A 57671-nucleotide genomic window follows, 5' to 3' on the forward strand; every position below is an offset into this window, starting at 1 on the left:
TTAATTTATGTTGCCTACAAAATTGCAGCAAACAACGCGGCGCTTGGCAGTGCAGGTGCGCAGCTACCGAGCTTTAAGGATGGGTTTATTCTTAACCTCCTCAACCCCAAAGCCTACGCGGCTTGTATCGCTATTTTTGCGACGGCTTCGGTGCCGGCAAGCTCAAACCTAGTTGCTACGCTACTTGCCGCTAGCGTGTGCTACGTGGTGGCGATAGTGGTCGACACAATGTGGCTGGTATTAGGTGGTGTGATTTTTAAAACACTGAATGATGAGACCGTACTTAAACGGATCCGAATTGGTTTTGCGTTGACTTTGGTTGTGCTCGTTCTTTACGGGCTATTTGTGGTTTGAGGTTGATGGGAAGTCACAGGCATAGCTTTTAGACTTGAATAGATGTAATAATCTGAGTTATGCAACCGTCACTCAGAAAAGCCAATGATCGCCCCACCAGATGAAAACAACGTCCCCATAAGTGACATCCGTGTTGAATTTTCGGACTCGGCATTTGCTTTGAGAACGTTAAGAGCGGGTGAATATCAACGGTTGGAGCGTCTGTTTTCGCTTAGATATGGTGAAGAGTACGATGCCGAAGAGTTATTAAAGTTGCGACAACAAAGAGTGCTAGTACCTTTTTTACAAGCAGCTGAAGATAAATCAAAGCACTGTATTTGTGTGCGGCAAACTCAAACGCGCGAAATGCTTGGCATGATCTTAATTACAGTCGATGACTCAGCGGCCAAAAAAGTGCTGGTAGAAGAGAGTTGGTTTATCCACGATACTCTGTTCGACAAGGTGTTTTGTTTATTCGTGACAGAGTATTTGAATACGCTAGGTTTCGCTTTGGTTGAATTTAGAGTCGACGAGCGTAATGATTTAGTACGCCGGTTGGTTGAGCAACTTGGTGCGTGTTTTGATGGCATATTACGTCGTGCAGGTGTTTATCGGAACGAGTGCTTCAACCAAGCTGTGTACTCTATTTCTCAGGAAGAGTGGCAGTGCGTTGTTCCTCTGTATTCTATTTACAAAGCATTGCCACAATAATAATGAAGCTTAAAGTGTGCATTTATGGAAAGTAAAGCAAAGTATTTTCGCTGGCAACTTGGCAGACAACAGTCCGGCTATCAAAAAATGTTACTAGCAACCGCGATGTGGCCGGTTAAGTTTGATATGTATTTACTGAAGTTTCCGACTGGATGCGAAGTACCACCGCACACCGATAAAGTCGTTTCAGGGAAGCATTTCAGGCTAAATATTGTTTTAAAGCGGGCGAAGTTAGGCGGTGAATTTAAGTGTAAAGATCCGCTCTATAGCAGCAGTCGCATCAAACTTTTTAGACCCGATAAATCAGAGCATTCTGTTTCAAAAGTAGAAGCGGGTACTCGAGTGTTGTTAAGTATCGGCTGGGTCCGTTAGCGCGACTAGCTCGGCAACTTGATAATGATGCATGTTCCGGAATTAGATTCTGTTTCACACTCAATTACGCCATTAAAATACTGAGTGACAATAGCGAGCGCAACACTTAGCCCTAAGCCCAGGCCTTTTTGTGTGCGATTACCGACAACAAAAGGATCAAATACTTTATCTTTGATTTCATGTGGAATACCGCCGCCGTTGTCCGTGACTTTAATCGTATATCCAAGTTTTGAGGTTTGAGCCGATATAATCACACATGGGCTTTGCACTGAGTTATCAGCAAAGGCGTGGTAAAACGCATTTTCTATTACAGGTTGGAAAATCTGCTGTAACAATCTCTCTGGGGCGGTGATAGCAAGTACTTCGGGAATATCTAAGGTAATATCAATATGTGGGTGTTGATTGGCAAGCTCACTCACACAGTGTGCGATAAGCGGTTGTAAGTAAACTGGCTTTACTTCTCCTTCAAATCCAGTATTGGTGATGATTTTGAGCTTGTCGATAATACCGGTTATCCGCTCGGTACTATTGACGACGAGCTTGGCACAGCTTTCGATATTTTCTATCGAATGCAATAAAGCAGACTTAGCTATTTCATTTTTATTTACCCTTTGTCTTACCCCTTCAACAAGCAATAGTTGGTTACTGGAAGCGGTCATGGCGACGCCAATCGGCGTGTTAATCTCATGAGCAAGTCCTGGGATCAATCGCACCAGCGTTGCTGACTTTTCGGCGTTTATCAGGCGTTTTTGAGTCTCACTGAGTTCGCTGATCGCGTGATTAAGTGCTTTGTTTTTTTCTATTAACTCTTCAGTTTGGCTTTTTACCTCCGTATTTAGATAATCAATAATACTTTTACGGATGGCCGAACGAGAGTTGTACAACGCGATGAGACTAAGTAATAGCAAGATAAAACAAACAAACGCGGCGCTATAATAGGATTTTACCTTTTTATTGCTGCTTGCAAGGAGTGAGCTGAAATCCTGCTCTCTGCGTTCTAAAAAGGCATTGATGTGCGTCATTATATGTACTTTACTTTGGAGGTAAGCCTCGCTGTACAAAATCTTGAGGGCCTGTTGATTTTTCCCTGCTACCACGAGTTCAAAGGCTTCACGCTCAAGTGACACGAGTGCTTCACTTTTATCCTCTGCATTTCGCAACATAGTTAATTCATCCGTAGAAACTCCGTTTTCTAATAATAATGTCAGCAGCGCTTTTGGTGCTTCTTTTTCAAATGGCGCCAGACCCTCTTTGACCAGCAACATGTCCCAATAAACGCGGTGCAAATGCTTAGGGCGAGGGGAAGTGCCGTTACGGATCGTTAAGATCTCATCAAAAAATTGCTTAAACTTAGGGTTGCCTGTGGCGGCATAAGCCCGCGCCATCATGGTGAGTTGATCTGAGCTGAGTCTTAACTCTTGGGATAAACGAACAAGATTAAAATTTCTTTCTATTTCTTGCTCTTGCGCTTCTTTATTGACGAATGCTAAAAATGTGAACACCACAGAAAGAAAAAAAAGCAGCATGGAGAGCGCTGATATATGGTAGAAGTACTTAAAGCTAAACGACTGACTTGGGTGAAGTATGTTGCTTTGACTGGCTGCCATGTATTCAACGTTGTTAAGACTCGAATACACAAAGTATAGTTAACCTAAGCTCGGAATAACAATTTGTTCTCTGGCCGTTGTCATCCCTCGTTCTGGTTGGTCGTTCTAGGCTCTTGTCACTTTGCCTAAGTGAGAAAGCAGCCAAATGGCTATCAAGTATTTGGCTGCTCGATGGGTCTAGTCGAAAGTAAGTACGATCCTGCCGTTAATGTCGCTATTGAGCATATCGTCAAATATATCGTTGATTTGCTCAAGTGGCTTGGTTTCAATAATGGCCTTTACCTTGCCCTCAGCGGCAAACTGCAAGCATTCAGTGAGATCTTGACGGGTACCAACGATGCTGCCAACAACACTGATACCTTTAAGAACGGTATCAAATATAGGAATAGGCATTTCCTCTGGTGGTAAGCCAACGAGCACGCAAGTACCGCCTCGCTTCACGCTGTTAAATGATGTCGTAAAGGCAGGCTTTGAGACTGCGGTACAAACTACGGCTTGGACTCCTCCTAGCTTATTTTGCATCAACTCTGCGGGATCGCTCTGCTTAAAGTCGATACATAGATCGGCGCCAAGCTCTTTTGCTAGTGCTAACTTTGATTCGCCAGTGTCAACTGCAACTACATTCAGCCCCATTGCTTTGGCGTATTGCACTGCTAAGTGACCAAGCCCTCCTACACCAATAATGGCAACCCATTCACCGGGTTTAGCTTTCGATACTTTTAGTGCTTTATAGGTGGTGACGCCCGCGCAGAATAGAGGAGCGGCATCGACAAATGACAAGCCTTCGGGGATTTTTACCACGTAGTTGGCATCGGCTTTACAGTACTGTGCGTAACCGCCGTCGACGGAATAGCCGCTATTTAACTGCTCTGGACATAAGTTTTCGTCGCCTTTTAGGCAGTGTTCACAATGACCGCAGGCGCTATGAAGCCAAGGTACACCGACTCTATCACCAACGGCTAGGTGTTTAACATCGTCAGCTTTTGCGATAACAGTACCCACACCTTCGTGACCAGGCACTAGTGGTAATTTAGGCTTAACTGGCCAGTCACCATGACAGGCGTGTAAGTCGGTGTGACAAACACCACAGGCGGCTATTTCAACGATGACCGATCCTTGTGTAAGTTGCGGTTTCTCAATTTCTTGAATTTCTAACGGTTGTTTAAATTGGTGCACTAACGCTGCTTTCATCTTTTTGCTCCTTGATTGATTCGATGGTAGCTTAGCAGCTATAACCAGAAACAACTTGATCCGAAACAATGAATGAGATGAGAGTAAACAAAAATGGCGAGCACAATGCTCGCCAATTCATTACTTAATTACAAAAAAGTAGGGTGTTATTTTCTTCTACGTAGCAGCGCCAGTGGTGCAGCTAGTAGTAACCAAGATAGTGAGTCATTTGAAGGTGTTGATGTTGGATCTGGTGTAGGTGCTGTCGAAATGATGAATTAAGCGCTACTTTTATATTGTTGATTCAAACTAGAAAACCGATCACGGTGAGTTGATTTAAGGTTTTTATTGCAAATATATACACTCTATCTTTAAATGATACTTTAAATAAGAATAAGTACTTAATACGACAGCGTTTTATATCATGGGAAAGCATATGGATCTAAATAGCTTTAAAAGCAGGTGTTTAACAGGAATTTTCGCTGCAAATAAGGAGTCTCCTGAACTGACAACTTTGTTTGACGAGTTTGTCAAATTCTTTGGTACACTGAGTGGAGTTGATACTCAGTTTGATATGAATGATTGGAGTTGTGTTCATACTGAATATGGTGTTGCTATTTCTCCTGTTCAGGCAGCTAAATGCTCTCAAGAACTGCTGCGCAGTTTGATTTTTATGCAAGGTGTAAAAGCGGCTATCGAAGATAAACAGCAAGAAGGGTTATCTGAAGTTCATATTTTATACGCAGGCACTGGTCCTTACGCCACGTTGCTGCTTCCATTGTTAGCACTACATCCCAACCTTCCTGTTAGGGCAACCCTGATTGACATACATCCAGAAAATATAGCTGCGGTAAAAAAGTTAATTGATGCTTTTGATGTAGAGCACCGTATCGAACGCTTGGTTTGTTGTGATGCATTAAAATGGCAGGATGAAGAAAAATGTAGCTTTGATATCGTGATTTCTGAAACGATGACAGCATTACTAAAAAGAGAGCCACAAGTTTGGATCTTCAAGCACTTATTTCCCTACCTAAAAGAAGACGGTATTTTGATCCCTGAGTCTATCGCGTTGTCGGCAATGTTAAATAGAAAAGGGGAGCAAATACACGTTGGAGAATTTTTTAACTTACAGAAGTCTTCGGTACAGAAGCTCAGCCGTGGTGACGATACGTTATTACGTGGGGAGTTGATTATCCCGGATAGCCACCAGCCTGGAGATGGCTTTAAGTTGCAAACGGATATTATAGTCTATGGCCATTATGTCCTTGGTGAAAATGAATGCAGCCTCAATATTCCTTTTACTATTCCATGTGAGGCGACAAATTTATCTGCTGGCGCTATTGTTAAATATGAGTACACCAATTATGAATCTCCTGAGTTCGTGTTCAACTTCCCAGCATCGCCGCGTTTTGTGCAAGATAATCACCTTGCACCAATAGATGAACAGGGGAAGCTTGGCCTTGTCGGAATAAAAAGTGCTTTTCAGCATTCTCAGCTCATCAAGTATGGTAAGAATGTGGCGATGCCTGAAAATATTTGGTTATGTCAGCAAGCTTTATGTGAGGCTTGTGATATATCACTCCAAGATTGGCTATCGCAACTTTATCAGTCAGCTACATTAGAAGTTTTTGAAGCGTGGCTGATCGAGCAAGAATCGAGGTTACAGGATAGCCTTTTCATTAATGAACTTAATTCAAAACTCTTACTTAACTATAAAAGCGAATGAGATGCTCATATTAGTTCAAGGGGTTTTTTACACAACCTCCAGCTTTGAGCAAAATGGAGAATGCGGATGATAATAAGGAATTTATCTTGAGCAATTCGCTGCTTGTTCATCAGCAGTTATTTTCTGAGCCCAACATACACTATTTAACAATCCACTCAGATAGTGAAATAGTTGGCTTTATAATTTTAGCCGTTGAACCAGAACTGAAAAGTGTTGAATTTTGCCGGATTGTGGTTGCTAAAAAGGGATTGGGAATAGGGCAAGAAGCGATAAATCAGATGGAAAAATACGTGTTAGAGGAGTTGCGTATAACGCGAGTTTGGCTAGATGTTTTTGCAGATAATACGCGAGCGCAGCACATATACCAAAAGCTTGGATATCAGCAGTTCGATACGATACCTTACGACAATAAAATCCTGTTAATATTCGAAAAGCACTTACACTAATGTCTAAATCAAGTAACGAAAATTATCAAAAATGGTTAGCTGTATATGGGCGGTTAGTGGACTTCTCACTTGAGGATTGGCTTCTTATGGCTCCGTATATAAAAATCGGTCATATCACAGCCGATACGATGCTATTCGAACAAGGTGAGAAAATCTCGAGTGTTTATTTCTTATTAGATGGATATGGACGTTATTTCTACCTAGATGAAAAGGGTAATGAACGGAACAAATCTCTGCTACAGAAGGGCGGGGCATTCTCTTGTTTATCTTGTTATCTAGAAGAACAGCCGAGTCCATTTTCAACGCAAACGCTAACAGACTGTGTTATTGCCGAAATTCGCTATGCTGATTTAATCACTGTATCTGAGCAAAACCTCAACTGGGGACGGTTTGTGCGCAAAATTTATGAACAGTTAGTGCTTAAAAAAGAGAAACGCGAAGCGGCGTTACTCCAGTTAAGTGCAAAGGAAAGGTACTTACGCTTTATCACGGAAAATCAAGCATTAAGCCGCTCGGTTGCTTTGCGCCATATCGCAATGTACCTTGGGATCACGGATGTATCGCTGTCGAGAATTAGAAAAGAGCTTGGCTTAACATAGGTTAAGGCACAGCAACAAAATTCGCATTACCTTATCTCTAATTATTGTTCTAAAGGTAAGGAATAACATCATGAAAAAGCTACTGCCTCCTATTTTACTGTTTTTATTTGTCATATTGATGCCTGTGGTGTGTTGGTTGATTGCTGCACCACATTTTATTTATTACCCTTTAAATCTGTTAGGGTTAATACCGATTGCTTTGGGGTTTGCACTGGCCAAGTCGGGCAGCATGATATTCGCGAGGGAAGAAACCGATATTATGACTTTCAATAAGCCTGATAAATTAGTGGAGGCTGGGGTATTTCAATATACCCGCAATCCCATGTACCTAGGTTTTGTCATTGCATTACTAGGCTATGCCGTATTAATCGGTGGTGCACTCGTGTCATTTTTGTTTGTGACTGCTTTTTTACTTATTGCCGACAGATGGTACATTCGATTTGAAGAAAAAATGATGGAACAAACTTTTGGAGATGCCTATTTACGCTATCAAAGGAGAGTGCGTCGTTGGCTTTAAACATCCAGCATAAATAAGGGTTAAATGGTGCAAGATATTGATTATTCAAAATCCCTACAAACAATCGTTGGAAAAGTGGTTAGGGTGTATCAATCTGGAGATATGCTTACCCAAGATCATCAACCTCAGCGACTTAATATTGAGTTAAACGACGCGCAACAGGTCGTGCGTATGTGGTGGGGATAGCCCCACCCAGTTTGTATATTGATTGATGAAGATGATGTATTTCGTCCAATAAAATGACTAAAGGTAACAAGATGCATATTGGCCTAGTTAAGGTATTTTTTGTTTTAGCCACGCTCACGAGCCTAGCTGTCTATGCCGTTAGCTACGATGAAATAACAGATATTGATGCGCTAGCGGCGCATTTTGATGAGCCCACTTTTGAACAACACTTCTTAGAAGAAGACATGGAGTTCATTTGGTTTTACTTTAAGGATATTGACCATTCCTTTTTAGTTAATACCGAAACGGGAGAGGTCTGCCATCATTTTAAAGGCAAAAAGAGAGAGTCTTGTTTTCCGGCAAGTTATTTTGAGTAAATCTATTTAAAGGAGCTGCGATGTCACACTCAAGTTGTAATTTGGTTCAATCTCCTTGCATCAGAAAGTGTTGTTTGGATGATAAAGATGTGTGCTTAGGTTGCTTTAGAACGTTGGACGAAATCACCAGCTGGACAAGTTACAGCGAAGATGAAAAGCTCAAAGTCTTAGCGCATTGTACGAGGCGCAAACAGCAACATGCTCAGAAATATAATAGGAATTGACCTCTCTATAATGACAAAGCAAAAATAGCTCAGCTTTTGTCTCGCTTTTGGCACAGTCATTACTGTAGTCGTGTCTCATTTTCGAGACATGCTTTATCGGGTATTATCTTAATTTATTTTTATGTTATTGATTTATAATTAGAAAAAGTTTGGCCTGAAATTTGATTCATCAACTGTATTCTCAAAGTGGAGTACAAAGTATGGATATAAAACTGGCGAAAACAAAGCGCATGCCGATTAAGAAGCTCGCATTGCTTGTAATTGTGCTACTTGTGGTCGGTTTGGTGTTTTTTGCCAAAGCGTATACCCAAAGTGCATCAAACGTGGTTTTCCAAGAAGAGTTAATCGTTGCTACAGTCCAACAGGGCGAGTTTGAACTCAGTGTTAAGGGACTTGGTAGTCTTGCATTGGAGAAACGCCATTTGGTTACCAGTAGTAGTGGCGGCAAAGTAGTTGAAGTGCTGGTTAAACCGGGTGAAATGGTCACTCAAGGTACGCTACTTGCTCGGCTTGAAAATCCATCACTGCGCGAAGCGCTCATTCAAAAACATAGCCAACTTACCAAAATTTCAGCACAACATGAGGCTGAACTTGCAGAGTTAAAGGCCAAAGTGCAAGAGGCCCACACCGCACATCATGATGCTTTGTTGGGTTATAAAGCAGACAAAATTCAGTGGCAGGCGCAAAAAACCTTAATAGAAAAGGGCAATAGCACTATCTCTATGCTTGATCATCAACGCAGCGAGTTTGCAATGCAGCGTAGTCAAAAGCAAGTGGAGTTACAGCAAGCTAGGGTTGCCACTCAGCAACAAGTACAGCAGGCGAAAGCCAAAGCGCAGCTGGCTGAGCAAGCAAGCCTACGATCCGAAATTAAGCTACTTGAAGAGAATATCGCAGCGCTTGATGTGCGCTCGCCAATCACTGGACAAATTCAGGATGTGCTGATTGAAGTGGGCATGCAATTGTCTAATACCAGTTCAGTTGCAGAGGTGGCAGATCCGCGTTTGCTGGTTGCTAAGATAAACATCGCGGAACTAGATGCGCCGCATGTACAAGTTGGGCAGTCGGCTACAATCGATACTTACACTTCGCGTTTTAACGCCATCGTAAAACGTGTTTCCCCAAAAGTCACCAATAGCCAAGTTGAAGTGGAGCTGAGCATTGAAGACGCTTTGCCAAGAGAAGCCAGAGATAAACTCAACATTGAAGGGGTTATTGTAACGAGCTATAAACCCGAGGCTATATTCGTCGCAATACCGGCCAATGCCATTGCAAATAATCAAGCGAGCGTGTTTGTTGTTAATAAACATCTCGCGACGAAAAAAACGGTTAAATTTGGTCAGCGTTCGGTAAACTACATCGAAGTGCTTGAAGGCCTTAATAAAAATCAAACTATCATTATTTCCGATATGGAAAAGTATACTCAAGATAGCCAAGTGCTAGTGCGTTAACAGGACACTATTATGAACTCAGTCATTCAACTTAATAACATCAAAAAGCGGTTTCAGACGGATGAAATTGCAACTCAAGCACTAGACGGTATTAATCTCGTGGTAGAGCCCGGCGAGTTTGTGGCTATCACGGGACCTTCGGGGTGCGGCAAGTCTACGTTACTGTCAATTTTGGGCCTGATTGATGAGCCAAGTAACGGCGAGTATTTTATCAGCGGTAACCAAGCATTTAATTTGAGCTCAGACGAGCGTGCTCATATTCGCGCTAACCATATAGGCTTTATTTTTCAGGCATTTAATCTTATCAGTGATTTAAATGTACTTGAAAATGTCATGTTACCGCTGACTTATATCGGCGGCATTAGCCAAAAAGAAATGGAGCAAAAAGCCAAAGATGCACTGGCGATGGTGGGGTTAGAAAACCGAGTCAATCATTTTCCCTCTCAACTTTCAGGTGGTCAGCAACAGCGGGCCGCAGTTGCAAGAGCGTTGATTAACAGCCCCGACCTCATTCTCGCCGATGAGCCGACTGGTAACTTAGACTCAAACAATGCCCAGCAAGTGCTAGGGTTGTTGAGCGAGCTTCATGCTGCTGGCAAAACGATATGTATGGTAACGCATGATATTGAATCAACGACCTACGCCAGCCGGGTGATCTCAATGCTTGATGGCAATATTTTACGAGATAAAAAGCAGCTTGACCGTGTAAGTAAAGTCGTTGGAGCTTAGTATGGGATTACTTTTAGATTTTCGCTATGCGCTGAGAAACATCGCAAAATCAATGCGATTTACGTTATTGATGATGTTTATTATGGTTGGTAGTTTGACCATATCATTGATTGGCTTTAATTATATTTATACCGTGGCATTCTCACATAGCCAAGTAGGGAATGGCAGCTCTGAAATCAGGATCTTCAAGGTTCGCAACCCTATCAGCACGCAAAATCGATTTGAATATAGCATGCTGCCACAACTACGAGAACTTGATGAAGTTAAGCAACTTGAGGAGTGGCTTTATATTGCACCTGTGAGTGTTTGGGTAAGTGACGCTGAGCGAGGAAATCATTATCGAGGCTCCTATGTTGATGAGCGCTTTTTCCAGTTTATGGATATTAAGCCTGAGCTCGGGCGATTTTATACCGCTGAGGACTTTGTGGGATCAGCTCAAGATGTAGTCGTGATTTCAGACTATCTATGGTCGCATTTATTCCAAGGTAGCGAAGATGTTATTGGGCGTACGATGATCGTTGATCAAAAGCCCTACGAGATAATCGGCGTGATGCCCAAACGTAATAACTTCCCGATATTTTCTAAACTCTGGCTACCGCTTAAAGGTAATAACGCAGCACCTGCTGATGCTATTGATATTATTTATAAGATGCCAAACGAGGTGGTAGAGTCAAAGCTGGAGCAACGCTTAAGTTTATTCTTCACTGACTATGCAAAGCAACGCGCTAGTCAGTCAGAGCTCGAGGTGGATAAAACAGTTCGAGTTGAATCAATGACTTTAGTAGAATACAACACTGATGGTGAGGCGATATTTGTATTTACCCTATTTATGATAGGTATCGTACTTATTTTGCTTATTTCCTCAATCAACATTAGTAACTTACTCTTTGCCAAAATAATCGAGAGACAAAAAGAATCGGCTATTCGTGCCGCGATTGGTGCGAAAAAATTAAGAGTTGTTCAGCAGCATGCCTGTGAGGGCTTTATTTACTGCTTTAGCAGTTGGGTAGTGGCGCTATTGCTAACGGATCTCGGTTTGCGGGCACTAAACTTTGTTATTAATATGATGATTGGTGGCAAAATGCCGTACTGGTGGTATTGGCAATTAAATACCATCACTATCTTGGTGTCATTGTTGTTGATAAGCTTTGTATTTGCTATTGCTGTGCTGTTACCTGCGGTGAAAACCGCTAACTTTAACATCAATGATGTACTGCGAGACGGCACGCGAGGTGCAACCGGCAAACAGGCTGGATTGATGTCAAAACGGCTATTGTCTTTGCAGGTGACTTTAGTGAGCTTTATGCTGATGGCGTCGAGCACCATAGGTTATGTGATGTACTCTATGGCGGGAAACATCGACGGAGAGACTCTCAAAGGGGTGCATTCCACTGAGCTGCAATTTCAAGCTGAAAACGAATTTTCGAGTGATAAAGCGGTCGAAATGGCAAGCGCGTTGGTTGTGGGTATGACACTGGATCCTGCTTTTAAAGAAGGGCGCGTGTATCAGCGTGAGATTGAACTTGATGTGCAAACAAGCGAAGGCGAAGTCTACACCGATAAAATCATAAATATTGAAGCTGTAACTCATCTTTTCAATCGCGAACTGCAAAGCGGCAGAAACTTTACCGCACAAGACAACACAGAAGCGGCACCCGTGGTGATCATTAGTCAGTCTCTCGCAAAGGCTTTGTTTGGCAGTGAGGATGTATTAGGACGCTCACTGATGTTACGTGATGCAAAATGGCCAAGTGCTAAAATAATTGGCATAGCAGTGGATGAAATGAGCGTTGTCGCCAGTGAACGTCGTCATGAGGTCTATTTTAGTTTTCGTCAATATGCGCCAAAGGATAACGCAATGGCGGTTAAATTCGTCACTGAACTGCCGCCAAGCCAAAGTTATGAAGCGTTCTATCGCGTGTTAGGTAGGCTTTCAAGTAAGCTCGAAACTAGCTATGTTTTTGATCACTACGACAACCATCGCTCTATGATGGGGGCATTCACTAGCATCATTTATGTGTTTTTGATTGTGGGTGGATTTGCCTTAACGCTTTCTTTAATCGGCATTTATGCCATGGGCCTTAGTAATATTAATAAATCTAGCTATGAAATAGGCATCCGCCGTGCGCTTGGCTCCAAAGATCGCCAGATCATGTTGTTATTTATCAAGAAAAATCTAACTCATACCGTTACAGGGCTGACTATTTCTGCATTAATTTTCTATATCTTGTGTTATCTTGCTGTAGACTTTTTCCGTGGTATTGTGCCGTTTAGTGTTATGTTTGGTGCGGGTAGCATTACTTTGCTACTGGTATTTGTTGCGGTATGCCTTGCGCTTTATATCCCGGTGAAACGCAGCATAAAAGTCCAACCTGCGGTTAGCTTAAGAATGGAATAATAATTTGAAAAAGGTGTTAATAGTAGACGACTCGCTTGATATTCAAGCGAGTCTGAAGTTTTTACTTGAGGATGAAGGCTACGCCTGTCACGGTGTGGTGACACCAGAGGCAGCATTTGATTATGTCAGTACACAGGAAGTGGACTTGGTGCTATTGGATATGAACTTTACCCATGACACCACCAGTGGCAAAGAAGGGTTGGCGGCGATTGCTAAGCTCATTCAAATAGATCCGCTTTTACCCATTGTGGTGATGACTGGTTGGGCGACATTAGACCTTGCCGTTACTGCCCTAAAGCAAGGAGCGGCCGATTTCATTGAAAAGCCATGGGATGATGAGCGCCTTGCTCATAGCATCAAAGTACAAATCGAGAAGCGAGCTGACAGACAACATTTAGCGCGGCTATCTGCTGAAAACGAACGCCTTAAACAGCCCCAACAAACGATCAACTTTGTTACGCAAAGTGAGAAAAAACAGCGTGTGCTGACACAGCTCACCCAGTTGGCACAAAGCGATATGAACATCTTGCTGACCGGTGAAAATGGCACAGGAAAGAGCTATTACGCACAGTATGTACACGAGCATTCAAGTCGTGCTGGTGGCAGTTTTATTTCGATTAATATGGGGGCAGTGAGCGACGAGCTATTTAACTCTGAGTTATTTGGCCATAAAAAGGGGGCATTTACTGATGCGAAAGCAGATCGAGTGGGTGCATTTACACTCGCAAGTAATGGCTCGTTGTTTTTAGATGAAATTGCCAATTTATCTTTGCAATCTCAAGCAAAGTTGCTTCAAGTGCTAGAAGAGCGGAAGTACGCGGCGGTTGGCAGTCACAAAGTTTTGGATAATACTGCGAGAATAATTTCTGCCACCAACTGCCAACTCAATGAAGCGATTGCCAATAACCAGTTTCGCCAAGATTTATATTATCGATTAAATACTATAGAAGTAGAAATACCGCCTTTAAGAGCGTGCCCAGAGGATATCTTGCCATTAGCAGAGCGTTTTTTAATGCGCTTTAGTCAAGATTACAAAAAACCACCACCAATCATTATGCCTTGTGCTGCTAAAGCACTGAGTGCTTATGACTTTCCTGGCAATGTAAGAGAGCTTAAACATATGATGGAGCGCGTGGTATTTACATGTTCAAACGCCCGAGTATTTGCCAGCGATTTGGCGCTCAGTCCCACACCGCACTCAGCGTTGCAATCGGTGAATACTGCTACTGTGAGCACATCAGAAAATCACGATTTAACGCTGGATGAAATTATTGAGCAAGCACTATTTAAAAGACTGGAATTTCACGGTGGTAATGTATCAAAAGCGGCGAAGAGCTTGGGACTATCGCGCAGTGCGTGGTATCGCAAAATGGATAAATATGAGTAGGAGATAAGCAAGCTTGTTTTATCGATTTGGACACTGGTTGTTAAGTGCATTACTACTCGTTATTGCTAACGTTCTGCTCCTTGTGCACAATTACCCGGTTGCACTCGTTATATTGCTAGATTTGGTATTTGCGCTGTGTTTTGCACTGCTCACTTATAAATATAGCTCTACAAGACAAAACACTATTAATCTCATTGATACCTTGTTGATATCGCTTCGCCAAGGCGATTATGCTCTAAGAGCGGCACATGGCAAAGACGCACAATTATATTCAACGGTGGAACACTTAAACGCGCTTGCACAAACCATGCAAGCCGATCAGCGAGCGCTGGCAGAGCAAAGCGACCTGCTAAAGCAAATCATTGAAAAGCTTGATTGTGCACTTATCGTGTTTGACAAACAAAGCGTTGCATTTGCCAACAGCTACGCTGAGCGCACCTTTTTTGACTGTTACAAAGACGATGCTTGGCGCTGGTTTCAGTCATTACAAGCTCAGCAAAAACAAGGAAAGGTTTCGGTGATGCTTGACGGTACCGAGCATGCTTTTTTGCTTGAACACGACAGCTGCTACATTGCCAATAAACCTCACACTCTACTGGTTTTAAAACAGCTCGATAGTATTTTATATCAACAAGAAAAAGACGCATTACAGCGGTTTGTCCGTATTTTAAGTCACGAGATCAATAACACCATAGCGCCGATTGGTACGATAGCTCGCAGCCTAACCAAGCGCCTAGACCGTGAGTTAGATTTAGAAAGGTTTACTAGTGGGCTGTCACTCATCAACGAGCGCGCCAATTACCTTAAATCTTTTATGGGCAACTATGCCTCACTTGCCAAATTACCTCCTGCGCATAAGCAGATTGTTGCACTCAGTGAGTTTTGCACTCAGCTACAAAGTATCTACCCTCAGCTAAAGGTAGAAAGCACAGCGGACCTGCTCGGTTTTTTTGATACGAGTCAAATCAAACAGGTGCTTTGCCATCTTATTAACAATGCCCAAGAAGCGTGCACACCTTCGCCAGAAGTCACACTCAACATCACCCCCGATGCAGACAAGTTAGCGTTTACGGTCACAGATACAGGCCCCGGTTTTTCCAACCTAAACGAAGCTGCTGAAGCATTTTACACCACCAAAGCTGATGGCAACGGCATAGGCCTTATGCTCTCTCGCATTATTATTGAAAACCACGGTGGACAACTCAAACTAGGCAATAACTCAAGCGGTGGTGCAAAAGTCAGTTTTAGCGTAGAGCGTGGTGGAGGTTGAGTGCTGAAAGCAGCAAAAATAACAAAGAGACCCCGAGCAAAAGTAACGACAAAGTAACGAAGACACCCAGTGTAATGTATTCCAAATCATTAGTGAAAGAGTACAAGTATGAAGCGGGTCGCAGGGTGAAAAATTTGAAAGACTTTAATTAAAAAACAACATTAATAAGGATTGTTTATGACATCACGATGCATTTTATTGGCACTTGCACTGGTTAGTACAATTGTGTTTGCAACTCCACATAATAGCTCGCTTGACCCAACTAAGGGAACTTGGCAAAACAAAGATGAAGATGGTGATGGTGTGTTAGACGAGCATGATGAGTTTCCATTTGACAGTCAACGCGCTCGTTATCCCGAAATTGTCGAGATTGAACCTAATGATAACCCCAGCAATGCGGTAAAAGTTGCGCATCAACTTCCGTTTAAAGTAAAAGGGGTTATTTCAAATGCGGGTGATAATGGCGATTTGTACCAATTTAGTGCAAACAAGGGCGACTATATCTCAGCTCGCATTACCTATAGCTCCGATAATTTTAAGCCTAAAGTGTATTTTTCCGAGCAAGGTGGTTTTGTGATCAACTCATCGCAGATCCATACCCATAGCGCACTCAAAATGGCGCATATCCTGACTAAAATACCCCATGACGGAAAATTCAATTTGAGCGTCATTGATGATTTTTCGGGTGGCGCGCCGGACTATTCCTATGAAATTTACGTATTTAAAGATAAGGACACCGACGGTATTGATGATCATGCAGAATATGCAATTGGTGTTGAACCAACTCGTATTGATACCGATAGAGATTCTATCCATGACTTCTATGAATATTATGTAAAGCAAGGTGCTACACTCGATGAGGACAATAACGGGGTAATTAACTTATTAGACTTAGACAGTGATGGCGACGGCATTAGTGATGAGCGCGAAGGCTCAGGAAATGCAGATCAAGATGATAAATTAAACTTTTTGGATCTTGATTCTGATAATGACGGCATAGCGGATGCCGACGAAAAACTCAACGCGAAAGGATGGCCGGAAGACTCTGACAAAGACGGGGTTGAGGGTTTTATCGATCTCGATAATGATGGCGACAAAGTGTTAGATATTTATGACGCCGAGCCGTATGAGCGAGTGCGAGGCTTTAGATTAAGCGATTCACCGAGTGTACAAATATCCTCTCAAGCCGGTTATTACAATGGCTATTCATTACCTCGAATTTATCGTATCGGCGATAGTGTTGTATTTACTGGTGATGACTTTGCCGGGCTGGAGAACCCAAAAGTGGTTATCTATAACGGTGAAGAAATTTATAATATCGCGCCAACATCGCACACTAACTCAGAGCTAATCTTTGAGCTCAATCTACCATTTCGCAAATATAAGGCATTTATTTACACTCGAAATAAGCGTTCTAATGAAGTGCGATTAAGCCCATACAAAGCGGGTTCACCGTTAATATTTGGATATGCCTCAATCAAAGTTCAAGAAGGTGAGCAATATGAGCTTAAGGGAGTGGGGTTTGATGATAAAACCCGCATCATAATGGGAAATAAAACACTTGTTCCTTCAACTCATACACCATCTAGTCTTACATTTACGATACCAACTGGTATAACAAAAGGCATATTACAATTAACGAATAATGTTGGAACGAGCAATAAGGTTCGGTATCGGGTGCAAGCACGCTAAAAAATAAAGAACGATAGTAGACCAAAGAAGATTAAGACACCCACCTCAAAGAAAGAGAAAAAACGGTTAAAGTTTGTCGTGGGTGTCCGCCATTATTCTACTTGGGACTGCATAGTCACATATTTATTATATGATAATTGAAGTGTTACCAAAACACCTCCAACAATCAAACATACCCAACCAAACGGTGCAAAAGTAGAGTATGAATCACTATATTGACCTGCAAAGTAACTAGCTAGCGAAGTAGCAAAGAAAAATATGGCATAGCTTGTACTTAGTAATGGCTTGAATCCATGTTTAGCAATAATTGACATAAATATTGCCGAGCAAAATACCTCCGCAATAGCTTGAAGTATCATCACAAAAATGATGAAGTCTTTTACACTTGAATTTTTTGTAATGCTGTAATTAAGTATATGCCAACTTAATGAAAATATAATAAAACCAAGTGCGACCTTATACCAAGAGCTGACTTTAAAAAACCACCACAAAGTAAAACATACAACACAAGTAGCGATAACTGTCTTAGCATTTATCGAAAAACCCAACCCACTCATTATCTGAGGAAATGCTTGATATAGATTTCCGCCACCAATTTCAAAATAAGACCAAAATAAAGTCGACAATAAGAAAATGACAATTACTAAGCCAACTCCACTAAAAAAGTTACTGCCTTGATTTTGGGTGGCTACATTTGCTTTATGGCTTTGCCGTGGCACTGCTGAACGCTGACTATACATGATGATAAATACAAGCGCGCTAACTGCCGCAGCCATTATGAAGGCTACTGACCAACTCACGTTTTCAACCAAAATACCTATTGTCATGGGCCCTATAAATGCGCCCAGATTTATCACCAGATATTGTCCTGTAAAAACGCTATCGAGTTTGCTCGGCATTTTTTTCAATTGGTGGGCTATTATTGTTGGAATGTTAGGATTGAAGAATCCAGAGCCTAACGCAATCAATCCAGCCGAATATAAAAGGTGTTGGCTCTCTACGAATCCTAAACTTAAATATCCAAAAAACATTAATAAAATGCCCAATAAGGTAGACTTAAACGCTCCTAACAAAAAATCTGATAAAAGACCTCCAATAAATGTTGCCAGATAAACGTACATAGTGAACTGACCGTAAAAATCAAGCGTCTTAGATTGGTCCCAACCAGCCCCACCATTTTGGTCCATTAAAAACAGAACAATGAAGGCTCTCACCCCATAATAAGCTAACCGTTCAAGACAACTAGCTAATAGTATCCACCCAACAGATTTACTAATTGGAGCGTTTTTTATGAATTCCACTCTTAATCCTTTTTTATTTATTTTTTATATTTTTATATTTTTATATAAATTAAATTTCTGCTAGTTGCGAGGTTTTGGGATAATATTATTATACATTGTAATATAATTTACTAGCTTTCTAATTCAAATGGTTTTAAAGCTCGAACACCACCCCACCCCCAATTATCAAGCAATCTTCTACTGAATACTATTCATGAGCATGTTTGGTGTAGGTAAAACCACTCATGGTTGCGCACAGCATGGACACATCATCCTGCTGAGCGCTATGGGTATATAAAGTGATAGAAAAATAACAAAAGAAAATAACAAAGACACGCACCACATTAATTTTATGCGGAGCAAGCATACAAGATGAGACTAAGTGCTTTTATGTCTCTCTAAAATAGTGTCATTTTTCAGAGGGAGGGGTCTACAGGACACATGAGTAATGTGGCCTGTAGACCTCAAGCCAGGTTATCGAAATAAGCAAATGACGTTTACTTCTTATATTTTTCAAACCAAGCTAGGGTATGTTCAATCTTACTGATCATCCGAGAAGGACGGCCTGCAATTCCATGTGGCGCACCTGGAATTTTGACCAGTACAGAATCAATTTTACGCAGCTTAAGTGCTTGGTAGAACTGTTCGGTTTCGGCCATTGGCGTGCGCAAGTCTTCTTCACCCGTCATTAGCATGGTTGGGGTGGTTACGTTGCCAACGAGCGAAAGCGGTGAGCGTTGCCAATAGTGTTCCATATGCTCCCATGGCATACCTGGGAATTGCGTTGGAATTTGACCAAGGCCACTGTCAGCGGTAAGTACTTTACTCAGCCAGTTGATCACAGGCTTTACGACAACAGCAGCGTTGAAACGGTTAGTTAAGCCAATTGCGTAGGCTGTTGCGATACCACCTGCAGAGCCGCCAGCAATAAACAGATTATCTTTGTCGATAAAGCCTTTCTCAAGCATAGCGTCTACCCCTGAGTTATGATCGGCAAAGTCTTCTTTCGAGCTGTATTTGTACTTGAGCAACATCGCAAAGCGCTCGCCGTAAGAGCTGCTGCCTCTGTGATTGTCGTAAAATACCACATAACCTTCGGCGGCATAACGCTGTAATTCTGCTGAGAAATGGGGGCCGTAGGCTAAGTGTGGACCACCGTGAATTTCTAGTAGTAATGGATATTTTTTGTTTGGGTCAAAATTTGGTGGCGTAATATACCAGCCCTGAATTTTCTCCCCGTCGAACGACGAGCTATACGTGATCTCATGCACTTTACCAAGGGTTTTATGTGCAAGTAGGTCTTCGTTAAGGCGGGTTAATTGCGCTACTTTGCCTTTTCTTGTCGTGATTGCGATGTCAGCAGGGCGCTCACTCGAACCCTGAGTAAAGGCAATTTCTCCATCAAAGTTAGCACTAAATTCACCGCTTAGATAAGGGCGACCAAGGGTTGTGCCTGAGAGCGTATCTGTGATGTCGGTAATTTTGCCTTTTGTGGTGATGCTCGCGAGCTTTCGCTTGCCGTGGTCATCGTACGTCATCGCCAGTCTATCACTGCTAATCCAAGTTGGGTTTTGGATTGAGCGGTCGAAGTCTTTGGCAATCATGTGGGAGGTTTTGTCCTGCCAATCCATGATATTCAGCTTGCTATTACGGTAAGGGTTTAGCGCATTCGATGCACTAAGATAAGCCAGCTGTTTACCATTTTCGGAAAAACTAGGTGCGTACTCACGACCAGGAGCCGACGTAAGCTGGGTGATATTACGGTTAAAATCAACTTCGAATAAGTCGCCTTCTAGGCGCTTGTATTCCCAGTCTGCAATACGGTTTGCTGAAAATACAATGGCCTTAGCATCTGCTCGCCACGCGAGTTTCCCACTATGGTGATAATTACCAGAGGTTAATTGGCGTGGCGTGCCGCCTTCACTCGGTAACACGAAGATCTGGCGATAGCCCGGTTTGATAAGGCCTCGGCCATCTGCTTGGTAGTAGGCTTTGTCGATAACAATGGCAGAGTCGGACCACTTCGCGCCTTTTGGTTTTTCTGGCATCTTGGCAATGACTGCTGGCTTTTCAGCAACCTTTTGGCTAAAAGCCAGCCATTTGCCATCTGGTGACCAAGTTAAGCCACTGATCCCAGATTGCAACTGTGTAAGTAGTGCCGTACGGTTTTGAGCAAGATAATGCACATGAATTTGTGTGCTGCCAGATACATTGCTCACAAAGGCGATTTTGCTACCATCCGGCGACCAGCGAGGTTGACTGTAATTGTTTTCATCAGAGAAGAGTGGTGATTGTGCGCCTGATTTCGTATCGACCAGCCACAGGTTTTGTCGCTTAGCATCTTTCATCACGTCATTATTGTTACGCACATAGACAACTTGAGTACCATCTGGGGATATTTGTGGGTCGTTTGCATATTCCAGTTCAAAAATGTCTTTAGCCTGTAATCCCACCTCAGTTTGTGCTAGTGCTGGCAATGCAGCGCAAGCCAGTAAAGTGCAAATAAGCGTCCGTTTCAATTCAAAAGGCATATCGCCACCTTCAATATAATTTTTATGTGGGCTTCATAGTTATTCAGGTGTAATTCAATGTCACCTAATACGCGATAGAATGAAATAAAAACTCGGTGTATCAAATGAAGGGGAGTGTAAGAAGGTTGTTTACGATAGACAAAGAATAGTTCTGCTGGATACAATGCGTACCTGTGAATTATCCGTCGTTCATTAACTTGATTTTGGTATGATCTACGTGGCGCTCTGATCATGACGCAACAATAACGTAAAACTGTCATATGAGTGACGTACCTAACATAAGGATTTTTCACGATAATATCCAAACCTCAGGTTAAATAGTGTCAATAACCGTATTAAGTATGCATTTGCGCTATTCAGGCTCTACTCGTATGCAGTTTCTACCTGCTTTTTTCGCTTGGTATAGGGCTGAGTCAACTCGCTTTAGCATCTCAGATAGGTCTTGACCATCTTGTAAACTGCCTACGCCAAAACTGGCTGTGATCTTGTGTGGGCAGGATAATTGAATGGCTTCAATCGCTTTACGGATCCGCTCTGCTACTTTCTGTGCATCGTTGAGATAGGTGTTGGGGCACAAGATAAGAAACTCTTCACCTCCCCAACGAGATGCGATGTCCGTTGACCTTAGACTATTTTGAATTTCCTGCGACACGAGCACCAACACTTCATCGCCGATATGGTGGCCAAACCTATCGTTCACTTGTTTAAATAGATCTAAGTCTAGAATAATCGTGCTAAGGGGAAGGCCTTTAGTTAAGCACTCTGTCGTTTCCTCGTGTAGTGCCTGATTCATTTTTCTACGATTGTATAAATTGGTTAGTTCATCCTTATTCGATAGCACTTCCAATTGCGCGGCCTTGACTTTATCTTGTGTGACATCCAGCATCAGGCCAATTGAATTAAGTGGTTGGCCAATGCCGTTTAGTAGCGTTTCACAGTGGTGTCTTACATAAAGTGTGGAGCCGTCAGCTCTAGTTACAACATGCTCAAATGTGGTGCTTCCACCGTGAACAAAAACATTGTGGAGCTGCTGTTTTATTGCTAGCTCGGCGCTTGGATCTAGTGCATTGATAAAGTCGTCCCACTGTGTAATGGCTTCGCCATCAATACCGAGCATGGCAGCAAGTTTATCGCTCATTTTAACGCTGTAGGTTAGGTGGTTAAGCCGCCACGTACCGACATTAGCAAGCTTTTGAATATCCAGCAGAGCTTTTCTATCGTATTCGTTCTCACGTAACCTTTGTTGCAGCTTGTGGTTTTCTATTTCTAATGCCAGAACTTCATCTTCAAGTTTAGCAATTAGATCTGCGTCATCTGATTTAGGTGGAAATACTTCGCTCATGCATAACCCATTGGCTAATTCAATTTTTCTGCGCACGTGTATTGAGTGCTTCTTCGGCCATTTGTGTGCCGACTAGTCGCGATTTTATTTTTTCATATACTATTTCTCTGGTTGTTGAACTATCATCGGCGAATGGCGAAAAACCACAATCATCACAAGTGCCTAGCTGTGGAATAGGAATAAATTCACTCGCCAGTAACACGAGATCTCGTACGGATCTTGGGCTCTCAATTTCACTACTGTTCGGGTTAATCACGCCAATAAATACACGTTGGAAGGGCTTGAGGATGCTGCCTATCAGCTTCAGGGTTTTCTTGGGGTTCTCTTCACCTCTAAGTGCAACGTAGAAGCTTCCTGCATTAATGTCGAAAAGCGTAGGCAGCAGATATTTATAGTCAATGTCGGCGCTATGGGTTGCATCAATATCAGCACCCGGACAGGTATGAATACCAATTCGTTGCCTTTCGCTATCACTAAATTGGGCGAGACATTTATTGATTAACTCAACAAAGGACTTGAGGGTCTGACCTGACGGGTCTAGTTTTAAAGACAGCCTCGCTTCTGTAAAGTCAATTTGTACTTTGTGTGCACCCAGTGCTAAGCAGCGTTTTACTTCGCCAACATGCTCAGTTATCAAATCACTGATAAAACTTTCGTGATCGTAATTTTCAATCCCGTGAGATGGATAAACTAAGCTCAACATTGAAGGAGAAATAACGGCTTGTTTGACGGGCACAGTTGCGTGTTTGAGTGCGAAAGCGAGAAATTCATCCGCCGTATGTTGATAGCGAAATGGCGGTACTTTAAGGTGTGGCGCAAAGACCCGAGAGTGACCATCGTTAAAATCAACGAGCAAGCCCTGATCTGAGTAGCAAGGTGAATCGTGTAAGCAATAGTGAGCAAAACCATCAAACTTTCTTTGCTCGCCATCACTGACGATCTGACAACCAATCGCTTCGAGCTCTTTTATCACTTGTTGTGTTTCACGCTCTGCAATTTCGTTTAAAACTGCGTAACTTATCTTTCCTTGCTTATAGTCCCTGTAAGCGCTTATTAAACAGGGGTTTCGAGGAATTGATCCGATTTGTTCGCTGGGGATCTGGAACCGCGCCATCGTAGTCTACCTTCTCGAGTTGCTTATTCTAAGTAAAACGATAAAAAGCCATAAATAATCAAACAAATGTGCGCTTATAGCAATCCAGTTACTTTGTCTGCTTTACAAACGCACAAGCGCCAATGTGAGTATAGGATCAAATAGATATAATCGCCTTGATTACATGGGATTTTACCTGATGAGATAATCTTTGGTGGGTGCTTTTGAGTGAGGCAAGGAGGTGATTTGAGGCTAACTTTAAAAATAATGAGTTAGCTTCTCTTTTATCTAAATTTCAGATTGAAAACAAACTGACTTATGAGAAGGCCATTTTATCCGTACTTTTCAAGTCAAAAAAGCGTGTTAGGTGAAGGGGGAAATAGCGGATTTATTAAGTGTATGAAAGCAAATGAAAATTGATAATATTTTTAGTAGATGTTCGTAAGCAATGAGAGTATTTCTTGCCCTTTAGAGTTTCAAATGCTCTTTCTGGGTTTATATAGCACCTTTACTTCCCAGCCGTTAATTAACGGTAAGCTACTTAAGATTATCGTATTATCTCCTGAGCTTGGTCGGGTAAGAAGTCACCTACTTCCATTACGTCATTGCCCAAAAACGGACGTCTTTTTTGTAGTGTTTCAATTGCTTTAATGATTTGCCAATCTTTTGAGAGCTCCATGTATATTGCTTTTCCTTCCGTTTTAATAACAAGCTCATAATAGAGTTGAGTGGGTGCAGATTTCCCGCCATCTTCCAAAAATAAGATTAGTCTGGCTTTGGTTCTGGCTCTTTTCTCTTGTGATTCAAAACTGATTGACCTTAAAATTAAATCACTACCATAGGCTAAATAAGTTGGTTTTAAGGTGAAGCTCTCAGAATTCATTTCATTATTTATTGTTATGTGAAGTATTTCATTGCCCGTGTAGGGGATTGACCGGCTTGTATCTCCGATAGCGTATTTAGCACCATCCTCGTATTCAGCATCTATTCTTTTGTCTAGTTCTGCGTTCTGGATTATGGCACGTAATGTACTTTTTTGTACGTCATCCAGACTAAGTGCTTTTAGAGTTGTAGTTTGAACATACAAATTTCTTTCGGTATCTAAATCCTGCGTGTTACTCTGGGCGTTATGTACGCAGAGTAAAAGCAATAGGAGTGCAATAGTTTTCATACAAATGATATCCTTATTGTGTTATTAGCTTGTAGATACTAACACCTGTTTAGCAAGTATAAACCTTATTTCTTGGTTGCATTAGGCTTGATGGTTTAAATTATAAATTAGAGAATAAATTATATGGATGCTCCAATGATAACAAGAGCGAGTAGAAGTTACCTGGTGAGTTTAAGTAATAAACCGTCGTACTGAACACTGATTAAGGTTGTAAAGCCGCACCACCTATCATTCCTTGAAGGCGGCACATAATTTAGGTTTTATTTAGCAGCTAAAACTATTGTTAATTCAGTATTTATCAAGCTGATTTTTTGGCTAATAGCTCTTGGCGCACAAGTTCAGCCCCTGCGCTCAATGCAGCTAGCTTACCTCTTGCCACTTCACGAGAAAGTGGTGCCATACCGCAGTTAGTGCATGGGTAGAGTTTGTCGGCGTCAACAAACTCAAGCGCTTTGCGTAGTGTGTTGGCAACTTCTTCTGGCGTTTCGATGGTGTTGGTTGCAACATCAATCGCACCAACCATCACTTTTTTACCACGGATCAACGCTAACAAGTCGATTGGCACGTGAGAGTTATGGCACTCTAAAGAGATGATATCGATATTGGATTTTTGTAGCTTAGGAAACGCCTCTTCATATTGACGCCATTCTGATCCTAAGGTCTTTTTCCAATCGGTGTTGGCTTTAATGCCGTAGCCGTAGCAGATATGCACTGCGGTTTCGCATTTGAGTCCTTCAATGGCACGTTCAAGCGCCGCAATGCCCCAGTCGTTGACCTCATCAAAAAAAACATTAAACGCCGGTTCGTCGAATTGAATGATATCGACTCCAGCGGCTTCCAGCTCTTTGGCTTCTTGGTTAAGGATCTTAGCAAATTCCCACGCTAGCTTTTCACGGCTTTTGTAGTGGTCATCATACAGCGTATCTATCATCGTCATCGGACCTGGCAATGCCCATTTGATAGGTTTGTCTGTTTGGCTGCGTAAAAACTTGGCATCTTCAACAAAAACCGGCTTTTGGCGAGATACAGGGCCCACCACGGTTGGAACACTGGCATCATAGCGGTCGCGAATTTTTACGGTTTGACGCTTCTCAAAGTCCACACCGCTTAGGTGTTCAATAAAAGTGGTTACAAAGTGTTGACGGGTTTGTTCGCCGTCACTCACGATATCAATCCCTGCAAGTTGTTGCTCTTGCAAAGCAATACGTAGCGCATCGTTTTTGCCATCAATAAGCTCGTCGCCCTCTAGTTTCCAAGGTGACCATAGGGTTTCTGGCTGAGCAAGCCAAGCGGGCTTAGGTAGACTGCCAGCAGTAGACGTTGGTAATAGTGTTTTCATAATAAATGCTGTTCCATATTCCCGTTGATTATAAAGCGTAATTTGCAGACCACTGTTCAAGCACGGTTTGGTAAGGCTTGATAAAATGCTCTTCGGCAAATCGACCTTGTGCAATCGCCAACTGGCTGCGCTCTTCGCGGTCATAAACAATCTGTGTTAATGAGTGATCTAGGTTTTTTAAGTTTGGCTGATAGCACTTGCCTGCAACCGCATTGGCGTTGTAAATCTCAGGGCGGTAGATCTTTTGGAATGTTTCCATAGTGCTGATGGTGCTGATCAACTCCAGATTGGTGTAATCATTCAGTAAGTCACCAAAGAAGTAAAAAGCCAAAGGTGCAACGCTATTTGGTGGCATAAAGTAGCGCACCTGTAAGCCCATCTTTTTGAAATATTGCTCAGTTAATGATGACTCATTTGGCTGATATTCAAAGCCAAGCACAGGGTGCTGATTTTCAGTGCGGTGATAGGTTTTATTATCCGATACACTTAAGCAAATCACCGGTGGCTTACTAAAGTGACTCTTGTAAGCTTCTGAATCGACAAAGTATTTAAATAGCTTACCGTGTAAGTCGCCAAAGTTAGCAGGGATGCTGAATTTAGGTTGATCTTTATTATGATCAAGTAATAGCACGCTAAAGTCGTAGTCACGTACGTAAGAAGAGAAGTTGTTACCAACAATTCCCTCAATGCGTTCATTGGTTTTGTGGTCAACAATATTGGTTTTTAACACTTCAATTGACGGGAAAGTTTGTCCACTGCCTGCAATATCCATATCAACCGAGACTATCTCAAGTTCAACAGAATAACGGTCGCCTGTTGGGTTATCCCAGTTAGCTAATGCGTTAAAGCGATTATCAATCATCTTTAGGGCATTGCGTAAGTTTTGTTGGCGGCTTTCGCCTCTTGCTAAGTTAGCAAAGTTGGTGGTGATCCGCGTGCTGTTTGACGGATGGTAATTCTCGTCAAGACGAATGCTCTTAATAGTGAAAGTAAACTCGTTATTCATGTTCTTCAGGTATCCAATTCTAATGCTAACGCGCTCGGTAATTACGTTTCACTGCGATAAACAGATATCCACGGGGACGCAGTGAGAGTGCCGAACATTAAGTGATGTAAGATTTATACGTGGATCACAAGATGAAGAAAAACGGTTTTATTTCACATAAAACATGAGTCTGATTCATGAGTTACAAAAATAGATGCCGCTTATTGAGTCGCATATGCAGAAAATATGAGCAATTGTAGAGTAAAACTCTTTGGAGATCCGAAAGTCTAGACTGCTAAATGTCTAAGTTGCATTTGTTTCAAGTAAAACGTGAGGAATATTCAAGGCTTATCTAAGTCAAAAGCACCAATGGCAAAGCGTTATGTTGTTATACTCGCAGCGCTTAGGTGGCACAAAGGCTAAAAGCAACGGCCATATTGCTCACTTAGGTGATTGCGCCTCAATTAAAAGAAGAGATAAGTGGAATGAGTGAGTTGATATTGTTGTTTGTGTATTGTGCACTACTCGGTAGTGTTGTCGGCTTTTTAGCCGGATTGTTAGGTATTGGCGGTGGGCTGGTTATTGTTCCGGTGCTGAGCAGTATTTTACTGTATTTTGACGTGTTACCACCGGAGCAAGTGGTGATTGCCGCTGTAGCGACATCGCTGGCATCCATTTTATTTACTTCTACCTCATCGGCAATCGCGCATCATAAAAATGGCAATGTACCGTGGGATTTAGCGCCGTGGATAATGACGGGCGTTGCACTAGGCGCGCTTATCAGTGGTTTTTTGGCAGCGCTATTACCCGAAAACGCAGTGCGCATTGTATTTGCAGTAAGTGTGGTATTGATAGCAATAAAAATGTTTTATAGCAGCAAAAATGAGAGCTCAACCCAAAGGCAGCTGCCAAATAAAGGCATACTTACGGTATTAACGACGATCACCGGTGGTTTATCTGCCATGATAGGCATTGGCGGTGGGGCGCTTTTGGTACCGCTGTTGACGTTTTTCTCTGTTGATATGAAAAAGGCCATAGGATGCGCTTCTGCATGTGGTATTGTTATCGCGCTCTTTGGTTCCGTTGGCTACATTAGCTCGGGCAGTGCGCACTTTGCACTTTCGGATGGTTTCGCCGGATTTGTTTATTTGCCGGCGCTGTTAGGAATTGTGTGCACGTCTTGGTTCACTGCTCCAATGGGGGCTAAAGCCACGCATCACTTGCCTGTTGCCACGATTAAAAAGGTATTTGCTGTGCTACTGTTAGTGATGGCTGTGAATATGGCGGTAAATTAAGTGCTTTTGAGCCAAAACGAGCTATGGCGTGTTTGGCTCAGAAGCTCTGCTAATCTTACTTTTTGAACGGATCTTCGGTTGGTTCAAAATGCTTGTTTAACTTGCCATTTCTGGTGCTATTGATGTATTCCCCAGATGGATCTTCGCTTATCAGTGTGAAGGCACTGACTGGCGATTCAAAGTTAAAGTTTGCCAATTCCACCCAAGCAACATGAGGCGTGCGAGCATTGCAAAAGTAATAGGTTTGGCTCCTATGTGCTGCAACGGTTGTCCACAAGGTATTAGATATATTTGGGCTGGCACTGCTTGTAAAATTATAGCCAAGGGGTACTGATGCACTTGCAGCAACCGAGCGAGCCTGTGCAAGGGCATCATGCTCATCGTTTGGTAAATCTAAGTGATTAAGATAAAACGCAGCGCGCTCGAATCTATCGGTTGAGTATGGACCGCCAGGGATCGTATGGCTCGGCTGACTGTTTTTATCACTCCATTGCCACAGCCAATAATCATTAATCCTTAGCTGATCTTCATAACTTGGTTCATTGGTAACAACGCGATAGTCAGCGCTGTGATGGATCTTAAAAACCCCATTCTCAACTTCGATAATGGCTGAATCGCCACTGATATCCGACACTATCAAATGCAATGCTGCGGTTTTACCTTCGCTGTTAGGTACTTCTGCACCAACGATCTGAATTTCTTGTTTGCTGAATACGTCAACGACTTCCTTGACGAGTACAAATTTGTCTAATACATATTGCAACCATCTCAGTACGCTCAGCTGCTTTTTACTTTTGCATGCTGATTTACCGTACGTCGCGCCTGAGTCGTACAATACATTTGCGACAAGCCCCATAGAGTTCATGCCATCGGAGGCTGCCCAGCCGCTGCAATCATCTCCTACCATAGCGACCACACTACTATAGGAAGATGTCCACGTAAGTGGGTTGCGAGTTTTCTCGCTTGCTATTGCCTCTAGCTCAGAAACTGGCTCAAGCCCCGATTTTTTTAGTCCTTTTTCAAGTACAAACAAGCTGGTAGGTAATATAAACATCCAGTCCATATTTCTGGCAGTAGCCAAATATGCTCTATTCCAGTTATTAAAAGCTCTAGTACACATAACAACCTCACAAGAAAATTAAATATCCTTTTGATGAGTGGTTTCTCATCAATCTACTGTTTCATACTAGGCTTTGAAAAAGGCTAAATACATTACAGAAAGTTACAGTGCATTACAGGAGTGGTAAGTCAGTAACTATTAGCGTGAAAAACTAATGATTCGACAAGTATTCGTCTCGGGTTCCCTAAAACAAAAGTGGTGTGAGGTTAGTAGAATGAGTATATTTGCAAGAGTGGGTTAATTGCTATCAGGTATGACGTTTGGAGGAAATGGGATGATAAGAGAGATAACTCGGGAAGATTTTGAGTCATTTTGGCCAACATTTTCAGAAGTGATCCAAGCGCAAGAAACGTATGCATTTGACTCAAATATGAGTATAGATCAGGCATTTTTACTTTGGTGTGAAACGCCACTCAAAGCTTTTGCATATGTTGAAAATGGGCAAGTACTTGGCAGCTATTATTTGCGACAAAATGCGATGGGTCCGAGTAGCCACATATGTAACTGTGGTTACATGGTGTCGAGTTTGGCTCGTGGTAAGGGAATTGCACGGCTGATGTGCGAACATTCCCAGCAACAAGCATTAGCGCTGGGATTCGAAGCCATGCAATTTAATAGTGTGGTATCGACCAATGAACTGGCGATTAAACTATGGCAAAAGCTTGGTTTTACCATTGTGGGCACCATTCCCAAGGCATATAAACACGGGAAATTGGGTTTGGTAGATAGCTATGTTATGTATAAATGGTTGGCTGATTAAAGTGGACAGGATCTGAAAGCTTTATTACATAGCCATCAAATCACAGGTGAAACTGGCTTGTTATCGCCAAAATAGCGATAGTCGAAAATCAGCAACAATGTAGTGCGGGATTTCGGATTGAAATAGAAGTAGCAACCCTTACTCTATGGTCTAACTCAAACCGTTAAGGATTGTTATGACTTCACTTGCTAATCATGCCATTTTCTTTGCTCGAATTAAGCCCGATGAAAGAGCAAGATACCGTTTCACAAACCCTCGCTAACAGCGTGGCTTATGCGCAAAAAGCGGATGAACTTGGCTTTAAACGCTTTTGGATGGCTGAACATCATAATATGCGTGGCATCGTCTGCGCAGCAACCTCCGTATTGATAGGGCATATTGCCGGACACACTCACAATATTCGGGTAGGGGCGGGTGGCGTGATGTTGCCAAACCATCCACCGTTAGTCGTCGCTGAGCAGTTTGGCACCTTAGAAAGCCTCTATCCTGGACGCATTGATTTGGGATTAGGGCGCGCGCCTGGTAGCGATCCTATTACCAGCCGAGCACTGCGTCGCGATGACAGACGTGCGGAGCAATTTGACGATGAAGTTGCTGAATTACAAGCCTTGCTCGGTCCTTATGACGGTAGATCCTCGGTGCGTGCCATTCCGGGCGAAAACACCAAGGTACCAATCTGGTTGCTTGGTTCGAGTCTTTATAGTGCCCAGCTCGCCGCAAAGCGAGGTTTACCTTATGCATTTGCGGGTCATTTTGCGCCACGATTCGTGCATGATGCTATTGCGCTTTATCGCCGCGATTTCCAACCATCAGAGGGGTTAGATAAACCTTATGTAACGCTTGGCTTACCGGTAGTTGCAGCCGATACCGACGAACAAGCGCAGTATTTAGCTACCACGTCAAAGCAACGTATCCTAGCGTTGATGCGAGGCCAGGCGTTATGGTTGAAACCCCCCGTTGATTCGATGGAGGGTCTATGGAATGCCCAAGAGCAAATGCAAGTTGAAAGCTTTTTAGGCCTATCTGTGGTTGGAAGCCCCGCGATTGTCCACCATAAACTCAGCATGATTAAACGTGAGTTAGCGGTCGATGAGTTTATTTTTACCAACGATTTATACGAGCTAAGTGATAGAAAACATGCGCTTGAAATCTTGGCGAGCTTAACGTAAAAGTCTGAGTGCGAAGGCAGTACTAAAGAGAAGGTTTGCGGTACACTGCGAGTTAAAAATTTACAAGGAACGAAAGTTGAAAACGATTTGGTTGTGTATCCTTTCTCTACTTATTCTGCCTTTTATGTCGGGGCGAAAGAAATAGCGCTGACCTTTGATGACGCCCCATTACCGGGGAGTAAGTTGATGTCAGGTACGGAAAAAACGACGCTCCGTGATGAAAATGAAGCACTAAGGTACTAGAAGCTAAACTTGCTGAGCTCGGGGTGTTTAAATCACCCTGAATAATAAGTTCAGCGAGTCAATATTTGCAGTAACAGTTAAAGGAAAAATAATGGATCAAGTCGTACGCGTCGGGGTTGGCGTGGTAATAATGCACGATAATAAAATTTTGCTTGGTGAGCGCATCGGCGCTCATGGCGCACATACTTGGGCAACCCCTGGTGGCCATTTAGAGTATGGAGAGGACATTGAGGCATGCGCGATAAGAGAGGTGCATGAAGAAACGGGGCTAGATGTTGTAAACGTTGAAAAGCTTGGTTTTACTAATGATTATTTTGCCAATGAGCAGAAACATTATGTCACTCTGTTTGTCATGGCAAGGTGCGATACTCATGATGCAGAAGTTAAAGAGCCAAATAAATGCAAACAATGGCAGTGGTTCTCGCTTGATGAATTGCCGCAGCCCCTGTTTTTGCCTTTGGTGAACTTTTTAGAAGAAAACAACACACTTTATCAAGGCTAAAATGGTAATTGGGGCACTGCATGGAAGAAATAGTCGTTAGATATATTCACTTTCTCGGTATTTTATTTTTGGCATCGACGCTCGCGATTGAAAACGTGTTACTCTCTAAATCAATGAGTAGTCAGAGTATTAAGCGGTTAGCGGTAGTTGATGGCTTGTATGGTGTCAGTGCGCTGGTAACACTTGGCGCGGGGTTAACGTTGTGGTTTGTAGTTGGCAAGCCCAGTGAGTTCTACACTAAAAATCCGATTTTCCACGCCAAAGTCGGACTATTTTTGTTAATCGCTTTGCTGTCTATCATTCCGACTGTGTTTTTATTGAAGCACCGTAATACAACAAAAGATAATTTATTTGTGCCCCAGCGTATTATCGTCATTAAAAGGCTAGAAATGCTGTTACTTTTAGTTTTACCGCTACTTGCTGCACTTATGGCAAGAGGCTATGGGTTGCCCTCATCATGAAACAAAATATTGTCAATATTGCGCTCGTCGTCAAAGACTACGATGAAGCCATCGACTTCTACGTCAATAAACTAGGTTTTGAATTAATAGAAGACACCTATCAACCCGAGCAAGATAAACGTTGGGTGGTGGTGGCACCACCTAATTCTCATGGTACTGCGTTACTACTTGCCAGAGCTTCTACGCCAGAGCAGCAGGAATTTATTGGTGATCAAGCTGGTGGGCGGGTATTTTTATTTTTAAATACCGATGATTTCTGGCGTGATTATGAGCGCATGACATCTATTGGCATTCGGTTTATTCGCGAGCCGCAAGAGCAAGATTATGGCACGGTTGCTGTATTTGAAGATCTCTATGGCAACCGCTGGGACTTACTGCAACTAAACCCTGATCACCCAATGGCAAAGAGATGATCTCTAAGTTACCAAAATGGGTTGAGATCGGCGCTTTTATATTGGCGCTCGTTGCTGGATTTGTGAATGCAATCGGCCTACTTAGCTTTGAGCACCAATCCGTTTCTCATTTATCCGGCACTGCGACTATGCTCGGAACTAGTTTTTTAGGTGGCAGCCTTAAAGAAACCCTGCACTTATTTGGAGTGTTACTCGCGTTCTTGCTTGGCTCTGCACTTGCGGGGTTTTTGCTGCATGGCACCACGTTAAGGCTTGGCAAACATTACGATACCGCGTTGGTGATCGAAGCCATGTTGCTTACCGTGTCTCTCGTCTTACTGATGCAAGGCTCATTTTATGGTCATTTTTTTGCTTCCGCGGCTTGTGGACTGCAAAACGCATTAGCCACCACGTACAGTGGAGCTGTGGTGAGGACAACCCATGTAACAGGAATATTCACCGACTTAGGACTGATGATTGGGGCATTGTTTAGAGGCGAGCCTTTGGATACCAGAAAAACAAAACTGTTTGTGTTGATCATTTCAGGGTTTGTGGCAGGTGGCGTGTTGGGCGCTTGGCTTTACAACAAGTTTCACTTTCAGGCGCTGTGGTTACCTATAACCATCTGTTTGCTAATTGCTGGTGTTTACCGCTTTGCGCTTAGGGATAAGGGGTAGCACACCGCTGTGTTGACGTATCTTGGTTTGGATTATTGACTACTTAATCGACATCGTATACATTGGCGCGCGATTTTAATTTGGATCTTTCCACGATGTTTTACATCCTATTTAAGAATTTTGTTAGAAGGCTTTGCTCCGCGCATTAACACGATGAAGTGTTGCTCGGAGCTTACTTTCTAAATCTTCATCAGAGACATTGGCGACTACTTGAATAAAGGTGGGCGGCGCCAGTGTATCTGATGATTGGAAAGACGAAGCCGGCGATGATACTTCATCGCCGGCTTTTTTGTGCCCGAAATTCAGTGGCACACATTTTCAAAGTTTTTTGAAACGGGAGGTCGGCATAACTGTCGACCTCCCGTTGTTTTATGGATGTAATTTAATGAATTTGCTTTTAAATGACCTGATGACGTCAGGTAGTGGCTCATACAAACACAAGCTTAATTTTAGCTTTATTTCTTTTGCTTTGCTGAACACCTGCAAGGTAAACGTTTGCTGCGCAAAAATGGGGTAAAGAGATGTTATTGACTTTATTACTCGCCTTTATTGCGTTTTTAGTCGGGGCCGATGAGCTGATGCTTGGGCCTATTCTTGAACCTATTGGACTCGAATTAGGTGTAAAGCCTGAGCGAGTTACACTGTTTATTACCACTTACAGCGTTGCCCTAGCGATTGTGGCTCCACTATTTGGGGCGCTCTCGGATAAAGCAGGGCACCGCGCTATCATCTTACCTGCAATCGTGGTTTTTGGTGGTGCCTCCATCGCGACAGGGCTTGTCACTTCATTTGAGTGGGGCTTAGTTGCTCGTGTGATCACGGGGATTGCCAGTGCTGGCATGCTCCCGATTGCGTTTGCCATCGCGGCAAGCTCTGGTGGAGATGCGCTCAAACGGATCGGTTGGGTGCAAGCAGGCTTAACTCTTGGCATGATCTCAAGTCCTGCGTTTGGCGCGTTTTTAACGCATTTAATGTCGTGGCGAGCGGCTTTTGTTGCACTCGGGATCGCCACTTGGGTTGTGGCGTTATTACTTACTGTAAACCGCCGTGCGCTCCCAAGTGACAAAGCTGTAGAAGGCACCAAGATATCAGTCAAGCTATGGCAAATCCCCGGTGTTGTTGGCGCATTACTTACCATGTGTATCGGTTTGGGTGGTGGTATTGGTTTGTTCAATTTGGTTGGGCAGCATTTACGAGATACACAAGCACTGTCAGTGTGGTTTATTGGTGTACTGTATGCCTTATTAGGCTTAGTGAGTGTTGCTGGAAACCTGATGATGCCAAAACTCGCAACCCACTTTGAAAGTGGGCGGCAGGTCATGCGTGCGTCATTGGTCGTTTGCCTCATTGTCAGTAGCGGTCTTTATTGGTATCAAGGTATCTCTCTCATACCGTTATACTTTTTGATGACACTTTGGGCATTGGCTGGTGGCATTGGGGCTCCGGCATTACAGGCATATATTTCAGAACTTTCGCCTGCACATCGTGGTGTACTTATCTCACTGGCCATGAGCATGATGCACATTGGTGTGGCGATTTGGTCTGCCGTCGCAGGTTTTGCTTACAGCCTTGGTGCGGCTGCGATGGCGCTGCTTGCTATTATTTTGTTTAGTCTTGCCATTTTGTGTTTACGCCCCGTAAAAAGCGCATCAATTTAGGAGGTAACTAGTACCAATTAGCTTTAATACTTGCTCAATTTTAAGGAGCAAATCTGACGCTAACGGCGTTAAAAATTTCTCATTTAGAACAACTGAATGGCAAAATTTTCGCCCTGCCTACATGGATGTAGGTACCTTGGCGGTAGCGGTGTTATCGACAAGATTCTCTCGCCTCAAAATTGGAAGCTGAATTAAGCGAGTTGGTATGCCAGCCTGCATATTCAATTGAACACGAGTGCTTTTGATTGAGTAGAAATGTTTTAATCTGTGTGGACTTTCATTAGACGAAATAAATTGCTAGTATCATTTTTGATATTAATTCTCATTTTCATTTGCTTTGGGTTTCATGGTATTTGCAAAGTTGGTACATGGTTTGATCGGATGATGTTGCGTCTATATATGTGAGCACTGTAAATCAACAACTTGTTTTCTTTCTTTGCCAAATGGGTGGTTAAGCTAGGTTCCTTGTGGAGGAAATATGGAACAACTTATTCAAGATTATAAAATGCTACTAATCGGAGAGCCTAACATTAGGCCCATTGTTGCGGCTATGCAGCTAGGTGTGAGTGAAGCTGAGTTGCTAAACGCACAGCTGGATGAGCCTGTTACGTCTCGAGTTACCAGATTAGATGAGCATAAAATCGCGGATTTATTAAAAGGATTTAAAAAGCTTGGAAAAGTGATGGCTTTGACTAGAAATGGCTCTGTGGTGAGCGAGATAACTGGTTTGTATGAAAAGCTCTATGTTACAGGGCACAGTAACAAACTTAGTGCCGTGGCCATCAATCCAGGAGGGATTGATCTGCGGCTTTTCTTGCACAAATGGAAAAGTGTATTTCTTGTTGAAACGGATAAGCATACTAGTTTTCAATTTTTCGATGAAAATGGTCGCGCTGTACATAAGGTATATATGACTGCAGACGCCGACTTTAACGAGTTTGTGAACCTTAAAGCACGCTACCAGCTAACACATAGTCACAAGTTGGATGTAACGCCTTTTGAAGTCCTAGATACTAATATTAGGGACTTGAGTACTGCGCAACTAGATGATTTTAGGTCGCAGTGGGGCGAGTTAAATGATGTCCATCATTTTCCAAAGCTTTTAGAGACATACAACCTTGAACGCTTGCAGGCCCTTGAAATCGTTGGCTCACCATGGAGCTTTGAGCTACAAAGCTTTGACCTTGCAGATATATTTCAGCAAGCAAACATGTTTAAGCAAGAGATTATGGTATTCGTTGGCAATCCAGGTGCGGTACAGATCTTCTCTGGAAAGGTTGAAAACCTCAAACAAGTTGGCCCTTGGTTTAACGTATTAGATCCTGAGTTTAGCCTGCATATAAAAGCAGACGACCTAACCCGCGCGTTCGTGGTCAGAAAACCCACGGATAACGGCAATACTGTGGTTACCTCTATTGAGTTTTTTGATGCCAATCGCGAGACTGTATTAACGCTGTTTGGTCGCCGAATTGAAGGCAAAAAACAAACCGATGAGTGGCAGGCGCTATGTGAGCGATTGATCCATAAAGGACGGGTTGCGGCGTAATACTTGAGCTATAGAAAAGCTATCCTCTACAATCAGCTAAATTGAAAAGGGCTCTATAAAAGAGCCCTTTGGTTTTCTAGTGCCAAATAGGCGTGACTTCTGAGACCAAAATTATTCGTTTAGAGACGGTATTTTGCTGCACATTCTCCATTCTTGTCGCCATTGCACTATGGCAAAGTGGGCGGGAAGTACCACGTTGACACTCGTCCATAATCACGCCTGACCCCACTGGTAATTCAGCAAAGAGCCGAAGATCTTGGGTACTGACATTATCTATAGGGGTGTTTACCGCGACACCGTCAGCTATCACAAACTCCCCGCCTGATACATTCTCTCTGGCCAGCGTAAGGATTGAGGTAATCGTTTGATGACTTAACCCGTCGAAATGAAGCGTATTTGGGGTTACTAAGCAATCCGCATGAGGTGTCGGATAATAGCCAATAAACTGATGCTCAACATGGTACGACGGTGCTGGAATTGAATGTTGGATCAAAAATTCAGTCAGCGCTGCTATTACTGGGTGGTTGCAAATCAATGTACCGTCAGTGCAATGTGTTATTGCTTTGAACCATCTTTGTTTACCCCCTGCGTCCGGGTTTAGTTGTTGAGACAAGCCGTAAACATAGTATTGGCCTCCTTGTCTATTTTCGGGGCTGATAAGGTGAGTGTTAGCGTCCTTGACGGTATAGCGCACGATACCTCTTGCATTTTGGCCGGATGGAATATAGGTGTCTAAGCCTAATTCAGGTTCTACCTGCTTCAGTAACGACTCAATATCTTGTCGTGAACCAACGTTTAAATTTGGCAAAGAATATTGGCAGAAACCATTTCTTAACAATGTAGTTTTAGTCATCTTTGATTCTCCTATCTGTCTTTGTTGATTTGTTTTCTTAAAAATTTCAATAAGCTTTTTCATATTCACCTCATCTGATGTGTTTTGGTATTTATAGGTTTTCATTTAACTGTATGATTGTGAAGGAAAAATAAGGAATAAAAACGGAATGGGAACGGAAATTTATAGTGGTTTTATAAGTGAGTTATTTATTACGTTGCTAAGCTTTGATGTCTAGATAGGGGCAGTGAGCTTTGTGAACAGCCTTCAGTAAATTGCAAATTATAGAAGGTTGCCAATTCAAACCCGCATTGCATCCAGGAATGATATTTCTGCAATTTTGTGCCAAGCGATAGGGGTGGTTATTTCTACCTTGACAGACTTGTCCGGCAATGAATTTGCGTCTGGTTTCGCTGACAAAGTCCGATTGATAAATGTGCAGAACAGTTAGTTAGCTAGTATCGGTATGATTTTAAATAATTTTATTTCAGTGCCAAGTAATGGTCGTTGATATTCACAATGATGCAAGTTACCGAATGGTAGTTACCTTCATAATTTATATTTAAGTAACAAAGTGAAAATAGATTTGAAAATTGTGTTCTAATTGTATAGAAATGTAATCTAAATGTGGTTTTTAGATCTGTAAGTGAGATTTTTGATATGCCTAAGGGTAAGGAGCGCGAAATGGAACAAGTTTATAACTTTGCGGATGAGGTGCAATTAGAGTCCTTAAGGCAGCTGATTGTTGAGAAGATTAATCAAAACGGACTGTCCGAGCAGCAAGTTACAGACAGTGCTTACATGAGTGATAGAAGTCTTCGCAATTATAAGACGGAAGGCTACTTAGCCAGTTTAGCGCCACTCTCGTCATCGACGGTAAGTAAGCTAAAGAATCTATTGACTGCGCTTAATATTGAGCCTGAAGAAGCGCTGGAATACCACCAAAAGCGAATAGAAAATCAACAAAACAACCACCACTCAGACCCTACAAATCAAAATGGCCAGCAAAGCAATGCTCAGTTTCAAGGGTGTACCTTTAACGGCGGGGCGAATGCACCAAATGTTATCACTGGTAATAGGGATATTACGCTTAATTTTGGTGCTAAAGATTAAAGGTAATCTTAAATTCTGATAAGGGGTGGCTTAACCCTGAAAATGTAAGCTAGTTAGAAGCTTGTATCTCTATAACGAAGTGCTCGTTTTTAGAAGCTATTAAGGTTTAATTACTTCTTTTTTATATTTAAAAGTGATTTTATATGAGTGCGGATCCAAAGGAAGCGGAAGCTGGTTCAAGCATTGGCATCGAAACCAATGCATATGAGAATGATGTTCCTCAGCAACTGAGCCAGTTTGATAGTAGTACGTTTGAAGAGGCCGTGATCCAAGGGAACAGAGATGTTCAGGTCAATAACTATTTTTCAAACGCTGATAAGAAACCACTGAAGTATGAAGCACTTCAGTTAAGAACGTTTCCAAAAATTGCGAGTAATGAGGTCATTTTAGATGACATCAAGTTAGCCGAACTTAACAACTTCCTCGTTTGTCACAATTGGCTGATTATTGGAAAAAATAACGAGAATGCCTTTTATCTCTCAGAGGCTATCGCTGCTGCTTTACAGCACACCGACATATCATCTTACTACATACGTCACAATTCATGTCGAATGACTGAGTATTTAGAAGCAAGATTTCCTTACGTAGAAAGTCAACACGCTTATGTTATTAGGCAACCAATAGAAGACCTAGAAAGTTTCGAGCGCTTTATCGAAACCCGTGAAAATCTAAATGCACTGACGTCTAAACTAAAAGCACGTAAGGCAACGCTGCTTATGGTATTGGATAGTAAAGGCGATAGTGACTGTCCTAGAAGGATCCAGGAATACCTGCGTTTCAACTCTGTAAGTTCTATGCTTGGTTATTGGCAGCCTGCAGTTCACTTTACACATGACCCATTACCTGTGGCAGCACTAGATAACGACGACTGGTTGGACTGTTTAGTTATTACACTAACTTGTTGGTTTAACAATATGTCACTGGTGTTGTTTCAAAATGCAATTGCTAAGGCATTTGACCATAAATTAAAACAAGCTAAAGAAATAGGAGAAGGAGTCGAAGCGTTAACTCATGCTTATGCTCGTTGGCAGCAAGATCCTGATGCGTTTTTAAAATTAGCTGGGCTTGAGCTCACATCACCGTCGGGCTTAGGTATTTGTTGTATCAGGCTAAGTTCGATTAAGCAGGCAAGCGTATATCGAGAAAAGTTGCTTACAAACAATCCATTCCAACTAGCTGTACTCTCGCCAATTATTGAGGAAGTCATTTTTGATCAGGATATAACAAATGAACTCATTGACATAGATGCACTTTTTTCAGACCTCGCCTACTTCTACTTAAAGCTTTCTGAAGTCGGGGTAATTACTATTGACAGTGACTACCTATTAAAATTATTTGAACGTTATCGTCAGTGTCCAAATTCAAAAATAATTCATTTTATCTCATTTGTTAGGGCGCTCTCTTATCAAGATAGATTCAAAATAGCCATCGATGAATTTATTTATCAACTACTAGGGCAAGTGGAAAAGAAAGAGAAAGATTTAATATCTATTTCAGACTTAGAAATTCATATTGACAACTGGGTGCCAGTATTTAAATCAACCTATGAAAATAAGCTTAAAGAGATGGTGTGTGATTTCAAAAGTCACCTCTATTTTTTGTTTAATACTCTAGCCTATTCAATTGAATTTGAAAGTGAGTCTGAAGTTTTGTCATTAGAGTATATATTTTCTAAAAGCTATGAGCTTGGGTTGGATAAGAGTAAGAAATGTCCTAGCTTTGCGCTGCTTCGCTACTATTTTTCAGGGTATTTATATAGCGACTCCTTTCACTTATTAAAAATACTAAAAAGTATACCTTCCGATAGTGAGAAGTGTGTTTTAACTTTAATGATTGTGAGACTTTTTGTTTTTAGTCTTATGCATCGTGTGTTAGAGGGAAATAACCAAGTTGATGATAAGGCTACCTCCTACTTGATTACGTTAATGTTTGAAGAGGGGGCGGAAGAGTTAATTTACCAATTGCTCGCGATGCCAAGTTTGAGCGAAAGTCTAAAGAAGAGAAACATCACAGCATTTTTAACCACATCAATTTATATAAAGCAAACGCTGCTCCAAGCGCAATATATCACCGATGAAAGCGAATATGAGCATTACGACATGATGCTTACGGAGTTAAATGAAAAATTCAAACGATTGAATCAATTGTTTGCCATTGCTTGCACCAGAAAACAGTACGAGCAAATTAAAGCAGATTTAAGAATTCAGCGAGATAAGGCGGTAGAGCAGTACAGAAATTGTAGATCAGATAAAGAGTTGAGGATGCTACTAAAGCTAAAAAAAGGCGTGTTAAGCGAAGCTATTAAACAATTTAAAAAACCTAGAAGAGAATCCTACCATGCATGAAAGCATCTCTAATTTGAGCAACTTAATCAGAAAAGTCGATACTAACTTTCACAATCCGAGAGTTCATGGAGAAGGATTTGTTGTCACTTGGAATAAGAAAACCAACCAAATCGTAACCAAGCAAGGTTTGCTATCTGATTTATTTAATAAGAAACATTATGAATATTTCTTTGTTAAATCTCATACAAAACCAATCGTCATTAGCAAAATTCCATTTGAATGGCATGAAGGTGCAAGTGAGATTGCACTAGAGTTTTACGCTACCTTTCAGCTTAAAATTACAGATCAAACTGAAGCACATAAGTTAGTCGAAATCTTGAGTATGTCGGGCACGCCGGAAAAAGGATTATTTAATTTAATAGATAAGCACCTGCATCACTGCATGTCGAAAATGTATAAGAAATGCTTGGACTCACAAAATAGCAACTTATTGGATGAGTTTTATCAGCAAGAGCTACAGCGTGGAGAAAGCAGTGAATTAAACACTTCGGTGTGCGAGCAAATGCAGCAAGAATTAAAAGGAATGGATTTTAATATTGGCTTTACGTTGCGTAATGCACCAGAGCGATATGCCGAATTTAAATATAGTACCAAGATAAAAGAAACGGGCTTAGAAGTAACGTCCGAATGTCAAATGACATTGAATAACTATCAAGCCTATCGCAAGTCTGAAATTAGCGATATCGAGGGGGTGGTAGCACACATGAAGGCGGGTATTGAGAGAGCAATCCGTCAGCATATTTTGGGCAAATCTGAAATGGATCTGCTGAGCAACTTCAAAACGGCAACGAGTCAAGACGTCTCTATCTCCGATCAGGTTAAAAATAGTGTTAAGCAACAAGCTACTGCGATTGGTTATGAACTTAATTCATTTCATACATTACCAAACATTGCTCCGCTGAGGTTATTAAATGGGTTGATGCTCACGTTTGATAAAGAAGATGGCGCATTTAAAACGGGGATGTTTGGTAGCCGTGTACGGTTAAATATTCGCATGGAAGTTAAGGCGAAAGAAGGAGAGTTTGAGAAATACCGTCACTTATTTGCAAGTAGTGAAAACGACAATCAGATTGATTTGTTAGCAATAACGCAAGCGCAAATTCTCGACAGAATAAAAGTACTAGTACACGACATTTGCAAAGAAGTGATGTTGAATGACAAGTTTAATCATTACAAAGCATTAAGTCAGTTTGAAGAATTAATCCGGCCTCAACTTGAAGATGAAATTGGCAAACGATTAAGTGAACAACATGGCTTGGTGGTAAGTATTAAGTCACTTATGGCAGTTGAATCTGAAGATGCCATGAGGCTTGAAGAGCTAAGAGGTAAAAAAATACCAATCCAATTTAAGCATTTTTTTGGTGGACAAGACGGGATTGGTGCCGAGTATTCATTCAGTGGTGCATTTGAAGTGCTCGGTCTAGTCGTCAGTGACGCCGGTGGTGAACATAGTTGGGAAACGTTTGAAAAATGGGATTTTGGTTACCGAATTGATTCTCCTGAGCGTCATACCAACACCGCCCTTAAAGGGAATGACGATAGAGTCTGTAAAAAATTGGCGATTGAGAATGAACTAGAAGATATAAAACAGGAAGTTATTAGGCTTTTCAAGGCATCAACATTACTTATCCCTTCCATTACGCTTTGGGTGAATAAACGCGAGTATAACGCAAAGTTACAAGATGAATTGCTCTGTGAGGTATCGGCTCTGTTGAGGCGCAGCCGAGGAATGGATCTACTGATTGAAAGACTAGAAATTAAAGACGAAAGCCTGATCCAAGCGCAGCTTGATAGTCGAGATCGTAAGCTCAAATCAATTGCCGATGTCGATAGTATGCGTTTAGAGCAGCGTTTAGTTGATTTAAAACAAAGCAAAGACGAAAAGCAAAAGCTTGCGGACGAAGTTACAGAAAGAAGATTGAGTTTCCTGCGCGACAGCGATGATTTTGAGGACTTACTAGACGAAAAAGAGCGTATCGAAAATGATTACCGTCATTTAAATACTAAAGAGTCGACCATAGAAGAGCTACTGCCAGCCCCTAACAGCCATGCCTCGAGCGATATCGAAGAATTAGCTGATGTACTTACTAAATCCAATAACCAGTGGGAAACGAACGATGAAAAGTAGAAAAAACCTTGTTGCTGCTTCAATCATGACAGCTTTGCTATCCGGGTGTGCAATGACTGACGACACTCAAACTCGAGCTGAGGGAGCATCGACAGGTGCACTCATTGGTGGTGCGCTTGGTTTGGTGTTAGGTGACAATAAGCAAGCCGCTATGATTGGTGCATTGATTGGTGCTGTTGCCGGTGATCTTTATGCCAAGAGTGTGGTTAAGAAGAAGCAGGATTACGCTAATACTGAGTTATATATGCAAGATGTGATTAAAGGGGCACAAGAGAAACTTATCGCAGCAAAAAATGAAAGAGAAAAAATTCATTTGGAAATAGAAGGTTATACCGCGCAGTTAGAAAGCATTGAGGCAGAGTCTCAAAAACGCAGTGCTGAGTATAGTAGCTTAGAAACGCAAAAAGATAGCCTGTCTAAAGCAGTTTCCAAGTCAGCTAAGTTAGTCGAGATATTGACTGAAGAAATTCAGTACCAAAAGGACGTGCTGGCACAAGAAAGAGAAACCGTTTCTGTGCAATTAGCCTCACATAGTGAAACGGTTATTCAACAACTTCTTGCTGAAAAGAACGAGCTAGAAGTCATGCAAGCCCAGCTAGCTTCATTAGATAGACGGAAATTATATTAATGCTGAAGCGGGTTATATATTGCTTGTTTTTGTCTTTGCTAGCAGGTTGTAAGACGACAGGTGATCCGACAACTGGTGGGTTGTATGGATGGAGCGAAGAAAAAGCAAAGCAACGACAGGCACAGCTAAACCGAAGAGTAGTGGATATCGAAGCTCAAATGAATGCGATTGAGGAAGAAAATCAAGAGCTTGAAAGTGACAAGGTACAACTAACACAGTTGATAGTAATACAAAGTGAGAAGTTAAACGCTTTAATTGCAAGCCATGATGCGTTGCTGGATAAGATAGAAACATACAAAGGTCTTGAACATATTAATCAGACAAAAATTAGCCAGCTGAAAACACGTTACCCATGGCTCGGCCTGAGTCGAGAGGAGGTATTGAGACAATTTCAGGAAGCGGCAAGCGAATCACGACAACAGCAAATGCTAAACCAGCTAGAGAGTGAGCTTGAATCACTAGCACAAGAAATAGATATGATACTTTGAGTAATGTAGATGTCGATTAAACCAATAAAAGCACAATATTATTGCAACAATATAGAACACTGCAGCAATGCTCGGGCGCATAAGTTATTTACTAAATCATATGCCAACAAGTGTGGTGTTTGTGCTCAGCCATTACTGTTTGCGCGTTGGCATTTTTCGTTTGTCACTTCCTTTAGTTGGGTACTTTGTTTATCAACATTGGCAGCGCTATCTTATCCATATTTTTTTCCTAAAGAATATGAAAATATTACTTTTTCTGGTGTGAAGACTGAAGTTCAAGAGTCTAATGCCGTTGTGGAAGTTACTCTTCATCGAACAACAGGCATTGATTTAGTACAACAGATAGAGTTGATAACAGAAGATGGTACTGCAAAAGCAGCTGAGGACTATCGAGCCCTTGATATTGCTTTACAGTTCCAGCCTGGTGAAGTGCAAAAATCAATAAATATTCCTATTATTCCTGACTCCGATGTCTATGAAAACAATGAAATGTTTTACATTAAGCTGAAAAATGTGAAAGGGCAGCCATCACATATCGTGATGATTGTCGAAGCTGGAGTAAACAAAGACTTAGTGGAAAAAAGCAGCCTTTTGGTAAGTAACCTTTCAGCTCTTGCAGCGGACCTTTCGAATGATTTGAAACAGCTTGAGATCCTTGGTAACTATCTGTCAACCAAAGAAAATCCAAAGGCGAACTTGGTCAAGAATTACCGTAATACTCAAGATAATATTCAAAGAGCGAGAGAAAAATACATCGTTCTTTTTAATGACGCTTTAGATTTGGACCCTAATGTTTTGAGAAATGCATTGGATTCCCACCTTGAAGCGCTGAAAAAACAACAGTTTCATACTCAATATGAAGCAACAACTGTGATGAAAGCTCAGTTACTTGACTACTTGAGTTCCAGAGTTTCTAACTCGCCTAAGTGGCTCGAGGAGTTAGGTGAGGTAGTAAAGCTTGAAGTGAAAGCAAATAACAATGGTAGTGTTATCTAATCTGAGTTGCTTATTTATTGGGCTAACTTTCAACTAAGCCAATGGGCAGCGCACTCAGCGCTGCTGCATACTCCCCATCAACAGAAGTGAAAATCGAGAGAACTTTTGTTCATTATTCGATGAGTTAGCAATAGCTCATTGAAGCACCCTCAAATACTGCGAGCCTTTGGTTTACGGTGTTTAAGTTCAACCATTACATCGAACTACAATATTTACCTGTAAAACTTTCAAACAAAACGATTGCTGACTAAAGAGCTGGCAGAAGGTTGTCTGTAGCTGACGTTTGTAAAAATACAGAGCTAATTTGAGATCCTTTTATATCAAGTGCTACAAGTAGCACCTTGCTTTACTTCCAATCTATTTCCTATTTCTTTCCTAATCCATTAACTAATTGATATTAAATAGCTTATTGGTTTGTGAATTTTCCAAATATCGGCCTCTGGCATCTGCCATTATCGCCTTAACCTTATGTCTATCGGGCAAACAAGCAAACGCCTGATGTAAGGTGAACTCTGGCTGCAGACAGATTTTACCTCTCCTTTAAAAACAGAATGAGAGGAATTTACTATGTCTTTTAAAATAGAAGCATGTAATTTAAATAATATTGATGTCGCAGTTAAAACGTTGAAAGAAAACTATGTGGAAAACTTTCCAGCTATCAGAGTTACTAAAGATAAAATCTTAGATAAAGGTATTTCTCTATACCTACTTAGTGATATAAGCCAAGTTCCACATAATCCAATAGCGACTTTTGGACTGAGCAGTGCGTATGAAGATGAAGATGTTTGGAAAGAAGTAAGGGCATCATTAAGCGATGACTTTGACCCTAAAAAGGATGCAGTTGTCGGCCAGCTTAGTATATCGAGTAAAGATGTCGCAATTACCAGAGTCGTTTATGGCCTGTTATTAGATAAAGCACAGCAGATGGGTTATGAGCGGTTGTTTTTTATCCTGAGAGGAAATGTTGATTTTTATAAAAAGTTATTTAACGCTATACTGATTAAAAGTGATTGCAACTATGATATTGGGGTTGATAGAAAAATATCTGCTCTAGTTGTTGAAACGAAAGAAATAAAGCAAAGGGGCCTTCGCTTCTTAAATCGAAACTTATCATCTTGCTTTAATAAGAGTGATAGTCTAATTAAAAGGGAAATTATGAATAAATCTCATTGGGATGAATATAGTAGTGCATTTGACTCTATTATTACTCCACCACAGGTTGAACTTTATAATACAATTGCTCCGCTGTTGTCAGGAGTTGTACTGGATGCTGGATGTGGAAATGGAAACTTAGCCGCTTTTGTTAATGGTGAGGTTTCTACTTATCACGGCGTCGATACATCTCTTGATATGGTGCAAAAAGCCAACGCCAATCTGCAGAGACTTAAAGAACCACAGCGGTTTCAAGCATTTCATGTCCAACTAGAAGAGTTTGTTAATACGCATCAATACGACGTGATTACATTAATAAACAGTGTTTATGCGATGGATAATCCTTCTTTAGTTTTTAAACACTGCTATAACTTACTTGCTCCGGGTGGCCTGTTAATTATCGCAAACCCCAATGAAAACATGACAAAATCTCACATGGAAATGATGATTGAGCTGTATGAATCGCAATTTAGTGGCAATCCTGCTGTTGCAGACTTTAAGAGATTGAATTTACAATTTGTCACACAATACCAACATTCGTTTTATACTTTAGATAAAATTGAAGGTTGGCTAGAACAAGCTGGACTGTCTGTAACAAACCGAGACTGCACTCACTTTCATGGTGCAATGAATTTAATCATAGCTAAAAAGTAGGAAAATAAAAATGCGCTATCAAGATCTAGTCGATTTGTTGAATGCTTCGAATCAAGCAGAATACACTGCAAGTTTTTATCGTGCCATATCACATATCGGATTTGATAGCGCAATTTATGGTTTTTTGCCAAGCCATGAATTTGTTAAACACTTGAACCAAATGCCTATCATACTAGCCACCGAAAACGCCCCTCTCGATTATTTAAAGTACTATCAGGAAAATGAAATTTTTAAGCCTGAGAAGGATATCTTCGTGGCTCAAATACTGTCAGGGCATCGAAAGCCAATCAATTGGTGGCGGGACTTGCAGAGTTTTAACCCCACTGAGTTACAAGTTGCTACCTTAGCCCATGCAAAAAACGAATTTGGTCTCAATAACGGTTTTGTCGTCCCGCTCATGTGCGACCACAGAGGCTACGCTTGTGTTACTTTGTATAGCAATTTAAGTGATAAAGACTTTAATCATCTGGTACAGGAAAATGAAGAACAAATCGGGTTATTTTGCTCGGCGTTGAACAGCAAAATCTTCTCAGATCCAAACTTAGTTGCCGAGTTATACGACAATTATATAAAAATGAGCGATACAGAGCGTCAAGTGATGCGATACTTGGTTTCGGGGAAACCGATGAAGCAAATTGAAGATCATATTGGAATAACCTATCGCTACGCTGCAAAAGTAATTGATAAATTTAGAAAAAAGCACGGAAATGTTCCAAAAGACAAATTGCTCTATTCGCTAGGGCACTACTTTAGTTGATTTAACGCTAGTATTTCATATCTGATTTATCGTACTAACGGACGAGTTTATCTTCAATATGGCAGGCTCCTCTGAGCGAGGAGTGGATATTAATGCTAACTTATTTTTGGACAGAAACGCTCTAGAGGCTAAGGACAACTTCGAGCCAGAAGCAGCCGTTAAATAGTATTATTAAAATCAACAACTCTGACCCCATTGATTATTTATTAAAAGTGTTTTTTCAGCAGCCTTGAGTGTTGCAACCACCTTTTTTGCCACCGCTTCGATGACTTTCACGCAGACCGTGTTCCCGAGTTGCTTATAGTGTTTAAGGGGAGGCAGAGTCGTTGGTTTTATGGCTTTGCCCCTTTGATTTCATTTGTTTATTTTCTTATAGAAAAACAAGCAAATAAAAGTGTTTTTTTGTTTGTTCTCTGACCTTGTAATGCTCTGTAATTGAAAAAACTCATCTAACTGGCACAAAATGGTAACGTTAATTTGGTATAAGGAAGACTTTAATGAGTCACGATGAAGAGCTCAGTTTAGCCGAGCAAATAGAAAAAGAGCATATCATGAAAGAGTCTGTTGTTAACTTAACCCACGCGGGAATAAGTTGTTTCAGTGGCCTGCGTGATAAAAGTTTGGTATCGGCAATTTGCAAAGGTTCACTCGAATATCAAAATTACTTAGAAAAATCGCTGGGCAAGCACCTGGCGCTAAACGGCGGTGCAGTTATCGCAAGCACTATACTGCAGCTCATTTTCAATAGCGGCGATCCTACCTATAAGAAGCTGCTTGAAATAGAAGGGCAAATCGCTCGCTTGCAAGATCGCATGGAATCATTGTTCAGGCGTCTGGAAAATAAGATTGACCTGGTTCCAGTAAAAACGACATATCAAGACTATTACACCAAGCTTGGTACAGCATGGAATAAAATTGCCGATATTCTGAAACATGACAAAACCAATCCCACAGACATGAGCTACATAGTGTCAGACACCAAGTCGCTCGTAGCTAGCTTAAATATCATGACATTAGAACCTTTGGGTGGAGAGCGACAAATTGTAAAAACATTTGAAAAGCTTGCTGCTGAGTATTACTTTGATGATCTGGTTATGCATTCTCATATTATCAACTGGTTAAGCCATAGATGCGCCGCCCAATGGATGCAGGATTTAAGACGTAAGATAAGTCCATTACTTGACAAAAAAGACCTTTCAGATGAGGCACAAGCGGACAGTATCCAAAAACTTATTGAACAACAGGTGCAAACCTACAAAGATAACTTTAACAAGCTTCAGAAGCGTTCTCTTGATGTTTTTACTGACAAAACTGGAAGAGATCAGGCATCAATATTGTGCAATGGCTTACCGAGCTATTTTGAAGAGAATTTAAAATCTGCTCAAAACTTATCAGATGAAATAACGGCACATTGTCAAACCCGTTTCAAAGAAAGTGTCGGTTTAAAAAGCTATATCGAAGATAAAAAACTTGTGGAAGAGATGAGCTCTAGCGCTGAAGGGTGTGCAAATGTTATCGCGAATTTAAAAGAGCAGTATGGTAACTATGAGTTCTTTATTGTTGTAAATGTTGAAAATAGACATTTTACATTTCAAGCTGGTAATCAATATACCGTTTGTAATTTTAGAAATGTGGCGATTGGGAGCAAAAGCAAAAAGAACATTTATATCGCAGCTGTGCATCGTTCAAAACTGTCAGAGGTTTGCATACCTGATATTGAATGGCCTAGAAACAAACGCGAATTATATGAACTGTGGCAGCGCAAAAAGCCTGAAATGGCTAAATCGGCAATGAAACTGATCAAACAAGATCCCAGGTATAAACACTCGCAAGAGTTTTCCATTGCCTATGGTCTCTTATCCGGTTACAGAGTGAACACCCAAGGCATTATCAAATACCTCGAAGATGGCAGTGTTGCGATTTCAAGAGAGGAGGTCTATGCCCCTTCAATCACGCAACTAAAAACGAGGCTATACATGAATGATAGTTTCTTTGACTTTAGTATGAGTGCAGGCCTTTCTGCAACGACAGGTGCAATCGCTTTCCCTGGTAGGTTTCCATATAATCTTAGTTTCGCATATTTACCTATATTACATGTATTCCCTACGCCAAGATAGGTAAGCATAGAGCGGCGTTTGGGCAAATACTCAAACGTTTTTCAAAAACAATTTGGACTACAAGTGCATTCGGACCCGGAGTGGAGAAGGGAATAAGCATCGTTTGGCTACACTCGCTACAGAACTTACACCTTTGCTAAGAAGTCAAATTGCTCAGGCTGATAAATGCTTAAAATTAGATTCCCAGAATGAGCAATATGCTGGTGTTTGGATGCCAAACGCACTAGCAAGAACATACCCTAGCGCCAATAAATCAATCGCTTGGCAGTATCTATTTCCCTCATATAAGTTAAGTGTTGGTCCAGAAACTGGCGAGATCCGCCGACATCATTTTCATCAAACAGGAGTACGTAAAGTGGATAAAGAGGCAGCCAAAAAAGCACAAATAAAAAACGATACTCCCCCACACCGTTAGGTATTCATTTGCTACTCATTTACTACAAAGTGGTGCAGATATAAGAACTGTGCAAGCTCAACTTGGTCATTCTGATGTGAAGACAACGCAAATATATACTCATGTTGTACAGCAAGGCGCAAACGGTGCTGTTAGCCCTTTGAGCAAAATTTTCTAGCTTGTTTTGGGGCAAAGGCAGCTTAAATTGCCGCCTTTTCTTAATTAACAATCTGTTTCTCTGGATATCTTGATAGCATCTTCAATCTCAATTCCGAGATATCTAATTGTGTTATCGATTTTTGTGTGACCAAGTAGTAATTGAACAGCGCGAATATTTTTGGTTCGTGCGTAAACCAAAGTCGCTTTGGTTCTGCGCATTGAGTGAGTACCATATAGATCAGAATCAAGCCCTAACTGCTCAGCCCAACTCCTGATTATAGACCTGTAATATGAATAGCTTATTGGTTGATTAGTGCGACGTAAACTCCGAAACAAATATTCACTAGGTTTCAATTTACCTTCTTGAACCCAACGGCTAATACTTTGTTGTGTTCTCGGAGTTATCTCAAATTGAACTTCGATCCCTGTTTTCTTTTGTGTCCATTGAACCCTCTCGAAAACTTGATCTTGGGTTGCGACATCTCTAACCCTTAAAGACAGTTGATCACATGATCTTAGTTTGCTGTCTATCGCCAAGTTAAGTAACGCCAGTTGCATCAAGTTATTTTGAATTTCAATGCGAGTACGTATACGCCAAATCTCTTCAAGTTTGAAAGGACGTTTCATCCCAGTAGCATTGTGGTTTAGTTTTTGTTTCATAGTGACCTCCTAATTAAAAGTCACTATTGATAATAGATAGATTGCCAATGACTAAGGTTTGGACAGAAACGGGTTAGAGATGAAGTACAGTTGTGTGCCAGAAGCGGCCTGTCGGCATCAGTTGAATTAAGGTCTGTGTTTGCGCGAAAGCAGACCTTTAATACTAGCTTTTAAAGTATAAACAGACCTTTTTCCCATCAATATCTTTGATGCTGAATGGTATCTCATAGATAGATTCCATAATTTCTGCTTTTACGACGTCATCTACTTTGCCAGAACATACCACTTCACCTTTTTTCATCGCGACAATATTGTCAGAATAGCTTGCGGCGAAATTAATATCATGGATAACGATAACAACAGCTTTATTAAGCTCTGTGGCTAATCGATGCAATGTCTGCATAATTTCAACAGAGTGCTTGATATCTAAGTTGTTTAGCGGTTCATCTAAAAATATATAGTCAGTATCTTGCGCCACCACCATTGCAATAAATGCCATTTGGCGCTGACCGCCACTTAGCTCATCTAGATACCTATCTTTAATATAGGTGATGTCTAATTTGTTTAACGCATTATCAATGATGTCATTGTCATTTTCTGTTAAACGTCCTTGTGAATGTGGAAAGCGGCCAAAGGAGACAAGCTCTCTCACCGTAAAGCGCATATTAATATTATTAGATTGCCTTAATACAGCCAAATTTTTTGCAAGGGCTTTGCTGTCCCATTGGGAAAGTAACTTATCACCAACCAGCACTTCACCAGCGTCACTTTCAGTTAAACGACTAGCCATTGATAATAAGGTACTTTTACCAGCGCCGTTAGGCCCTATAATGGCGGTTACTTCACCTTTAGGGAATAACGCATCTGCGTTTTTTACAACAAAGTTATCGCCGTATTTTTTTGATAATCCTGTTAACTTAATCACACCTGTCTCGGAATTTATTTAATTAATCTTATTGCGAAGGAGTAACCACATAAAGTAGCTTCCGCCTACCAAATTGATAATAACGCTAATTGTCGTTTGGAAGGTCAGCACTTTCTCAACAAACCATTGCCCTGATACTAAAAGTAATACCGCCAACAAACTGCTCGCGACAATAAGGAAACCATGCTCAAAGCGCTTAAATAGCTCGCGCGTTAAACTTACCGTGATTAAGCCAAAAAACAGCACAGGGCCAACAAGCGCAGTCGCTATGGCTACCATAAGGGTAATGACTACCATCATCTGCTTGGTGAGTCGTTTCGTATTTATACCAAGGCTTGTTGCATTGTCTTGCCCCAACCATAATACATCGAGTTTTCTCGCTGAAATAAACAGGTAGGCAAAACAAAGTACCAGTGGAATCGTACTCCAGTAAACCAATTCTGCATTGATATTATTAAAACTGGCGAACATTGCACGTTGAATAACAGCAAACTCATTTGGATCAATTAACATAGTTAAAAACCCTGTCAGGCTGTTAAATAAGCTGCCACAGACTACGCCTATTAGTAACAAAGTGAATATATTGCTATTACTGTGCTTAAAATAAAAATGAAATAAGGTAAGTGAGAAGCCGATCATTACGAGTGTTGAAAGCAAGAAATTTGGGATGGCTTCTATTACCAAAACACTTGTCATGCCAAATATAACAATTATTATGACTTGCACCAATAAATACAAGCTATCAAAACCTAAAATTGAAGGGGTAAGTATTCTGTTATTGGTGATGGTTTGGAACACCAAAGAGGACGCTGCAATTGCCATAGCAGCTAAGACAATTGCCAACACTTTGGGTAAACGAAGCTTTAAGAAAAATTGATAATTATCAGCGTTTAGCCCTTGCCCAATAAACCATGCAACACTTGTCAAACATGCCAATAGTAATATGGCGACTTTTACCCAATCACGCATTGGCTTTATCCTTAACAACCAGATAAATAAATATCACGCCACCAAAAATACTGATGATCATCGAGATTGGCATTTCATACGGAAAAATGATCAGTCTGCCTAGAATGTCGCAACTTAATACTAGAATGACGCCCCAATAAGCAGTCCAAGGTAGTATTTTTTTCATGTTATCGCCCATAAACAGCGAAACAACATTCGGTACGATCAAACCTAAAAAGGGAATAACACCTACAATCATCACAACACTTGCTGTGCTAATCGCGATTAGCACAACGCCAATAAGTACCACCTTTTGATAATCAAGACCTATATTTTTAGCAAAGCTATGGCCGATACTCGCGGCACTAAACTGACTAGCATAGTAATAAGCCAAAATACAGGCAGGCACAGCCAAAAACAAAATTTCATAGTTACCCTGTAAAACACTGGCAAAATTAGCAACACTCCATGATGACATGGTTTGTACAAGGTCGTGTTTATAAGCAAGAAAAGTGGTCAAGGCTGAGACAACATTGCCGTACATAATGCCAATAAGCGGCACGAGGACAACATTTTTAAATTGAATTTTTTGTAAAAAACGCACCAACAGTAAAGTACCAACAATGGCAAAGCTAAAAATAACGGCTAGATATGACCATTGAGATGCTTGCTGTAAAAAGATCAAACCAACAACATAACCTAGCAGTGCACAATCTACGGTACCCGTTGTTGAAGGTGATGCAAAACGATTCTGCATGATTTGCTGCATGACTAAGCCAGCTATACTCAAACCTGCACCAGCTAACACAATGGCAATAAGCCTTGGAATACGTGAAATCACATAAATATCATAGGCATGGTCGTCGCCAGAAAACAAACCTTTAAATGACACATCAGCAGCGCCTAATAGGAGTGATGCCGCCGCTAAGGTAAAAAATAAACTGGCAGCCAATAGCTGCTGCTTAGTGACCATAAAATGAAATACTCTATAAACAGAAACCTCCACTGCTTTTAAGCAGCGAAGGGCTTTGTTGAACGATTAATTAGTGATGTAAAAAACAAATTTAGTGAATTATGGCTAAACTACAACTAATTTAGTGCCTTTTCAGCATCTTCCACCATCAACTCAGTAGCCGTAATACCACCCGTTGAAATATACCAAGCGTTAGAGTCGATAAAAATTAGTCGGTTGTTTTTCGCCGCAGGTGTGTCATTAACTAGCGGGTTGTTAAACAATGTTTGTGCCTTTCCTGAACTTCTGCCAATTGCTTGCTCTCTATCCATAACAAACATAACATCAGGTTTCGCATCGGCAATGTACTCAAATGAAATCAAGCTGCCGTGGTTACCTTTAATTGGTGCGATATTTTCACTGGTTGATTGCGAGAAACTAAACTCATCAAATATCAGAGAAAAGCGACTGCCTTTATTGAACATCGCAAGGTTATTACCATTATTCATAATCATCAGTGCTTTAAGTTGTTGCTCTGTAACTTGTTTGCCTAGGTTATTAATCTTATCTTGTACTTGCTTTATCAAATGTTCAATTTCAGCTTCTTTATCAAACAACTTGCCTAACATTCGCCAGTTTTTTTGTGCGTCTTGCCAATAATTACCACTATCGATATAAAACATCACCGTTGGAGCGATTTGTTTAATATCATCATAAATTTTAAGCATACGGTTTTCTGCAATAATTACATCTGGTTGTAGCGTGAAAATTGCCTCAAAATCAGGCTCCGCAGTTGTCCCCGTATTTTGAGTAGAGTACTCGTAGTCGGCTAAATAGTTAGGTAACAGTGAGTGTGGTGCCCCTACGGGTTTTATCCCTAATCGGTCTAGTACATCTAAGCTCGCATTACCCAATACGACAACGCGTTTAGGAATACCGTTAAATTTAGCGGTGCCTTTTAAGTGTTTAACCGCAATTTCTTTGGCAGATACTATATTTGTGGAAAGCGCGATAATCGCTAAAAAAAACAAAAAAAATTGGAAAAAGTTTTTCATAAATACTGCTTTCATAAATAAAGTTTCACAATGGGGTTTGTCAGCTTACTTCTCTTGCTGCTGAATTCTTAATACTTGCGCTTGGGTACAGCTTGCCAGCATATCATAGGCTTTAGCAACCACGTCTTGACCTTGAACAAAAGGATGCGGTTGATCTTTGCTATGCTCAGCCATTAACTTGAGTTTTTCTCTAGAGCCATCTCTGGTTGGGTGATTTGACAAAAAAACATCGACACTTTGCGCCTTAGTAATGTCACCAAAACGAGAGGCAGCGTCGGTATAAGATTGAATACGTGCCAAATCAGGGCCATAGTTTAGTCCTGTACCCCCCCAAAGGCTGACCATGTGTTTTTTACCATGATCAAATACTGGAAAAATAAGGGAAATGGTACCTGGTGTATGGCCTGGTGTTTCATAAACCTGCACTTGAATATCTCCAAGTGAAATGGTCTCACCATCTTTTATGGTAATGTCGCGCTTGGGCATTGGGCCCCAACGCGGACTAAATACGGTCAATTCATTGTTTTCCATACGTGACCACGCAACATCACTCATCACTACTTTGGTTTTATAATTGCTGACAAAATGTGCCTGACCGCCATAGTGGTCACCGTGTTCATGCCCGATGATTAAATACTTGGTATCTGCGGGATTAAGGCCTAATGCTAGCATACCTTTTTCAATGTACTCTTTAGCTTGCCTTACCGTATTAAGTGCATCGATAAGAATTAAGCCATCACTGGTTTCAATTACCCAACTTGAAACACCACCAGTACCAACGTAATAAAGATTATCAAACACCTTAGTGGCAGGGATAGCTGATGAGCGTGATTTACCACTTTTTTTCTTTTTACCGGAAGCACTACTGCGTTTACGCTTTGATAAATCGCGAATTTTAGCTTCAATATCGCAAAGATTTGTTAAGCCTGGGAAAAGTTCAGCATGCGCCAAACCTTTAAGTGCATAATGTTGTGCTGTATTAGTTGATTTTTCTTCTGCTTGAACGTCAAACGCTAGCGCAGATGCGCTAGCTAGAGAGAAAAACAAGAACAATGCGTTTTTCATATTAATCTAAAACCTTTCATTTATGATGATTAAGTAATTTAGAAAGAAGTTACAACTGATAACCACAGGCGGCGGCCATCTTCTTTGTAACCGTATTCTTCGGCAGTAATTTCTTTATCAAATAAATTATAAACGCCTGTAGATAGTGTGACCATGTCGTTTATTTGCCAGTTTACGCCCATATCCACATAAGTTAATGACTTCGCAACGGTTGAACGTGAATCTACCGTAATTGGCTGACTGTCTTTACCTCGGTGCGTTACTTTTGCCCACGTATTGAATGACTCACTTACTTGCCAGTTAACACCTACATTAGCCAAGTGCATTGGAACTTGAGTTAACGGTTGCCCTTCGTTATCACCTGATTTTTGCTCTGAGTCATTGTAAGTATAGGCTGCATTTATCGAGAATAAATCAGTGATATCAGTCGTAATCGACGCCTCCACACCTGATACAGTCGCTTTATCAAGGTTCTCATATTGACGGCCTGTTGGGTCACCACATTTTTCAACAGGACATGTTGTTAAGTTATTTTTGTCTTCAAAGTCATTGTAAAACGCTGTTACTTGTGCAACTAAGTTATTTTTACCTATGTAGTAAATACCTATTTCATTATTTAAAGAGGTTTCTGGTTTTAATTCAGGGTTACCATAGATATCTCCACCACGACTCTCTTGCACCCACTCAGGTGTCATAGCACGAATTTTCGGCGCACTGTAACCTGTTGATACACCGCCTTTTAACACCCAGTTACCTGCTAGCGACCAAACACCGTATACACGGTAGCTAACGTGTGAATCAAAGATTTCATTATCGTCATAGCGAAGGCCTAAAGTAATAGCTAAATCGTCTTTGGCTTGCCATTCATTATCTGCAAATAATGACCATTGGTAGTTAGAAATTTCACTTGCATCTGCGCCGTTACCAAAATCTTCTAAGTCTTCACTTTCGTACGAAACACCCGCAACTATGGCATTTTGATCAAACGCAGTAGACCACTGTGAGTTAAACACTAAATTTTCAATCGTAATTTCACGACCTACATTTTCAACGGTTTCTTGTTGAATAAAGCTTGTACCTGTCGCCCACTCGTAATTACCATTGTGAGCAAGAGAGAAGGACTCGCGATTACTGTTTCTTTCTGACTCTCTACGAGCAGAGTCTACAGACTTACCTTCTGTTGTATAACGTTTCTGATCTTGTTTTGCATAATCAAGGGTGAAACGATCAACTTTAGTTGGCATGAAGTGCAGTTCTGCGCGGTAGTTCTCCATTTCTTTGCCACCATAGCCGCCAATAATTTCATCTTCGTCACGCTCTTGTGTCATTGCAGTAAATGAAGCCGAAAACATGTCTTTTACGATTGGCATTGCAAGATAAACTTGTGCTTGCTTTTCATCACCTGCATCACTGTCTTCCTGAACAATCGTTTCTAAACGAACATTACCTTGAAACTTTTCAAAGTCTTTACGGGTGATGATGTTGATTACACCGCCAATAGCACCTGAACCATAAAGCGTCGCCATTGGCCCACGCACAACTTCTATGCGCTCAATAGCGTCAAG

57 protein-coding genes (2 of these 57 only partly in view) are annotated in these 57671 nt (G+C 41.4%); 38 read left to right on the forward strand and 19 right to left on the reverse strand.

Translation table 11 applies throughout. The annotated features are described in order from the left end of the window. From ABMY45_RS04460 to ABMY45_RS04470, 3 genes are all read left to right on the forward strand, one after another. A protein-coding gene (locus ABMY45_RS04460) for a LysE family translocator (RefSeq protein WP_239422051.1) crosses the window boundary here: on the forward strand, nt 1-354 show its 3' portion. It extends 246 nt beyond the left edge of the window; only the last 354 of its 600 coding nucleotides appear in the window; its start codon lies off the left edge, out of view; the stop codon is at nt 352-354. 84 nt (nt 355-438) lie between these two features. Continuing rightward, nucleotides 439-1044 (forward strand): GNAT family protein, encoded by a 606-nt coding sequence (locus tag ABMY45_RS04465; protein ID WP_010603808.1) that lies wholly within the window; start codon nt 439-441, stop codon nt 1042-1044. 24 nt (nt 1045-1068) lie between these two features. After that, on the forward strand, nt 1069-1416 hold the full coding sequence (locus ABMY45_RS04470) for a 2OG-Fe(II) oxygenase (RefSeq protein ID WP_010603807.1): 348 nt from the start codon (nt 1069-1071) through the stop codon (nt 1414-1416). A gap of 5 nt (nt 1417-1421) precedes the next feature. On the opposite strand, the gene ABMY45_RS04475 is transcribed toward ABMY45_RS04470, so the two are convergent. Both ABMY45_RS04475 and adhP read right to left on the reverse strand, forming a co-directional pair. Continuing rightward, nucleotides 1422-3023 (reverse strand): HAMP domain-containing sensor histidine kinase, encoded by a 1602-nt coding sequence (locus ABMY45_RS04475; RefSeq protein WP_239422050.1) that lies wholly within the window; start codon nt 3021-3023, stop codon nt 1422-1424. Between the two features lie 177 nt (nt 3024-3200). After that, on the reverse strand, nt 3201-4214 hold the full coding sequence (adhP, locus tag ABMY45_RS04480; protein ID WP_102058341.1) for an alcohol dehydrogenase AdhP: 1014 nt from the start codon (nt 4212-4214) through the stop codon (nt 3201-3203). A 93-nt stretch (nt 4215-4307) separates the two neighbouring features. Here adhP and ABMY45_RS04485 point away from each other — a divergent pair, with 93 nt between their 5' ends. From ABMY45_RS04485 to ABMY45_RS04550, 14 genes are all read left to right on the forward strand, one after another. After that, nucleotides 4308-4475 carry a hypothetical protein gene (locus ABMY45_RS04485; RefSeq protein WP_174169572.1) on the forward strand — a complete coding sequence of 56 codons (168 nt, stop codon included), beginning with the start codon at nt 4308-4310 and terminating at the stop codon, nt 4473-4475. A 154-nt stretch (nt 4476-4629) separates the two neighbouring features. Further along, nucleotides 4630-5919 carry a class I SAM-dependent methyltransferase gene (locus tag ABMY45_RS04490; RefSeq protein WP_239422049.1) on the forward strand — a complete coding sequence of 430 codons (1290 nt, stop codon included), beginning with the start codon at nt 4630-4632 and terminating at the stop codon, nt 5917-5919. Between the two features lie 86 nt (nt 5920-6005). Continuing rightward, nucleotides 6006-6365 (forward strand): GNAT family N-acetyltransferase, encoded by a 360-nt coding sequence (locus tag ABMY45_RS04495; protein ID WP_239422047.1) that lies wholly within the window; start codon nt 6006-6008, stop codon nt 6363-6365. A gap of 86 nt (nt 6366-6451) precedes the next feature. After that, nucleotides 6452-6964, forward strand: coding sequence for a Crp/Fnr family transcriptional regulator (locus tag ABMY45_RS04500; protein ID WP_349288473.1), 513 nt, complete (start codon nt 6452-6454; stop codon nt 6962-6964). Nucleotides 6965-7034: 70 nt separating this feature from the next. Continuing rightward, the gene (locus ABMY45_RS04505; protein WP_239422043.1) at nt 7035-7481 is read left to right on the forward strand and encodes an isoprenylcysteine carboxylmethyltransferase family protein; all 447 of its coding nucleotides are present in this window, start codon (nt 7035-7037) and stop codon (nt 7479-7481) included. A 24-nt stretch (nt 7482-7505) separates the two neighbouring features. After that, a complete protein-coding gene (locus ABMY45_RS04510) occupies nt 7506-7667 on the forward strand; it encodes an I78 family peptidase inhibitor (RefSeq protein ID WP_010603803.1) in 162 nt (53 codons plus the stop codon). A gap of 71 nt (nt 7668-7738) precedes the next feature. Continuing rightward, nucleotides 7739-8023: a hypothetical protein gene (locus ABMY45_RS04515; protein ID WP_239422041.1), complete on the forward strand. Its 285-nt coding sequence runs from the start codon at nt 7739-7741 to the stop codon at nt 8021-8023. A gap of 20 nt (nt 8024-8043) precedes the next feature. Next, on the forward strand, nt 8044-8247 hold the full coding sequence (locus ABMY45_RS04520; protein ID WP_102058347.1) for a DUF1289 domain-containing protein: 204 nt from the start codon (nt 8044-8046) through the stop codon (nt 8245-8247). A 200-nt stretch (nt 8248-8447) separates the two neighbouring features. After that, nucleotides 8448-9698, forward strand: a complete 1251-nt coding sequence (locus tag ABMY45_RS04525; RefSeq protein ID WP_239422040.1) for an HlyD family efflux transporter periplasmic adaptor subunit — start codon at nt 8448-8450, stop codon at nt 9696-9698. Between the two features lie 12 nt (nt 9699-9710). Next, nucleotides 9711-10427 (forward strand): ABC transporter ATP-binding protein, encoded by a 717-nt coding sequence (locus tag ABMY45_RS04530; protein ID WP_010603799.1) that lies wholly within the window; start codon nt 9711-9713, stop codon nt 10425-10427. Between the two features lies 1 nt (nt 10428). Then, a complete protein-coding gene (locus ABMY45_RS04535; protein WP_239422038.1) occupies nt 10429-12825 on the forward strand; it encodes an ABC transporter permease in 2397 nt (798 codons plus the stop codon). Between the two features lie 4 nt (nt 12826-12829). Further along, nucleotides 12830-14212 carry a sigma-54 dependent transcriptional regulator gene (locus ABMY45_RS04540; protein WP_206472566.1) on the forward strand — a complete coding sequence of 461 codons (1383 nt, stop codon included), beginning with the start codon at nt 12830-12832 and terminating at the stop codon, nt 14210-14212. 13 nt (nt 14213-14225) lie between these two features. Beyond that, nucleotides 14226-15482, forward strand: coding sequence for an ATP-binding protein (locus tag ABMY45_RS04545; RefSeq protein WP_349288474.1), 1257 nt, complete (start codon nt 14226-14228; stop codon nt 15480-15482). A gap of 177 nt (nt 15483-15659) precedes the next feature. Beyond that, nucleotides 15660-17174, forward strand: a complete 1515-nt coding sequence (locus ABMY45_RS04550; RefSeq protein ID WP_349288475.1) for a cell surface receptor IPT/TIG domain-containing protein — start codon at nt 15660-15662, stop codon at nt 17172-17174. 92 nt (nt 17175-17266) lie between these two features. On the opposite strand, the gene ABMY45_RS04555 is transcribed toward ABMY45_RS04550, so the two are convergent. The 7 genes from ABMY45_RS04555 to ABMY45_RS04585 all read right to left on the reverse strand — a co-directional run bounded on the left by ABMY45_RS04555 (nt 17267) and on the right by ABMY45_RS04585 (nt 26936). After that, on the reverse strand, nt 17267-18475 hold the full coding sequence (locus ABMY45_RS04555; RefSeq protein WP_349288476.1) for an MFS transporter: 1209 nt from the start codon (nt 18473-18475) through the stop codon (nt 17267-17269). A 476-nt stretch (nt 18476-18951) separates the two neighbouring features. Beyond that, nucleotides 18952-20985 carry a S9 family peptidase gene (locus ABMY45_RS04560; protein WP_174169561.1) on the reverse strand — a complete coding sequence of 678 codons (2034 nt, stop codon included), beginning with the start codon at nt 20983-20985 and terminating at the stop codon, nt 18952-18954. A gap of 352 nt (nt 20986-21337) precedes the next feature. Then, nucleotides 21338-22327: a GGDEF domain-containing protein gene (locus ABMY45_RS04565; protein ID WP_227388098.1), complete on the reverse strand. Its 990-nt coding sequence runs from the start codon at nt 22325-22327 to the stop codon at nt 21338-21340. A gap of 19 nt (nt 22328-22346) precedes the next feature. Continuing rightward, nucleotides 22347-23441, reverse strand: a complete 1095-nt coding sequence (locus ABMY45_RS04570; protein WP_206472557.1) for a 5-methyltetrahydropteroyltriglutamate--homocysteine methyltransferase — start codon at nt 23439-23441, stop codon at nt 22347-22349. 526 nt (nt 23442-23967) lie between these two features. After that, entirely contained in the window at nt 23968-24591 is a 624-nt protein-coding gene (locus tag ABMY45_RS04575; protein ID WP_349288477.1) for a hypothetical protein, read from the reverse strand. A 298-nt stretch (nt 24592-24889) separates the two neighbouring features. After that, on the reverse strand, nt 24890-25930 hold the full coding sequence (locus ABMY45_RS04580) for a methionine synthase (RefSeq protein WP_010370114.1): 1041 nt from the start codon (nt 25928-25930) through the stop codon (nt 24890-24892). Nucleotides 25931-25958: 28 nt separating this feature from the next. Further along, complete coding sequence (locus ABMY45_RS04585) at nt 25959-26936, reverse strand: DUF1852 domain-containing protein (RefSeq protein ID WP_237117059.1); 978 nt, start codon at nt 26934-26936, stop codon at nt 25959-25961. 464 nt (nt 26937-27400) lie between these two features. Between ABMY45_RS04585 and ABMY45_RS04590 the strand changes: the two genes are divergently transcribed. Next, the gene (locus tag ABMY45_RS04590; RefSeq protein WP_174169556.1) at nt 27401-28210 is read left to right on the forward strand and encodes a sulfite exporter TauE/SafE family protein; all 810 of its coding nucleotides are present in this window, start codon (nt 27401-27403) and stop codon (nt 28208-28210) included. Between the two features lie 55 nt (nt 28211-28265). On the opposite strand, the gene ABMY45_RS04595 is transcribed toward ABMY45_RS04590, so the two are convergent. Beyond that, on the reverse strand, nt 28266-29330 hold the full coding sequence (locus tag ABMY45_RS04595; RefSeq protein ID WP_174169555.1) for a linear amide C-N hydrolase: 1065 nt from the start codon (nt 29328-29330) through the stop codon (nt 28266-28268). 274 nt (nt 29331-29604) lie between these two features. Here ABMY45_RS04595 and ABMY45_RS04600 point away from each other — a divergent pair, with 274 nt between their 5' ends. From ABMY45_RS04600 to ABMY45_RS04630, 7 genes are all read left to right on the forward strand, one after another. Continuing rightward, nucleotides 29605-30090 (forward strand): GNAT family N-acetyltransferase, encoded by a 486-nt coding sequence (locus tag ABMY45_RS04600; protein WP_010603786.1) that lies wholly within the window; start codon nt 29605-29607, stop codon nt 30088-30090. A 194-nt stretch (nt 30091-30284) separates the two neighbouring features. Next, the gene (locus ABMY45_RS04605) at nt 30285-31259 is read left to right on the forward strand and encodes an LLM class flavin-dependent oxidoreductase (RefSeq protein WP_349288566.1); all 975 of its coding nucleotides are present in this window, start codon (nt 30285-30287) and stop codon (nt 31257-31259) included. A 93-nt stretch (nt 31260-31352) separates the two neighbouring features. After that, nucleotides 31353-31502 carry a hypothetical protein gene (locus tag ABMY45_RS04610; RefSeq protein WP_206472550.1) on the forward strand — a complete coding sequence of 50 codons (150 nt, stop codon included), beginning with the start codon at nt 31353-31355 and terminating at the stop codon, nt 31500-31502. A 91-nt stretch (nt 31503-31593) separates the two neighbouring features. Beyond that, complete coding sequence (locus tag ABMY45_RS04615; protein ID WP_102058367.1) at nt 31594-32004, forward strand: NUDIX hydrolase; 411 nt, start codon at nt 31594-31596, stop codon at nt 32002-32004. 20 nt (nt 32005-32024) lie between these two features. Next, nucleotides 32025-32465 carry a DUF2214 family protein gene (locus ABMY45_RS04620; protein ID WP_010603776.1) on the forward strand — a complete coding sequence of 147 codons (441 nt, stop codon included), beginning with the start codon at nt 32025-32027 and terminating at the stop codon, nt 32463-32465. Beyond that, nucleotides 32462-32878 (forward strand): VOC family protein, encoded by a 417-nt coding sequence (locus ABMY45_RS04625; protein WP_010603775.1) that lies wholly within the window; start codon nt 32462-32464, stop codon nt 32876-32878. Before ABMY45_RS04620 ends, ABMY45_RS04625 begins: the two co-directional genes overlap by 4 nt. Continuing rightward, nucleotides 32875-33534 carry a YoaK family protein gene (locus ABMY45_RS04630; RefSeq protein ID WP_174169549.1) on the forward strand — a complete coding sequence of 220 codons (660 nt, stop codon included), beginning with the start codon at nt 32875-32877 and terminating at the stop codon, nt 33532-33534. Before ABMY45_RS04625 ends, ABMY45_RS04630 begins: the two co-directional genes overlap by 4 nt. A gap of 123 nt (nt 33535-33657) precedes the next feature. Here ABMY45_RS04630 and ABMY45_RS04635 read toward each other — a convergent pair whose 3' ends face one another. Next, nucleotides 33658-33846 (reverse strand): hypothetical protein, encoded by a 189-nt coding sequence (locus ABMY45_RS04635; protein WP_349288478.1) that lies wholly within the window; start codon nt 33844-33846, stop codon nt 33658-33660. Nucleotides 33847-34055: 209 nt separating this feature from the next. Between ABMY45_RS04635 and ABMY45_RS04640 the strand changes: the two genes are divergently transcribed. Further along, the gene (locus tag ABMY45_RS04640; RefSeq protein WP_349288479.1) at nt 34056-35192 is read left to right on the forward strand and encodes an MFS transporter; all 1137 of its coding nucleotides are present in this window, start codon (nt 34056-34058) and stop codon (nt 35190-35192) included. 478 nt (nt 35193-35670) lie between these two features. Continuing rightward, a complete protein-coding gene (locus ABMY45_RS04645) occupies nt 35671-36738 on the forward strand; it encodes a ChuX/HutX family heme-like substrate-binding protein (protein ID WP_102058371.1) in 1068 nt (355 codons plus the stop codon). Nucleotides 36739-36814: 76 nt separating this feature from the next. Here the strand turns inward: ABMY45_RS04645 and ABMY45_RS04650 are convergent, their stop codons facing one another. Beyond that, complete coding sequence (locus ABMY45_RS04650; protein WP_010603771.1) at nt 36815-37591, reverse strand: 2OG-Fe dioxygenase family protein; 777 nt, start codon at nt 37589-37591, stop codon at nt 36815-36817. A 663-nt stretch (nt 37592-38254) separates the two neighbouring features. On the opposite strand from ABMY45_RS04650, the gene ABMY45_RS04655 reads away from it, so the two are divergent. The 11 genes from ABMY45_RS04655 to ABMY45_RS04705 all read left to right on the forward strand — a co-directional run bounded on the left by ABMY45_RS04655 (nt 38255) and on the right by ABMY45_RS04705 (nt 50520). After that, nucleotides 38255-38683: a hypothetical protein gene (locus ABMY45_RS04655; protein WP_102058372.1), complete on the forward strand. Its 429-nt coding sequence runs from the start codon at nt 38255-38257 to the stop codon at nt 38681-38683. 143 nt (nt 38684-38826) lie between these two features. Continuing rightward, on the forward strand, nt 38827-41028 hold the full coding sequence (locus tag ABMY45_RS04660; protein WP_349288480.1) for a hypothetical protein: 2202 nt from the start codon (nt 38827-38829) through the stop codon (nt 41026-41028). Next, entirely contained in the window at nt 41021-43156 is a 2136-nt protein-coding gene (locus ABMY45_RS04665) for a hypothetical protein (RefSeq protein ID WP_206472543.1), read from the forward strand. The genes ABMY45_RS04660 and ABMY45_RS04665 overlap by 8 nt, the downstream gene beginning before the upstream one ends. Then, nucleotides 43146-43784, forward strand: coding sequence for a glycine zipper domain-containing protein (locus ABMY45_RS04670; RefSeq protein WP_010603767.1), 639 nt, complete (start codon nt 43146-43148; stop codon nt 43782-43784). The genes ABMY45_RS04665 and ABMY45_RS04670 overlap by 11 nt, the downstream gene beginning before the upstream one ends. Beyond that, entirely contained in the window at nt 43784-44272 is a 489-nt protein-coding gene (locus ABMY45_RS04675; RefSeq protein WP_010603766.1) for a hypothetical protein, read from the forward strand. Before ABMY45_RS04670 ends, ABMY45_RS04675 begins: the two co-directional genes overlap by 1 nt. Nucleotides 44273-44281: 9 nt before the next feature. Next, entirely contained in the window at nt 44282-45268 is a 987-nt protein-coding gene (locus tag ABMY45_RS04680) for a Calx-beta domain-containing protein (protein ID WP_239422705.1), read from the forward strand. Nucleotides 45269-45835: 567 nt separating this feature from the next. Then, nucleotides 45836-47074, forward strand: a complete 1239-nt coding sequence (locus ABMY45_RS04685) for a class I SAM-dependent methyltransferase (protein ID WP_237117065.1) — start codon at nt 45836-45838, stop codon at nt 47072-47074. Between the two features lie 10 nt (nt 47075-47084). Continuing rightward, a complete protein-coding gene (locus ABMY45_RS04690) occupies nt 47085-47831 on the forward strand; it encodes an autoinducer binding domain-containing protein (protein ID WP_010603763.1) in 747 nt (248 codons plus the stop codon). A gap of 497 nt (nt 47832-48328) precedes the next feature. Next, nucleotides 48329-49948 (forward strand): hypothetical protein, encoded by a 1620-nt coding sequence (locus ABMY45_RS04695; RefSeq protein WP_349288481.1) that lies wholly within the window; start codon nt 48329-48331, stop codon nt 49946-49948. 103 nt (nt 49949-50051) lie between these two features. Further along, a complete protein-coding gene (locus tag ABMY45_RS04700; protein ID WP_349288482.1) occupies nt 50052-50363 on the forward strand; it encodes a hypothetical protein in 312 nt (103 codons plus the stop codon). 40 nt (nt 50364-50403) lie between these two features. Further along, on the forward strand, nt 50404-50520 hold the full coding sequence (locus ABMY45_RS04705; protein ID WP_349288567.1) for a hypothetical protein: 117 nt from the start codon (nt 50404-50406) through the stop codon (nt 50518-50520). 44 nt (nt 50521-50564) lie between these two features. Here ABMY45_RS04705 and ABMY45_RS04710 read toward each other — a convergent pair whose 3' ends face one another. The 7 genes from ABMY45_RS04710 to ABMY45_RS04740 form a co-directional block, all read right to left on the reverse strand. Beyond that, nucleotides 50565-51161, reverse strand: coding sequence for a tyrosine-type recombinase/integrase (locus tag ABMY45_RS04710; protein WP_349288483.1), 597 nt, complete (start codon nt 51159-51161; stop codon nt 50565-50567). Between the two features lie 163 nt (nt 51162-51324). Continuing rightward, nucleotides 51325-52086, reverse strand: coding sequence for an ATP-binding cassette domain-containing protein (locus ABMY45_RS04715; protein WP_349288484.1), 762 nt, complete (start codon nt 52084-52086; stop codon nt 51325-51327). An 18-nt stretch (nt 52087-52104) separates the two neighbouring features. After that, nucleotides 52105-53055 (reverse strand): iron chelate uptake ABC transporter family permease subunit, encoded by a 951-nt coding sequence (locus ABMY45_RS04720; RefSeq protein ID WP_349288485.1) that lies wholly within the window; start codon nt 53053-53055, stop codon nt 52105-52107. Beyond that, on the reverse strand, nt 53048-54007 hold the full coding sequence (locus tag ABMY45_RS04725; RefSeq protein ID WP_349288486.1) for an iron chelate uptake ABC transporter family permease subunit: 960 nt from the start codon (nt 54005-54007) through the stop codon (nt 53048-53050). Before ABMY45_RS04725 ends, ABMY45_RS04720 begins: the two co-directional genes overlap by 8 nt. A gap of 116 nt (nt 54008-54123) precedes the next feature. Further along, complete coding sequence (locus tag ABMY45_RS04730) at nt 54124-55041, reverse strand: ABC transporter substrate-binding protein (RefSeq protein WP_349288487.1); 918 nt, start codon at nt 55039-55041, stop codon at nt 54124-54126. A gap of 45 nt (nt 55042-55086) precedes the next feature. Continuing rightward, the gene (locus ABMY45_RS04735) at nt 55087-56106 is read right to left on the reverse strand and encodes an MBL fold metallo-hydrolase (RefSeq protein WP_349288488.1); all 1020 of its coding nucleotides are present in this window, start codon (nt 56104-56106) and stop codon (nt 55087-55089) included. 38 nt (nt 56107-56144) lie between these two features. Further along, on the reverse strand, nt 56145-57671 hold the 3' portion of the coding sequence (locus ABMY45_RS04740) for a TonB-dependent receptor (protein ID WP_349288489.1). Its footprint extends 426 nt past the window's final position; only the last 1527 of its 1953 coding nucleotides appear in the window; the start codon falls outside the window, past its right edge — the gene reads right to left on this strand; its stop codon occupies nt 56145-56147.

This window comes from Pseudoalteromonas sp. XMcav11-Q (genome assembly GCF_040104525.1).
Lineage (GTDB): Bacteria > Pseudomonadota > Gammaproteobacteria > Enterobacterales > Alteromonadaceae > Pseudoalteromonas.

Bases quoted from the DNA above. Each gene is read 5' to 3' on its own strand.
- ABMY45_RS04475 (WP_239422050.1), bottom strand. From the start codon at position 3,023: ATGGCAGCCAGTCAAAGCAACATACTTCACCCAAGTCAGTCGTTTAGC.
- ABMY45_RS04605 (WP_349288566.1), top strand. From the start codon at position 30,285: ATGCCATTTTCTTTGCTCGAATTAAGCCCGATGAAAGAGCAAGATACC.
- ABMY45_RS04535 (WP_239422038.1), top strand. From the start codon at position 10,429: ATGGGATTACTTTTAGATTTTCGCTATGCGCTGAGAAACATCGCAAAA.
- ABMY45_RS04625 (WP_010603775.1), top strand. From the start codon at position 32,462: ATGAAACAAAATATTGTCAATATTGCGCTCGTCGTCAAAGACTACGAT.
- ABMY45_RS04655 (WP_102058372.1), top strand. From the start codon at position 38,255: ATGGAACAAGTTTATAACTTTGCGGATGAGGTGCAATTAGAGTCCTTA.
- ABMY45_RS04520 (WP_102058347.1), top strand. From the start codon at position 8,044: ATGTCACACTCAAGTTGTAATTTGGTTCAATCTCCTTGCATCAGAAAG.
- ABMY45_RS04620 (WP_010603776.1), top strand. From the start codon at position 32,025: ATGGAAGAAATAGTCGTTAGATATATTCACTTTCTCGGTATTTTATTT.
- ABMY45_RS04735 (WP_349288488.1), bottom strand. From the start codon at position 56,106: ATGAAAAACGCATTGTTCTTGTTTTTCTCTCTAGCTAGCGCATCTGCG.
- ABMY45_RS04730 (WP_349288487.1), bottom strand. From the start codon at position 55,041: ATGAAAAACTTTTTCCAATTTTTTTTGTTTTTTTTAGCGATTATCGCG.
- ABMY45_RS04690 (WP_010603763.1), top strand. From the start codon at position 47,085: ATGCGCTATCAAGATCTAGTCGATTTGTTGAATGCTTCGAATCAAGCA.
- ABMY45_RS04710 (WP_349288483.1), bottom strand. From the start codon at position 51,161: ATGAAACAAAAACTAAACCACAATGCTACTGGGATGAAACGTCCTTTC.
- ABMY45_RS04500 (WP_349288473.1), top strand. From the start codon at position 6,452: ATGGCTCCGTATATAAAAATCGGTCATATCACAGCCGATACGATGCTA.
- ABMY45_RS04695 (WP_349288481.1), top strand. From the start codon at position 48,329: ATGAGTCACGATGAAGAGCTCAGTTTAGCCGAGCAAATAGAAAAAGAG.
- ABMY45_RS04560 (WP_174169561.1), bottom strand. From the start codon at position 20,985: ATGCCTTTTGAATTGAAACGGACGCTTATTTGCACTTTACTGGCTTGC.
- ABMY45_RS04530 (WP_010603799.1), top strand. From the start codon at position 9,711: ATGAACTCAGTCATTCAACTTAATAACATCAAAAAGCGGTTTCAGACG.
- ABMY45_RS04680 (WP_239422705.1), top strand. From the start codon at position 44,282: ATGTCGATTAAACCAATAAAAGCACAATATTATTGCAACAATATAGAA.
- ABMY45_RS04595 (WP_174169555.1), bottom strand. From the start codon at position 29,330: ATGTGTACTAGAGCTTTTAATAACTGGAATAGAGCATATTTGGCTACT.
- ABMY45_RS04720 (WP_349288485.1), bottom strand. From the start codon at position 53,055: ATGCGTGATTGGGTAAAAGTCGCCATATTACTATTGGCATGTTTGACA.
- ABMY45_RS04575 (WP_349288477.1), bottom strand. From the start codon at position 24,591: ATGAAAACTATTGCACTCCTATTGCTTTTACTCTGCGTACATAACGCC.
- ABMY45_RS04585 (WP_237117059.1), bottom strand. From the start codon at position 26,936: ATGAATAACGAGTTTACTTTCACTATTAAGAGCATTCGTCTTGACGAG.
- ABMY45_RS04550 (WP_349288475.1), top strand. From the start codon at position 15,660: ATGACATCACGATGCATTTTATTGGCACTTGCACTGGTTAGTACAATT.
- ABMY45_RS04645 (WP_102058371.1), top strand. From the start codon at position 35,671: ATGGAACAACTTATTCAAGATTATAAAATGCTACTAATCGGAGAGCCT.
- adhP (WP_102058341.1), bottom strand. From the start codon at position 4,214: ATGAAAGCAGCGTTAGTGCACCAATTTAAACAACCGTTAGAAATTCAA.
- ABMY45_RS04660 (WP_349288480.1), top strand. From the start codon at position 38,827: ATGAGTGCGGATCCAAAGGAAGCGGAAGCTGGTTCAAGCATTGGCATC.
- ABMY45_RS04525 (WP_239422040.1), top strand. From the start codon at position 8,448: ATGGATATAAAACTGGCGAAAACAAAGCGCATGCCGATTAAGAAGCTC.
- ABMY45_RS04580 (WP_010370114.1), bottom strand. From the start codon at position 25,930: ATGAAAACACTATTACCAACGTCTACTGCTGGCAGTCTACCTAAGCCC.
- ABMY45_RS04615 (WP_102058367.1), top strand. From the start codon at position 31,594: ATGGATCAAGTCGTACGCGTCGGGGTTGGCGTGGTAATAATGCACGAT.
- ABMY45_RS04600 (WP_010603786.1), top strand. From the start codon at position 29,605: ATGATAAGAGAGATAACTCGGGAAGATTTTGAGTCATTTTGGCCAACA.
- ABMY45_RS04640 (WP_349288479.1), top strand. From the start codon at position 34,056: ATGTTATTGACTTTATTACTCGCCTTTATTGCGTTTTTAGTCGGGGCC.
- ABMY45_RS04665 (WP_206472543.1), top strand. From the start codon at position 41,021: ATGCATGAAAGCATCTCTAATTTGAGCAACTTAATCAGAAAAGTCGAT.
- ABMY45_RS04570 (WP_206472557.1), bottom strand. From the start codon at position 23,441: ATGGCGCGGTTCCAGATCCCCAGCGAACAAATCGGATCAATTCCTCGA.
- ABMY45_RS04630 (WP_174169549.1), top strand. From the start codon at position 32,875: ATGATCTCTAAGTTACCAAAATGGGTTGAGATCGGCGCTTTTATATTG.
- ABMY45_RS04725 (WP_349288486.1), bottom strand. From the start codon at position 54,007: ATGGTCACTAAGCAGCAGCTATTGGCTGCCAGTTTATTTTTTACCTTA.
- ABMY45_RS04565 (WP_227388098.1), bottom strand. From the start codon at position 22,327: ATGAGCGAAGTATTTCCACCTAAATCAGATGACGCAGATCTAATTGCT.
- ABMY45_RS04490 (WP_239422049.1), top strand. From the start codon at position 4,630: ATGGATCTAAATAGCTTTAAAAGCAGGTGTTTAACAGGAATTTTCGCT.
- ABMY45_RS04685 (WP_237117065.1), top strand. From the start codon at position 45,836: ATGTCTTTTAAAATAGAAGCATGTAATTTAAATAATATTGATGTCGCA.
- ABMY45_RS04510 (WP_010603803.1), top strand. From the start codon at position 7,506: ATGGTGCAAGATATTGATTATTCAAAATCCCTACAAACAATCGTTGGA.
- ABMY45_RS04650 (WP_010603771.1), bottom strand. From the start codon at position 37,591: ATGACTAAAACTACATTGTTAAGAAATGGTTTCTGCCAATATTCTTTG.
- ABMY45_RS04515 (WP_239422041.1), top strand. From the start codon at position 7,739: ATGCATATTGGCCTAGTTAAGGTATTTTTTGTTTTAGCCACGCTCACG.
- ABMY45_RS04465 (WP_010603808.1), top strand. From the start codon at position 439: ATGATCGCCCCACCAGATGAAAACAACGTCCCCATAAGTGACATCCGT.
- ABMY45_RS04505 (WP_239422043.1), top strand. From the start codon at position 7,035: ATGAAAAAGCTACTGCCTCCTATTTTACTGTTTTTATTTGTCATATTG.
- ABMY45_RS04675 (WP_010603766.1), top strand. From the start codon at position 43,784: ATGCTGAAGCGGGTTATATATTGCTTGTTTTTGTCTTTGCTAGCAGGT.
- ABMY45_RS04590 (WP_174169556.1), top strand. From the start codon at position 27,401: ATGAGTGAGTTGATATTGTTGTTTGTGTATTGTGCACTACTCGGTAGT.
- ABMY45_RS04470 (WP_010603807.1), top strand. From the start codon at position 1,069: ATGGAAAGTAAAGCAAAGTATTTTCGCTGGCAACTTGGCAGACAACAG.
- ABMY45_RS04670 (WP_010603767.1), top strand. From the start codon at position 43,146: ATGAAAAGTAGAAAAAACCTTGTTGCTGCTTCAATCATGACAGCTTTG.
- ABMY45_RS04485 (WP_174169572.1), top strand. From the start codon at position 4,308: ATGGCGAGCACAATGCTCGCCAATTCATTACTTAATTACAAAAAAGTA.